The organism is Rhodovulum adriaticum (assembly GCF_004345735.1).
Classification (GTDB): Bacteria; Pseudomonadota; Alphaproteobacteria; order Rhodobacterales; family Rhodobacteraceae; genus Rhodovulum; species Rhodovulum adriaticum.
In genome coordinates this window covers 57,672-113,581 of the sequence record NZ_SLXL01000006.1, presented here as the reverse complement: position 1 = coordinate 113,581, position 55,910 = coordinate 57,672, and the positions used below count along the sequence as shown (strand labels likewise).

Below are 55,910 nucleotides of genomic sequence, written 5' to 3'. Positions count from 1 at the left end.
CCTGGATGCCGCGGCGATGCAGGCGCTGGCCCAGCGGCTGGCCACCGCGCCGGGTGTCGAGCGTATCCTTGCCCGCCCCATGACGGGCAGCGTGATCGTCGAAACCCGCCTGCCTGCCGCCGATGTCCTGGCCGAGATGGAGGCCGCACACCTGATCCGCCGCCAGCCCCCCGTGGCCCGACCGCCGGTTCGCCAGACCGTGCAACTGGGCCTGGCCCAGGCGGATTTCCAGATCCGCAAGGGGACAGAGGCCGCGCTGGACCTGAAAACGGCGATTGCCCTGCTGCTGTTGGTTGCCGCGCTGATGCAATTGGCGCGTGGGCGGATCGCGGGGCCGGCGACCACCCTGGCCCTGGGCGCGCTGTCGCTGCTGAACGCGCCGCAGGGCGGGGATACGGCGTAGCGCTCAGGCCAGCGCCTGGGCCAGGTCCGTCACGTCCTCCCATGGCGGGGCCAGAGCGTCGCGGCCCAGATGCCCATAGCGCGCCAGATCCTGATAGAACCGTCCGCCGCGTCGCCGGGGCAGATCCCACAGCCCCATCCGCTCGGCAATCGCGCCGACGCGGAAATCGGCAACCGCGTGCACCCTGCCCGAGATCGTCGCGTCCGCGGTCGTGCCGCTGCCATAGGTATCGACCTCGACCGTGACCGGCGCCTCGTCCCCCACGACATAGGACAGCTGCACCTCGCATTCGCGCGCCAGCCCGGCGGTGACGACCGCGCGGGCGGCCTGCCGCGCGGCATAGGCGGCAATGCGGTCGATGCGTGAGGGATCCTTGCCACTCAGCGCCGGGCCGCCGCGCCGGATAAAGCTGCCATAGGCATCGTCCGCAGATTTCCGCCCGGTCAGACCCGAATGCGCCTGCGGGCCGGCGGGGCCGCCTGCGGGGATCGTGACGATCCGCGTGTCGGCGGTGATCGGCACGGGGCTGTCGGCCAGGGCCGGGTCCAGAACCTGGGTGCGGAGGGCATCGGCCATCGTCGGTGTCTCTAGCGGGCGGTGATGGCCCAGGCTCAGCGCGATGGCTTGCAGCGCCACCGGGCGCCGGTCGCGATAGGCCACGGCCACCTGCGCCTGGGCATCGGGCGACAGCCAGTCCAGCCGCCCCTCGCGCCGGGCCAGGTCCAGCACCTCGGCGATACGGTGTGCGGTAGCGATGGGCAGGGGCATGGCGTTTGGCCCGTCCGCGCAGGCATAGCCAAAGGCGCTGACCATGTGGCGGGCGCGATCGGCGGCCAGCGCGCGCTCTGCCAGTTCCGGGGCATGGGCAAGGTCCAGCATCACGGTTGGTTGTCCGGGGTCTGCATGGCCCGCCTCGGCCATCACCCGGCGGCACAGCGCCGCCAGGTCCACCGGCGCCTCGGCCCCCGCGCGCACGGACAGAAAGGTCACCCCGGTTGCCATGGCGCATTCGGCCACAACGCCTGCGCGCAGCCCCGCCGACAGGTAGGCATCGACCACCGCGTCGCTGATCTGGTCGCACAGCTTGTCCGGGTGGCCCTCGGTTACGGACTCGGATGTCATCACGAAGTCGCGCATGGTTTCACCTCCAGCGTTTCGGGCAGCAGCCGGTTGTTCTTGCCGGCCAGCACCAGGGTTGCGGGTGCCACGGCCGCCGCCAGCCCCACCGCGGTCGCGCCCGGTCCCAATGGCGCGATCTGCAGCAGCCGCCGCAATGGCGGCAGGAAGAAGGGCGTCACCGCCAGCCCGGCGGACACCAGCAAGGCCCCGTCCAGCATCCGGTTTTCCAGCAACCGCCCGGTCTGCAACTTGCGCACGTCGCTGCGCTGCGCGGTCAGCGCATAAAGAAGCTGGCCCAGCGACAGCGACAGGAAGGTTATCGCGCGGGTTTCCGGGCCGGGGCCATAGCGTGCCAGCCCGATGAAATGGGACACCAGCGCAGAGGCGGCGATGATGCCCCCGTCCTGGGTCATCCGCTTGAAATGCGCAGGCGGGATCACGGGTTCGTCCACCGCACGGGGCGGGCGGGCCATCGCGTCCGGGTCGGGATCGGCCAGCGCCAGGCCCAGCCCCGGCAGCACGTCGCTGACCAGGTTGATCCACAGCAGCTCCATCGGCGATTCCAGCTCGCCGGGGCCGTGGGCGGCCTCGACGATGCCGACGGCGATTTCCGACAGGTTGGTGGCGATCAGGAATTCCAGCGCCCGGCGGATGTTGCGATAGACCGCGCGCCCCTGGGCGATGGAATCGACCAGCGTCGACAACTCGTCGTCGCGGATCACCACGTTGGCCACGTCGCGGGCCAGATCGGTGCCGCTGGCCCCCATGGCGATGCCGACATTGGCCGCCTTCAGCGCGGGGCCGTCATTGATGCCGTCGCCGGTCATGCCGACCACCGCGCCCTGCGCCTGTAGCGCCTGCACGATGGCCAGTTTCTGCGCCGCGCTGACGCGGGAAAAGACATGGGCGTTACGCGCCACCCCGCCCAGCAGCTCCGGCGTCATCTGCGAAATCTCGGGCGAGTCGATGATGCGCAGCGGTCCGCCGTCGGACAGGTTCAATTCGCGCGCGATGGTGGCGGCGGTGGCTGCCTGGTCGCCGGTTATCATGATCGTGCGGATGCCGGCGCGGTGCATCGCGGCGATGAAATCCGCGGCGCCGGGGCGCAGCGGGTCGACCATCGCCAAAAGGCCCAGCCAGCGCAGGTTGCGCGGGACGCGCTCCTCGTCGATTTCGTCGCCCGCGGCAAAGCCCAGCACGCGGGCGGGGCGCGCGGCCAGCCGGTCGTTCGCGGTCAGGATGCGGTGGCGCGCGGCCGCGTCCAGGGGCGTGCCATCCCACAGGGCGCTGCACTGGCCCAGCACGGTTTCGGGGGCGCCCTTGACCAGCACGCCCGGCCCCGCGCCGCCGTGCCGGGTGACCATGAAGGGGCGGTCGGGGGTACGCTCGATCATCGCGGTGCGGGGCCGCGCGGTGCGCAGGTCGGCCACGTCTGCGCCCTGCGCCATTGCATGATCCAGCAGTGCGCGTTCGGTTGCCGACGATCCCGTCGCGCCCTGCGGTTCCGGTTCGGCGGTGTTGTTCAGCGCGGCCACCTGCAACAGCATGGCCCGTGCCGCGTCGCCGCCGGCGACCTCTTCTTCGACCACTTGCAGGCGGTTGCGGGTCAGCGTTCCGGTCTTGTCCAGGCACAGGATCTGCAAGGCGCCCAGGCTTTCCACCGCATCGACCCTGCGCACCAGGATCCCGCGCTTTTCCATCCGGCGCAGGCCGATGGACATGGTTGTCGTCGCCACCACCGGCAGCCCCTCGGGCACGGCGGCGACGGCCAGGGCCAGCGCATCCTTCAGCATCATCGACAGGCCCATGCCGCGCATCCAGCCGATGCCAAAGAAGACCCCGCAGGCGGTCAGCGACAGCTTGACCAGCACCTCGCCCAGCCGGTCCAGCTCGGCCTCGACCGGGGCGCGGGGGCGGGCGGCGCTTTCGCTCAGCAAGGCGATCTGCGCCGAGGCGGTGCGCGCGCCGGTCGCCACGACCAGCCCGCGGCCCTCGCCCTCGGATACCAGGGTGCCGGCATGCAGCAGGGTCGGACGCTGGCCGATCGGCACGTCGGGCGCGACCCGGGTATCGGGGGTCTTGGATACGGGCAGGGTTTCCCCGGTCAGGGCGGATTCATCCACCTTCAGCCGATCCGCCGCCAGCACCCGCGCATCCGCGGCGATCACCCGCCCGGGGCGCACATGCAGGATGTCGCCCGGCACGACCTCTGCGGCGCGCAGTGTCACCTCGGCGCCGTCGCGGATCACCGTGACCGTTTCGCTGGAACTGTCCATCAACTGGCTGATTGAGGCCTCTGCCTGGCCCTCGGTGACGAAGCCGAAGGTCGCGTTTATCAGCACCACCGACATCGTCGCCACCGCGTCGGCAACCCCGCCGGTGGCGACCGACACGACGGCCGAGCCCATCAGCATTGCGACCGGCAGGCTTTCGAACTGTTCCGCGAACAGTGACAGGGGCGCGCGCCGGGTGCCACCGGGCAGGCGGTTTTCGCCGTGCCGTTCCAGCCGCGCGGCGGCCTCTTGCGCGGTCAGGCCGGTGCCGGGGTTCGTGTGCAGCAATTGCGCGGCGGCCTCTGCGCTCAGGCTGTGCCAGGCGCGCTCTTGCGGATCGGGGCGGGGCGTGCCCTGGGTCGGGGGGGCGGCCAGGGCCTGACGGATCGTCGCCACGATCCGGTCCGTGTCCAGAGGGGTGGCAAGGTGCAGGATGACGCTGCCCGACCAGGCGCGCGCCTGGCATCGGCGGATCTCGGGGCGGGCCTGCAAAGCCGCCTGAACCTGGGCTGCAAGCGCGGGGCGATCCCGGATGCGCGGCACGCTCAGGCGAACGCGGCCGCTGGGCGAGTGGTGATGGACGGTGACGGCGGGCATCTCGGGCGCCTGTCCGGACAAGGGCAACACCCCCATCATGGCATGTTCCGGGGGGCTGTGCCTATGACGGGGGTCAAATTCGGCGCAGGAAAGGCGCGGCGAACGGGGGTGATGCCCGGAATCGAAACGGCCCCGCACCGGGCGGGGCCGTTCGTTGGCGGGAAGGGGCTGCCGCGCGTTTACGGCTTGACCGCAAAGAACATCGTCTCGCCCGAGTGGTCGTCCACGCCGTCATTGTCGGTGGACACCCACATCGTGCCGTCCTCGGCGATGGCCAGGCCCTCGACCTTGTCCAGAACATAGCCGCCGGTGGCGGTCAGGTCGGGCAGCAGGTCGCGGACCAGTTCCTTGGACACCACCGGCAGATCGCCGCCCAAGGGCGCGGGCTGCATCTGGGCCAGCGGGATGCGGTAGATCTTCTTGGTCACGGCGCGGAAATCGTGCTGGTTGTCGCGTTCCACCACGTAGACGTAGTCGCCGTGGGCGGTGATTTCCGACAGGCCGACCCAACCGGTTTCGGGCTGTGCCTTTTCATAGCGCACCGCGCCCCATTCGCCGGTCTCGATGTTGTAGGACACCAGCTTGACGTGGTTCTTGGGGTCGTCCTTCCACTCGCGCTGCACGGCCATCCACAGGGTGTCGCCGATCTTGGTGATCCCTTCGAAGCCGAAGCGTTTTTCCACCGCCATCAGTTCCGCGGGCAGGCCGATCTCTTTCTTGATCTCGCCCTTGGCGTTGACGTGATACAGCGCGTGCGGGACCACGCGGTCGGTGCGGCCCTCGGAGGCGACCCAGAACCCGCCATTGCCGTCCAGGGTGATGCCTTCCAGATCCAGCTTTTGCGCCGGGCGACCCTTGCGGGTGATTCGGATCGCATCGACGATCCGGGCCGGAGTTTGCGTGGTGTCGATCTTGAAGATCGTCGGCTGGAACCCGTAGAAGCTGTCGTTCACGGCCCAGACGATGCCGTCCGCATCGGCGACCATGCCGGAAATCGCACCCCAGCCGGTCAGTTCGTCCATGCCCGCGCTGGTCAGGTGCGGGTAGACCGCCGCGCCGTTCTGGTATTCGAACAGCATGACATGGGCGCGGGCGCCGCCATCCTCGATCAGGTCGGCCTCGTTGGCCGAAACCAGCAGGTTGCGCTGCGGGATCACCACATAGCCTTCCGGCCCGACGCCCGAGGGCAGCAGTTGGGCCAGCACCGGGGCGGCCGGGTCGGTCACGTCATAGACCCCCACGACCGAGGCACGCTCGGCCCCGACAAAGACCATCGGCGTGCCGTCGAAGGTGCCGAAGGTCACCGATTCCGGTTCCACGCCCTTGGCATCCGACCGCTTGTCCGGGTAGTGGCCGATCTGCACGATCGCATGTTCAAAGCTGGTGCCGCTTTCATAGACGACATCGCCATCCTGGCTAAAGATCGTCCACCCGCGCGAGCCGCCCTCGTAGTCGCCTTCGTTGGCGGTGGCGAAATGGGTGTCGTCGATCCAGGTCACGGCGTCGGGCTCGCGCTTGCGGCCCTCTTGGGACTCGGTAAAGATCAGTGCGCCGCGCTCGTCCGTGGCGTCGATGCCCTCCAGGTCAACCGCCCCGGCAGAGAAGTGCGACAGCACCTCGCCATCCTTGGACACCACCACCAGGTGGTTGTTTTCCTGCATGGTGACGACGATTTCGCCCTCGGCATTGATCGAAACGTATTCCGGTTCGGGATCGCTGGGCGCGATTTCGGCCAGGCCGGTCAGGTCCACGGTCTTGATGCCGCCGCAATCCAGGTTGCCGCGTTTCACCGGCACCAGCTGCAGCGACCCGGCGGGCATCTGCGGGATGATGCCGTCGTTCAGATCCTCGTCGCGCTCGTTCTCGATCGCCACGGCCAGAAAGCTGCCATCGGGGGATTTCGCCACGCTGTCAGGCTGGCCGACCAGGGCGCATTCGCCGATCACGTCGCCGCTGGCGGTGTCGATGGCGACCATCTTGCCCGAGGGATCGGTATAGCTGTCCGAGGTGTTCACCCCGGCAAAGGCGATGGTGCCGATCACGGCCACGCTGGTCGGTTCGCCATCCAGCGCGATGTTGCCCTTGGGGGCGGGGTTGGCCGGGTCGGTGATGTCGATCATGCCCAGCACGCCCAGCGGGCTGTCGGTGTAGACCAGGGTCATGCCGTCCGCGGTGGCGTCGATGATCTCGGCCGAGCTTTCGCGGGCGATGTCCTCGCCCTCGGCCATGTTCATCACGACCGGGAAGGACGCGATGCGGTTGAAGTTCATGTCGGCGCCCGCGGTACCGGCGGCCAGCGCCAGAACCGAGGTCAGGCCCAGAAGGCGTGCGGTCATGGGAATCCTCGTCGATGGATGAATGTCCTTCGGTGATGAGGTGCGCAGGTAACAGGTGGGTGTCGGAAACATGTCGCTTTCGCGAAAGCGCCGGAGCGGCCCCGCCGGTCTGATCCGTCATCACGGCGTTACGCCGGAATGCTCATATGAGCATGAGAGGTGCGCTTATGGACAGACGGTCAGCGATTCTCGCCGCGGCGCAGCGGCAGGGGCGGGTCATGGTGGACAGCCTGGCGGCAGATCTGGGCGTGTCCGCCCACACGATCCGCCGCGACCTGAACGCGCTGTGCGAGGAATCCAAGCTGCGCCGCCTGCATGGCGGGGCCGAATTCATCGATGGCAGCGCCAACATGTCCTATGCCGCGCGCGCCGTCCTGAACCTGGAGGCCAAGCAGGCCATCGGGCGGGTGGTGGCAGGGTTGGTGCCGGATGGTGCGACGGTCTTCATCTCTATCGGGACGACACCGGCCATCGTGGCCCAGGCCCTGACCGGCAAAGAGGCGCTGACGGTCGTCACCAACAACCTGAACGCCGCGATGGCGCTGTCGGAAAATACCACGAACCGGATCGTCCTGCCCGGCGGCGAGATGCGGTTGCCCGACCGCGATTTCCTGGATGCAGCGGCGATCGGGGTCTTTTCGGCCTATCGGGCCGATATCGGGATCTACGGGGTAGGCGGCATCGACAGCGACGGCAGTTTGCTGGATTTCCACGAACCCGAGGTGCGCGCGCGCGAACGGATCCGGGCGAACAGCCGCCGCTCTGTCCTGGTGGCCGACAGCACCAAGTTCGGCCGCCGCGCCGCCGCCGTGGGCGGGCGGCTGGCCGATCAGGACATGATCGTTCTGGATCGCCGCCCCGAGGGTACCCATGCCGCCCTGCTGGACCCCCTGGCCGACCGGCTGCTGATCGCCGCCGAAGAGGAGGCCCGCCCATGACCGGCACGCCTTATGTCACGCTGGAGGCTGTCACCCGCCAATGGGGCGGCAAGGGGGGCGTGCGCGATGTCTCGCTTGCGGTGCCAGAGGGCGCGTTCGTGTCGATCCTGGGCCCCTCTGGCTGCGGCAAGTCTACGCTCCTGCGCCTGATCTCGGGGCTGGAGGCGCCGGATGCGGGGTGCGTGCGGATCGCGGGGCGGGACATGACCGCCCGCCCGGCCTCGGACCGGGGCCTGTCCATGGTGTTCCAGTCCTACGCCCTGTTCCCGCATCTTAGTGTGCGCGAGAACATCCTGTTCGGGATGCGGGTGCGCCGGGTCCAGCGGGCCGAGCGTGAGGCAAAACTGGCCCAGGCCGTGGCCATGCTGGGCCTTGAGGGGCTGGAGGGGCGCAAGCCCGCCGCCCTGTCCGGTGGCCAGCGCCAGCGCGTGGCATTGGCCCGCGCGGTGGTGTCGGGCCATCCGCTGTGCCTGATGGACGAACCGCTGTCCAACCTGGATGCCAAGCTGCGCCATTCCGTGCGGCGCGATATCAAGGGTTTGCAGCGGCGGCTGGGGCTGACGGTGATCTATGTCACCCACGACCAGACCGAGGCGATGTCGCTGTCCGACCAGGTGGTCCTGATGCGCGACGGTGCGGTCGAACAGGTGGGCAGCCCCCGCGCGCTCTATGCCGATCCGGTCAGCACCTTTGCGGCAGAGTTCATCGGCGATCCGCCCATGGCAATTGTCGAGGGGGCGGCCCTGGGCCGACCCGGCGCCCTGATCGGCCTGCGGCCCGAGCATCTGTCGCCCGCCGCCAGCGTCCCCGATCTGGCCGGCATCGTGTGCGAGGTCGAGTATATGGGCGCCGCGACGCATCTGATCGTGGATCACCCGGCCGCGCGCGGCCTGATCCTGTCGGTGCCCGGCCATGCCGATTGGCGGCCGGGCCAGCGGATCGGGCTGCATTTGCCACAGGAACACCGGGTCCTTTTCGACGCCCAGACGGGCAAAGCCAAAAAGGACCCGCAGCAGGATTACGGGGGCGACCGTCGCCAAACAGCACCCCGTGATAGCCGAAAGGCACCCCAACCCCACCCGTCAACCGACTGAAGAGGAAGACCCATGCTTCGCTATGCACCTGCCGCCATGATGCTCGCCGCGGGCACGGCGCTTGTCAATCCGGCCCTGGCCGAGACCGAGCTGACCATGTACTACCCCATCGCCGTGGGCGGTCCGCTGACCCAGGTGGTCGACGGCATCGTGGCCGAGTTCGAAGAGGCCAACCCCGACATCACCGTCAACGCCATCTATGCCGGCAACTACGACGACACCCGTATCAAGGCGCTGTCGGCGCTGAACTCGGGCGAACCGGCGCAGCTGGCGGTGATGTTCTCGATCGATGCCTACGACCTGATCGAACAAGACCTGATCGTGCCCTTCGACGATGTGACCGACGACGCCGCGTGGCTGGACAGCTTTTACCCCGCGCTGATGGCCAACGGCCAGATCGAGGGCAAGACCTGGGGCGTGCCGTTCCAGCGCTCGACCATCGTGGCCTATTACAACAAGGACATGTTCCGCGCGGCGGGCCTGGACCCCGAAAAGGCGCCCACCACCTGGGACGAGATGGTCGAGATGGGCAAGGCCCTGACCACTGACGACCACCATGGCCTGATGATCCCGTCCACCGGCTATCCCTACTGGATGTTCCAGGCGCTGGCGATCCAGAACGGCAAAGAGGTGATGTCGAACGACGGGCTGACCACCTATTTCGACGATCCGGCCGTGGTGGAAACGCTGGAGTTCTGGAAATCGCTGTCGGTCGAACACGGCATCATGCCCGAGGGCACCGTGGAATGGGGCACCCTGCGCCAGGCCTTCCTTGAGGGCAAGACGGCGATGATGTGGCATTCCACCGGCAACCTGACCGCGGTCAAGAACAACGCGCAGTTCGATTTCGGCGTCGCCATGCTGCCCGCCAACGAACGCTTGGGTTCGCCCACCGGCGGCGGCAACTTCTACCTCTTCAAGGACTCCACCGACGAAGAGAAAGCCGCCGCGCTGAAGCTGATCCAGTTCATGACCTCGCCGGAAAAGGCCGCCGAATGGTCGATCGCCACGGGCTATATGGGCGTGTCGCCCGCCGCCTATGAAACCGACGCGTTGCAGGCCTACACCGCCGAGTTCCCGCCGGCACTGGTCGCCCGCGACCAGCTGGAACATGCGGTGGCCGAGTTCTCGACCTTTGAAACCGCCCGCGTGCGCGAAGGCCTGAACAACGCGATCCAGGCCGCGCTGACCGGCACCAAGTCGCCCGCCGAGGCCCTGGCCGAGGCGCAGGCCGCCGCCGAGCGTCTGCTGTCGGCCTATCAGTAAGACCCACCTCCGGCGCCGGGTTCGCCCGGCGCCGGTCTTTCAAGGTTGCACATGCCCGATCTTGCCGCCCTCCGCCGACGCCGCCACGCCATCCACGGATGGCTGCTGCTGACGCCTGCGCTGGTGATGCTGACGACCTTTGCCTTTTACCCCACGGTCGCGACGCTCTGGACTAGCCTGTTTTCCCGCGGCACCCGCCGACGCCCGACCGAGTTCGTGGGGCTGGAAAACTACCAGCGCCTGTTCGACGACCCGACCTTCTGGCTGGTGGCCAAGAACAACCTGCTGTACGCGGGCGTGACGATCCCGATTTCCATCGCGCTGGCCTTGGCGATGGCGCTGTGGGCGAATTCGAAAATCCCGGCCCGCAGTTTCGTGCGCACCGCCTATTTCACGCCCACGGTCCTGCCGATGATCGCGGCGGGCAACCTGTGGCTGTTCTTTTACACGCCCGGTTTCGGCGTTCTGGATCAGATCGGCGCGCTGTTCGGGGCGCCCTCCGTCAACTGGCTGGGCCAACCGGAAACCGCGCTGTGGGCCGTCTGCGCCGTGACGATCTGGAAAGAGGCGGGGTTTTTCATGATCTTCTACCTGGCCGCGTTACAGACCATCCCGCCCGACCTGAAAGAGGCCGCCCAGATCGAAGGTGCCTCTCGTTGGGCCTATACCCGCCGGATCGTGCTGCCGCTGTTGATGCCGACCACGCTGTTCATCCTGGTCAACGCGATGATCAATTCGGTGAAGCTGATCGACCATCTGTTCATCCTGACCAAGGGCGGGCCGTCGGACGCGTCCAAGCTGATCCTCTATTACATCTGGGAAAACGCCTTTGCCTTTTTCGACGCGCCCGCGGCGGCGGCCATGACCGTACTGGTGCTGGCCGTTCTGGGGGCGCTGGCGGCGTTCCAGTTCTTCGTGATCGACCGCAGGACGCATTACCGATGACCTTGTTGAACCGCCTGGAACCTGTGCTGGCGCTGGCCCTGGCCGCGATCTGGATATCGCCGCTGATCTTTGCGTTCTGGGCGGCGTTTCATGCCAGCACGGATGCGGTGAACTTCAACCTGGGCGCGGCCTGGACGCTGGACAACTTCCGCACCGCGTGGGAGGGCGCGCCGTGGCTGCGGTATTTTCTGAATTCCTTTCTTTTGGTCACGATTGTTCTGATCGGACAATTCCTGCTGTGCACACTTGCCGGTTTTGCCTTTGCCCAAATCGATTTTCGCGGAAAGGATGTTCTATTTGTGCTGGTCCTGTTGCAGCTATTCATCCTGCCCGAGGTGCTGATCGTCGAGAATTACAAGGTCGCCACGCAGTTGGGCCTGCTGGACACGATCCTGGGCATCGGGGCGCCCTACATGGCCTCGGCCTTTGGCATCTTCCTGATGCGGCAGGCCTTCAAATCCGTGCCGAAAGAGCTGGACGAGGCTGCCCGGGTCGAGGGCTGTTCGCTGTTGGGCGTGCTGTGGCGGGTCTATGTTCCGGCGGCCCGGCCCACCTACCTGGCCTATGCGCTGGTTTCGATTTCCACCCACTGGAACAATTTCCTATGGCCGCTGGTGGTCACCAACAACGAATCCAGCCGCCCGCTGACCGTGGGCCTGTCGATCTTTGGCGCGCCGGAAAACGGGGTGGATATTTCGGTGATCTCGGCGGCCACGGTCATGGTGATCGCGCCGCTGCTGGTGCTGTTCCTGGTGTTCCAGCGGCAGTTCGTGCAGGCGTTTTTGCGGGCGGGGATCAAGTAGCCGTCCGCAGGAACGTTCAGCCCCGCTGGATCGGGTTCGACCAGGCCCGCCGTCCGGCCCGGTCGATCAGCGTGACGCGTAGCCAGGCGCTGTCTGCGGCCCGCGTCAGCGGCACCTCGGCGCGGGTCAGGCTGTCGCCATGCTGTGCCTGGGCCGCAGATCCCTGGCCCTGAACGATCACCGCCGCCACCGCCGAGCTTTCGACATGAACCGTGTCGCCCTCGACCCGCAGGTCGTGAAAGGCCGGGCCTTGCGTGGAATAGAACGCGCCGTCCTTCAGCGCGGTCAGCAGCGCCTCGGGCGTGTTTTCCTCGGCCTTGACCATGACCCAGCCGCCGAAATGGTCGGGTTCGTTGAAATGCGCATCGTCGGTCGCGACCAGGGTCAGGTCGCGCCCCTCGGACAGCAGCAGATCCAGCGTGTGGAACCCGTCCGCCCGATCGGCCCCGGTGGCGCAGCCGTGGTTATAGACCTCGACCGCGTGGGCGGCGGCCAGGCTGCGGGCATCGGCCAGGGTCAGGCCCGACCATTGCGGGTGCGCGATGGCGACGAACGCCCCGGCCGCGCGCGCCCGCTCGGCGATCTCGGGGCCGGTTTCCTGCCCCGCGACCGGGTGAAAGCCCGGCGCGTTGGCAGGCGCGAAATCGGCGGGTAGCCCCACGGCCAGAATGTGCCACAACTCGCCGTTTTCCATCGCGCCGGAATGCAGTTCCGCCCCCAGGATCGTGGTGAAGCCATCGTCGCGATAGGGCACGGTATCGACGATGGGATAGCCGTATTCGCCGATGAAATGATCGGTCAGCGCGACAAAGTCATAGCCTTCGGCGCGATAGCGGCGGCAGACCTCGGCCGGGTCCAGAACCCCGTCGGACAGGTTGGAATGGGTGTGCAAGTTGCCACGGTAGAACCGGCCGGGCCGGGCAAAGGCGGTGGGGCGCATGATGCTCTCCTCGGGTTATTTCGGGGCGGGGCGGGTTTTGCCGGCCCGCCCCTCGCGGTGCTGCAGCAGCGTGTGCAGGACCGTGGCCAGCACAGTCAGCACGATGATGACGGTGCCGACCGCGTTGATGACGGGCGGGTGGCCGTTGGGATTGCGCGCCATCGCGCCGATTTCCGTGGCAAAGGTGCAGGCGCCGCCCTTGGCGAACATCGTGGTGTTGTAGTTTTCCATCGACGCCAGAAAGGCGATCACCGCCGCCGAGGCCAGGGCCGGCGCCAGGAAGGGCAGGGTAATCCTCCGGAACACACGGAAGGGCGATGCACCCAGATCCAGCGCGGCCTCTTCCAGCTCGACCGGCTGGCGTTGCAGGCGGGCCATCAGGATCAGCATGGGATAGCCCGCGATGAACGTGGTCTGGGCCATCACGATGGTGAACAGCCCCGCGTTCACGCCCAGCCGTCCCCAAAACACCAGCGCTGACAGGCCCAGAACGATCCCCGGCGCCAGCATCGGCGACAAGAGCACCCACCACAGGATGCCATTGGCCCGCGACCGCCAGCGGGTCAGGAATACCGCGCCTGCCAGCCCCATCGCCAGCGCCAGCGGCACAACGGCTGCGGCGACCTTCAGCGAATTGCCGAAACATCCGACAAAGCGGTCCCGGTCCAGCGCCCGCAGAACCGGATCGGCGCGCAGCGCCTCTTGATCCATCCAGAAGAAGGCATACCACTTGCCCGTCAGACCCCGCCATTCCGACACCGAGGGTGGCGAGATGTTGTTGAATGAGCTGACAATCATCAGCACCAGCGGCGTGAACATGAAGAGCAGGAAAGCCGCGGTATAAAGGTTCAGCAGGCGCTGCGATGTCATTGCACCCTCGCGAAATCTTTCAGCCGCGTCCGCATCGCCCACATGAACAGCGCCACGATGCCGAAACAGACCAGCGTGTAGGCAAAGGAATAGGCCGCCCCGATGTTCGAGTTCTCGGACTCGAAGAACTTGTTATAGATCGTCTGGCTGAACCATTCCGCCTGCAGCCCGCGGCTGATGATCCGCGGCACGGAAAACGCGCCCGCCGCCAGCATGAAGGTCGCGATACAGCCCACGGCGATGCCCGGCTTGGCGTGGGGAATGACGATGCGCCAATGTACCCGCCACATCCGCGCGCCCAGGTCGCGGGCGGCCTCGATCTGGTTGCGGTCCAGCGTGTTCATCACGTTGAAGATCGGGAACACCATGAACAGGACGTAGGTGTAGACGATCACCAGAAAGACGGTGCCGGGCATCCGTTTGAACTGGATCGCCTGGCCCGCATCCAGGTCGATCATGCCGATCCAGTCCAGCGCGCTGTTGATCAGGCCGCGGTTGTCGATGATCGCGGTCCAGGCATAGACGCGCATCAACTCGACGATGGCATAGGGGATCACCAGCCCCAGAAACAGCCAGACCGCGCGATCGGGCGGCGTGGCCAGCGCGACCTTGTAGGCGATGGGATAGCACAGCACCAGCGCCAGCGCCGTGGCCAGCACCGCAAAGGACAGCGTGCGCGTCAGCGTGATCAGCGACAGCCGTTTGTACAACGCGCCATCCCGTTCGAATTGCAGGCCCATTGCGGCGAAAAGCGCACCTTTCGCCCCCCGGGTTTCCGCCAGTTGCTGGTCTGCGGACATCGGAATGCGCGTCGCGGCGAACAGCGCCTGGAAATTGGCGCCCGTCAGGCCCAGGCCCTGCGCCTCTTGGGTCAGCAGGCGGGCGTGCAGGGCGCGGGCGCGGTCGCGGATATCCTCTGCCGCTGCGATCTGGCGGGGGATCGGATCGGTTGCCGCGACCCGCAGGCGGGGCAGGTCATAGGTTTCATCCAGCCACGCCGTGCCAGAGGCCCGCACCAGGGGCTGGTGGGTGTCCGTGCGGTCGCATTGCAGGATATAGGGCCGCCCGGTGCCGCCGCCGCCCATCGAGGGCAGGCCCATCCCCGCCGAGGGCCGCGCCATCCCCCCCATTGAGGGCACGCCTGCCGGCGCGGCGGCGGCCTTTGCCTGGGCCTGCAACACCCCGATGCAGGTCTGCGCATCGTTGGCCAGGGCCCCGGCCACGGTGCTGTCCAGTTGCCGTTTCGGCGCGGTCATCGCGCGTTCCAGCATCGTGACCTGCGGCAGCAGGATTAGCAGCAGCGCCCATATCAGCACCACCGCGGCAAAAACCGCCACCAGCGCGCGCCCGTATCCCCGGATCAGGTCGGTCATTCCGCTGCCAACTCCTGCCCGGTGGCGGCCAGCGGCCCCTCGGGCAATATCAGCGCGTCGGCGGGGGCAAAGCCCAGCACCGCGGCCTCGCCGGGCTGGCTGGGCAGGGGGCCGGTATTGGTCTGGTGCACGACCAGTTCATGCCCCGCAGCGGCGAAGAACAGGTTGACGAACGGCCCCTCCAGATCGCGCCGGACAAGCTGCCCGGAAATCGTGTTCCCGGGGCCGCCCAGCCGCATCGCCTCGGGCCGCACGAAAAGATAGGCCGCCGCGCCCTCGGCCAGCCGCTGCGGGTTGCGCGCGCGGAACGTGCCCAGTGCGGTCTGGATCTGCGCCTCGCTTTCTTGCAGCTGCGCGATCCGCCCCTTCAGGATGTTGCTTTCCCCGACAAAGGACGCGGCAAAGGCCGTCGCGGGCGTGGAATAGACCTCGTCGGCGGTGCCCACCTGCTCGACCCGGCCGGCATTCATCACCGCGATCCGGTCGGACATGGTCAGCGCCTCGCCCTGGTCGTGGGTGATATAGATGAAGGTGACGCCGGTCTTCTTCTGGATCGCGCGCAGTTCGGCCCGCATGTGGCTGCGCAGCTTCAGGTCCAGCGCCGACAGCGGCTCGTCCAGCAGCAGGACGGCCGGCTCCACCGCCAGCGCGCGCGCGATGGCCACTCGCTGGCGCTGCCCGCCGGACAGTTCGGGCGGCGTCTTGTCGGCCTGGTCCTGCAACGCCACCAGCGCCAGCAATTCCTCGGCGCGGCCGTGGCGTTCGCGCTTGCCCATCCCGCGCGCCTCCAGCCCGAAGGCCACGTTGTCGCGCACGCTCATCAGCGGAAACAGCGCCAGGTTCTGAAAGATCAGCGCGGTCGGCCGCGCGTTCGGGGCGCGGCCTGCCTGGTCCTCGCCGCCGATCAGGATGCGCCCGGTGCTGGGTGACACGAACCCCGAAACCGCACGCAGGATCGTCGTCTTGCCGCAGCCCGACGGCCCCAGGATCGAAAAGAACTCGCCCGCCCCGATCTGCAGATCGGTGGGCTGCACGGCAGTAAAGCCGTTCGGATAGGTGATCGAGACCCTCTCAAGCGTCACGTCCTTGCCACGCATCGCGATCCCGCCCCCTTTCTTCTTGGTCAAAATACCCTCGCCGAAGGCGCCGCCCGGTTACGGGCGGCCCCCCGGTTCGAACGGGCGCCCCGCGGGGGGCGCCCGAAACGCCATCAGGCGTTGGTGATGATCTCGACGTACTCGTTGCGGATCGGGTCGAAGAACGGGGTAGAGGCCTGCCACCACCACATGTTGCCCAGCACGTCGTCGGTGTAGACTTCGTTGAACTGGCGCTTGAACTCTTCGCTGGCGAAATCGGCGGCACCGATCACGGCCGAGTTGTAGCCGGTGTTGTTGGCGAACATGCCGCCGATTTCCGGCGTCAGCATGAAGTTCATGAAGGCCACGGCCTGTTCCGGGTTCGGCGCGCCGCGCAGCATGCCCATCGTGTCCATCCAGGTGATGATGCCTTCTTTCGGGGCGCGGTAGACGAAATCGGGGTTCTCGCGGTTCAGCAGCAGGCCGGTGGTGTCCCAGGTCTGGCCGATGACGCAGCCGGCATCCTTGAAGGCCGCGGTCGCCTCGGTCGCGTTGTTCCAGAAGGCACCGAAGTTTTCCTTGTGGGCCAGGATCCACTGGGTGATCGCGCCCCAGACGCGGCGGGCCTCATCCTCGGACTTGTAGACGTCCAGCATGCGGTTCGACGGCACCTCGCCGGTGGCGTCCAGATACAGGCCCGCGCCCATGATGACCGATTTCTGACGGAAGGCGGCGGCGCCGGTCGCGGCCTCTTGCAGGAACAGGTCGCCGAAGGAGATGTCGGCATCCGCGATCGGCAGCTTGCCGCGGTTCAGGGTGATGCCCTCGGTGCCCCAGTCGAAGGGCAGCAGGATCTGGTTGCCCTGGTGGGTGGCGCCCAGGGCGACGCTGTCGCGCAGGAAGCTGGCAAAGATGTTCTCGACGTTGACGGTTTCCGGGATCGGGGCAAAGTAGCTGTCGCCGTTTTCGTCCAGGTAGTTCACCGCCGTATCGATGGAGGGGAACACGATGTCGAAATCGGTCCCGCCCGAGGCGCGCACGGTCGACTGGGCCTCGTCATTCGAGCCATAGGTGGTCAGTTCCAGCTTGATGCCGGTTTCGGCCTCGAACTTCTCGGCGATGTTGGGCTGGATGTAGTCCTGCCAGGCATAGACCTTGACGCTGCCCGAAGAGGCAAGCGCGTCATGGGCGCGCAGCACGGCGGGCGCGGCCACGGCGGCGGCGGTCAGGTTCAGGACGGAACGGCGCGTGAATTTCATGGGTTTCTTCCCCTCTTCCAAAGGATTGCGGAGCCGGACACCGGGAATCCCGTGTGGGACGCCGGCACCTCCGCCGCTCTTCTCGTTAATATCGGTGACATTTTCGCGACAGGCGGCCGGGTTTGTGTCAGTGGGCCGATCGGGCGCGATCGCACGCCGGAACCGCCCCCTGGCGCGTTGGCGCGGGGCGGCGGTATCAATTTTGGGTTGCCGAAAGGGTCAGGCGGGCAGCGTCATTTCCGGCACGTCGCCTTGGACGATCAGCCGCGCGGCGGTGGCCGCTTGCACGTCCTCGACGCTGACGCCGGGGCCGCGTTCGCGCAGCACAAGGCCCGCCTGCGTGGGTTCGATCACCGCCATTTCGGTCACGATCAGGCTGACCCGGCGCGCGGCGGTCAGGGGCAGGGTGCATTCGGGCACGATCTTGGAGTTGCCCTTGGCGGTGTGGACCATGGCCACCACCACGCGTTTCGCACCGGCCACCAGATCCATCGCGCCGCCCATGCCCGGCACCATCTTGCCCGGCACCATCCAGTTGGCCAGATGGCCCTTTTCGTCCACCTGCAATCCGCCCAGAACGGTCATGTCCAGATGCCCGCCACGGATCAGGCCGAAGCTCATCGCGCTGTCGATGGAGGCCGCACCGGGGACCGCGGTGACAAAGCCGCCCCCCGCATCGGTCAGATCGCGATCCTCCATCCCCTCGGGCGGGCGCGAGCCCAGGCCGATCACGCCGTTTTCCGCCTGGAAAAAGACATGCAGATCGTCCGGCACGAAATTGGCCACCATCGAGGGCAGCCCGATGCCCAGATTGACCAGCATGCCGGGCTGCACTTCTTGGGCGACGCGGCGGGCGATGATTTCCTTGGCGTCCATCAATGCGCCCTTTCCAGCAGGTAATCGACCAGCACGCCCGGCGTTTTCACCGCGTCGGGCGAGATCACGCCAACGGGCATGATATGATGCGGCTCGGCGATGACCGTATCGGCGGCCAGCGCCATGATCGGGTTGAAGTTGTGGGCGGTCAGCGAGTATTCCAGATTGCCCACGTAATCGGCCTGTCGCGCATCCAGCAGGGCGAAATCGCCCCGGATCGGCTTTTCCAGCAGGAATTTGCGCCCGTCGATGTCCAGCACCTGCTTGCCCTCTTCGACAAGAGTGCCGACGCCGGTGGGGGTCAGCACGCCGCCCAAACCCACGCCGCCCGCGCGGATGCGTTCGACAAGGGTGCCCTGGGGGACCAGTTCGACCTGCATTTCGCCGGCGATCATCTTTTTCTGGGTCACCGGGTTCAGGCCGATATGGCTGACGATGGCCTTGTCCACCAACCCGGCATCGATCAGCTTGCCCACCCCCTGACCGGGGCGGCAGGTGTCGTTGTTGACGAGGGTCAGACCGCCCACGCCGCGGGCCACGATGGCGTCGATCAGGCGGTGGGGCGTGCCCACCCCCATGAACCCGCCGATCAGCAGGAACGCCCCTTCGGGGATCATTTCGGCGGCTTCTTCGGGGCGGATCGCGCGTTTCATGCGGGCACCTCGCGGGGACAGGGAACGGGCCGGGTCACTCTGCCGCCTCTCCGCCGCCCTGGGCGGGGCGGTCAGTGGCGGCGGCCGGGGGTGCCAGCGGGTCGTCCAGCACGTCCTGGGACACCGGGCCCAGTTCCAGCGCCGCGCGGAAACGGTTGAGCATTTCCAGCGTGTGCGGGGCCATCTCGTCGATCGGGCCGGGGACGTATTGCACCACGCGCGCGGCCAGCTCGCGCTCTGCCGCGTCGGGCAGCAGGCGGGGCAGGGCGGCGATGGCGGCGTCGGGGTCGTAGGTCGCGATCAGGGTCTGTTCGTGGATGATCTGCGCGCGGGCCTCCATCGGCAGGTCGCAGAACGGGGCGTCCTGGTTCAGCACGCGGGCCGAACGTTCCAGCCGGTCGCGCCGCACCGCGCCGCGGCTTTCGGCCAGCAACACCAGCATGCGGATCACCGCCTGGACGAAGCCGCCCAGCTCGATATGGGACAGCGCGCTTTGCACCATGGGCAGGGCGCGCAACTCGTCCGCGCTCTTGCGGGTGCGGCGCAGGGCCAGCGGCTGGCCAAAGGCCCGCGCCCAGGGGTTGTTCCACAGCGCGAAGAAGCTCATCTCGTAGGCCGCGTCGCGCATGTCGCGGGCCAGGTCGATCCACTGTTCCGTTATGTCGATAGCCAGCTGTTCCATCTTGAGGAACGGGTTGGCGGGATCGACCGGGTGGCGCTCGGCGCGGATCCTTTCGGCCGCGGTCGCGACGGGCGCCATCGCCGGGTTCAGCGAGGACAGCGCCGCCCGCTGGGCGCGCAGGGGATGCAGCGCGCGACTGGCCTGCGCGGCGCGCGGGCTGACCATGACACGGATCGCGGGGCGGACCAGCGTGTCATAGGCCTCGGATTGCATCTGGCTGGCCCGCGCCACGGCGGCAAAGGCGGCCTCTTCGTCGCGGTCGCCGCCCAGCTTCTCGATATCGGCAAAGCTGCGCTCGGCGAAGCTGACCAGGAACTGCTTGTCCGCGCCCGCGCCCTCGACCGCGTCGATCTTCATCTCGTAAAGGCCCGGCGCCAGCGCCTCGATCGTTTTCAGGGTCGAGGAGACCTCGGCGTGTTCCTTCTTGGCGATCTTGGAGGAAACGAAGATGCCCAGATGGCCGACCTCTTCGTGCACCATGTAGACGATGCGCTGGCCGCGGATGCGGATTTCATCGACCCCGGCATAGGCATCCAGGATCCAGTTCAGCGCCTGTTGCGGGGGCGTGATGTTGTCGCCGTGGCTGGCAAAGACGATGATCGGGGCGCGGATCTGCTTGATATCGACCAGACGGCCCGGTTCCAGCATCGCGGTATTCTTGGTCAGCCGGTTGCCCACGAACAACTGTTCGACGATCCAGCGGATCTCGGCCTCGTTCAACATGAAGAAGCCGCCCCACCAGCGCTCGAACTCCAGGAAACGGGCACGCGCGCCGGGATCGTCGATGCTGGCCATCATGTCCGCGTATTTGCGGAACATCGTGCGGCCGGGGTTCAGCATCTCGAAATTCATCACCAGGTTGGCGCCGTCGAAGACGCCGCCGCCCAGATCGGCCCACATCATCGGCTGCCAGGTGCCGCCCAGCACGCCCGCGTTATAGCGCATCGGGTGGCGGCCGACCTCGCCCGACCAGGTGGCGACGGGCGCGCCGTTCAGCACGATCGGGCCGGTCAGGTCGGGGTTCATCGCGGCCAACAGCAGCGTGGCCCAGCCCCCCTGGCAGTTGCCGGTAATCACGGGCTTGGCCGCGTCGGGGTGGCGGCGGGTGACCTCGCGCACGAACTCGGCCTCGGCGCGGGTGACATCGGCCAGCGTCTGGCCGGGGATCGGGTCGCGCTTGAAGGCCACGAAATAGACCGGGTGGCCATCGCGCAGCGCCACGCCGACCTGGCTGTCGGGCTTGAACCCGCCGATGCCGCCGCCATGGCCCGCGCGCGGGTCGATGATGATGTAGGGGCGCTTGAAATCATGCACCTCGCAGCCCTCGGGCGGCAGGATGCGCAGCAGTTGATAATTGCACGGATGGGGCAGGTCGGCGCCGTCGACGATCACCTCGTATTCGTAGATCAGCACCGGCGGGCAGCCAGCGGCCTCATGCGCGCGGGAGATGTCGCCGCGTTCGCGCAGCAGGTCCAGCGTCAGCAGCCAGCGTTCGGCGGCATCGCGGGTATAGGCGGTCCAGGCGGCGGCGGGGTGGGTGCCGGTCTGGGCCATCGCGGTGCCGGTCTCGGTCAGCCGCTCCAGCACCTTGCGCGCCCGCGCGGTATGGCCGTCGAAGATGGCGCTGCCATGCTTGGTGGCGACCTCGCGCATCAGGTGCGCGCCGTCCAGTGCCTCGCCGGCCTGCGCGCCAAGCGCGGCCAGGCGCTCCTGCGGCAGTTGGCCGATGCCGCCAAGGGTGGCGGCGATCATGTCGGCGGCATCCAGGGTAGAGGGGCGGGGGCGGGCCTGTTCCATGATATCTGTCCTTTATCCGACGATGCCGTAGCCGCCGTCGATGGGGTGAACACCGCCCGTCACGTTCGATGCCTCGCGGCTGGCAAGAAAGGCGCAGTAGGCGCCCACATCCTCGATCGTGGCCAGGTGATGGGTGGGGGCACGGTGCGCGGCGGCGTCCAGCAATTCGTCGAACTCGGCAATGCCCGAGGCCGCGCGCGTGGCCAGCGGCCCGGGGCTGAGTGCGTGAACCGAAATGCCGCGCGGCCCAAGTTCGGCAGCCGCGTAGCGCACCGCCGATTCCAGCGCGGCCTTGACCGGGCCCATGATGTTGTAATGTTCGACCACCCGGCTGGCGCCCTGGAAGGACACGGTAATGCAGGTGCCGCCCTTGGGCATCAACGGCTCGGCCCGGCGGATCATCCGCAGGAAGGAATGCACCGAAATGTCCATCGCCAGGCCGAACCCCTCGGCCGAGCAATCAACGACGCGACCGTGCAGATCGTCGCGCGGGCAGAAGGCGATGGAGTGCAACACCGTGTCCAGCTTGCCCCAGCGTTCGGTGATCTCGGCGTACAGCGCGTCCATCTGCGCCTCGTTCCGCACGTCCAGCGGGCCCATGATCTCGGCCCCCAGTTCCTCGGCCAGGGGGCGGACATGGGGTTCTGCCTTGTCGTTCAGCCAGGTTATCGCCAGCCGCGCGCCCTGGGCCTGCAACGCCTTGGCACATCCCCATGCAATGGAATTGCGGTTCGCGACGCCGACCACCAGCGCTGTCTGACCTTCGAGAGAGAACATGAATACCTCGCTATTGTGCAGGTGCAGCATAGACGCCGCGCATGTCGAAGAGGTAACAGTTCCGTGAAATCGCAGGGGCACGGTCCCTTTGGTTCCGATCCTGCCGTTGCGGTGCGGCGATCTGGGCGTTCGTCCTGTTGGATCGCGCCGCATGCAATCGGGCGACGCGATCCTTTCCTGGCAGGTTGGAGGCGCCCGTTCCCTGCGCCGGGGTGATGGCAAGGCGCCTTGATTCGGCGGCGCAGGGCCGCCTGCGGATGGTCCGTCGCTTGATCGCGTCGGGGCATGCTTGGCCCGTATCAGCAGTTCGGGACGTTCACCGCCAGACCGCCCAGGGCGGTTTCCTTGTATTTCTCGCTCATGTCCGCGCCGGTCTGGCGCATCGCCTCGATGCAGTTGTCCAGCGGCATGAAGTGTTGGCCATCCCCGCGCAGGGACAGGGACGCAGCCGAGACCGCCTTGATCGCGCCCAGCCCGTTCCGTTCGATGCAAGGCACCTGGACCAGTCCCTTTACCGGGTCGCAGGTCATGCCCAGGTGGTGTTCCAGCGCGATTTCGGCCGCGTTTTCGACCTGTTCCGGGGTGCCGCCCAGCACGGCGGCCAATCCTGCCGCCGCCATCGCCGCGGCCGATCCCACCTCGGCCTGGCAGCCGCATTCGGCGCCGGAAATCGAGGCGTTGGCCTTTATCAGCCCGCCGATGGCCGCCGCGGTCAGCAGGAAATCGCCCGCCCGGTCGGGATGCGCGCCCGGCACATGGTCCAGCCAATAGCGGATCGTCGCAGGCACCACGCCCGCCGCGCCGTTGGTGGGGGCGGTCACGACACGCCCGCCGGCGGCGTTTTCCTCGTTCACCGCCATGGCATAGACGCTCATCCAGTCGTTGATCGTGTGCGGGGCGGTCAGGTTCAGCCCGTGTTCGGCCTGCAAGGCCTGGTGGATTGCATGCGCGCGGCGGCGGACGCTCAGCCCGCCGGGCAGGACGCCGTCGGTGGACAGGCCCCGGTCGATGCAGTCCGACATTTCTGCCCAGATGCGGGCAAGGCCGGCGTCCAGCTTGCCCGGGCCGATGAATTTCAACTCGTTGGCCCGTTTCATTTGCGCGATGCTCTTGCCCGAGCGGGCGGCCATGGCCAGCATTTCAGCGGCAGAGTGGAAGGGGTAGGGCACGTCCGCGCCCCCCTCGCTGCGGACATCCCCGGCGGCAAGTTCGGCCTCTGTCCGGACGAAGCCGCCACCGATGGAATAGTAATGTTCGGTCAGGATCACGTCGCCCTGCGCATCGGTGGCGTGCAAGGTCATGCCGTTGGGATGGCCGGGCAGGGGGGTGTCGTAATCGAAGATCAGGTCGCGGGCAGGGTCGAAGGACAGTGCGCCCAACCCATCGGGCCGCACCTGCCGTTGGCCCTTGATCCGGGCCAGCGCCTTTTCGGCGGCCGCGGCGTCGTAGTTGTCCGGCGTCAGACCGTCCAGCCCCAGGATCACCGCCCGGTCGGTGGCGTGCCCCACCCCCGTAAAGGCCAGCGAGCCATGCAGAACCGCCCGCAGTCCATGGGCATGAAAGGGCGAGTTGCGCAACAGCCCCAGAAAGCGGTCGGCGGCAACCATCGGCCCCATCGTGTGCGACGATGACGGGCCGATGCCGATCTTGAAGATGTCGAAAACCGATAGGAACATGGACGCCCTCCTTGCCCCAAACTGGCACGGCAGGGGCGGGCGTCCAGCCCGGTTGCGACCGTTTGTAGGTCGCTAGCGTTGCGCGACGCGGGCGCGGGCCATGGCGCGGCCGTCCCGTAGGTTCAGCCACAACAGGCGCATGTTGACCGCCCCGGCCAGAAGCTCGACCGTTTGAACGGCATAGAACGCGCCGTCGAAATCGGCCATCTGCGCCTTGCCCGCCAGGAACAGGGCGCTGGGCACCAGGATCAGCAGGCCGTTCAGCCCGGCGATGCGCATCCGGCGGGTCTTGGCCTGAATGATCGGGCCACGGCGGTTGCGGGCGCTTTGTGCGCCGCCGATCCCGGCGGCGGCCAGCGCGGGCACAAGCAGCCACAGCCCTTGCACGATGTTCGTCTTGACGGTGGCGATGCCCTGGGGCGTGCCGAACAGCTCGACCCAGACGGTCGAGGTCCAGAACAGCGCGATCAGCCCCATTCCCAAGGTTCCCGCGGCGGCGTGCAATTTCGGTGACATGGCGATTCTCCCATTAAGATAGCATGCTGTTGAATATAGCATTGCATAGCGTGCTATTGAAGTGCATTCATGTCCCATGGAGTTTTCCCGCGAGACATCCGCCGGGTTCCTGGCCAACCACATGGCACGGCTGTTCGAACGCGGCCTTGCGCGGCGGATTGCGCCGCTTGGCCTGGCGCCCGCGCAGTTCATGACCTTGCTGGAGCTGTGGCGCGAAGACGGTCTGACCCAACGCGACCTGGTGGCGCGGCTGGATGTCGAGCAGGCCACCATGGCCAATACCCTGTCGCGCATGGAACGCGACGGCCTGATCCTGCGCCGCCCCGACGAACAGGACCGCCGCGCCCGCCGCATCTATCTGACGGATCGGGCGCGCCAATTGCAGGCCCCAGCGACCCAGGCGGCGGCGGCACAGAACGGGCAGGCGCTGGCCGATCTGACGCCAGAGGAAACCGCGCTGTTCAACGACCTGATGCGCCGTGTCATCGCGCAGATGCAGCAGGCCGAGTAGGGGGCCGCAATTGGCCCTCGCAGCGCTTCCGCACATTCCCTATAACAGGGCAACGGAGAGAGGAGACAGGCGATGACCGGAGAGCTTTCCCCCATCGACAAGGCTAAGTTCGCCGCGGCCAAGCGCGCGGTCGATTTCGTGGAGGACGGCATGCGTGTCGGCCTCGGAACCGGATCGACAGCGGCCTGGATGGTGCGCTGCCTGGGCGAAATGGTCCGCGAGGACGGGCTGAAGATCAAGGGCGTGCCGACATCTGTGCGCACGGCCGAACTGGCCCGGCAGGTGGGGATCGAGGTGATCTCGCTGGATGAGGCCAAGTGGCTGGACCTGACCATCGACGGGGCCGATGAATTCGACGCCGACCTGAACCTGATCAAGGGCGGCGGTGGCGCGCTGTTGCAGGAAAAGATCGTGGCGACCGCCAGCGATCAGATGATCGTGATCGCCGACACCGCCAAAGAGGTGGCCACGCTGGGCGCCTTCCCCCTGCCGGTGGAGGTGATCCCCTTTGGCTGGCAGACCACCCGCGCCCTGATCGACGAGGCGCTGATAAACCTGGACGTGATGGGCCGCGAGGTGACGCTGCGCATGAACGGCGAGGCGCCGTTTGTCACCGATGAGGGCAATCATATCCTGGACCTGCACCTGAAACGGATCGGCAATCCGCGGCAGCTGTCGCTGGTCGTCAACCAGATCCCGGGGGTGGTTGAAAACGGGCTGTTCATCGATATCTGCGACGTGGTTGTCGTCGGTCACGGCGATGGCAAGGTGGAGGTGCGCGACATCAACGCCGGCACCGTCGAGGAAGAAAAGATCGACTTCCTGGAAGGTGACAACCTGTTCAACGATCTCTGAACGCAAGGGAGCGTGATGTCCTTCGACTACGACCTTTTCGTCATCGGTGGCGGCTCTGGCGGTGTGCGCGCCGCGCGGCTGGCCGCCAGCGAGGCCGGGGCCCGCGTCGGTCTGGCCGAGGAATACCGCATGGGCGGCACCTGTGTGATCCGCGGCTGTGTCCCGAAAAAGCTGATGGTCTTCGCTTCGGGCTTTGCCGGTGCGATGCAGGACGCGCGCGCCTATGGCTGGGAGGTCACGACCGGCGGCTTCGACTGGACGGGTTTCCGTACCAAGCTGGAGGCGGAGCTGTCCCGGCTGGAAGGCATCTACCGCACCAACCTGCAAAAGGCGGGCGTCGAGATTTTCGACAGCCGCGCGACGCTGGCCGATCCGCACACCGTGCAACTGGCCGACGGCACCCGCAAGACGGCCAAGCATGTCCTGATCGCCACCGGCGGGCGGCCCTTCGTCCCTGATTTCCCGGGGTCCGAACATGTCATCACCTCGAACGAGGTGTTCAAGCTGGACGCGCTGCCGGGCCGGGTTCTGATCGTGGGCGGCGGCTATATCGCCTGCGAATTCGCCTGCATCCTGAACGGGCTGGGCGTGGAGGTGACGCAGTATTACCGGGGCGCGCAGATCCTGCGCGGCTTCGACGAAGAGGCGCGCGGCCATATCGCCGGCGCCATGCAGGATAACGGCATCGACTTGCGGCTGGGCACAAATGTGCAACGCATCGACAAGACCGCCGAGGGCCTTTGGGTCAAATCGACCGACGGACATGACGCTGTCTATGACGCGGTGCTGTATGCCACGGGCCGGGTGCCGAACACCGAAGGGTTGGGCCTGGTAGAGGCGGGCGTGACGTTGAAAGGCAACGGCGCGGTCGAGGTGGACGCCTATTCGCAAAGCGCGATCCCCTCGGTCTATGCGGTGGGCGACGTGACCGACCGCATCAACCTGACCCCCGTCGCCATCCGCGAAGGCGCGGCTTTTGTCGAGACCGTGTTCAAGGGCAATCCGACGAAACCCGATCACGACCTGGTGCCTGGCGCGGTCTTTACCCAGCCGGAATTCGGCACCGTCGGCCTGTCCGAGGAAGCCGCGCGCGAACGCGGCCCGATCGAGGTCTACGCGACCGCGTTCCGCCCGATGCAGACCGGGTTCGCCGGGCGCGAGGAACGGGTGCTGATGAAGCTGGTGGTCTGCGCCGAAACGCGCCGGGTGCTGGGCTGCCATATCGTGGCCGACGGCGCGGGCGAGATGATCCAGCTGGCCGGGATCGCGATCAAGATGGGCGCCACGAAAGAGGATTTCGACCGCACGGTGGCGGTTCACCCCACCATGGCCGAAGAACTGGTGACGATGAAGGCGCCGGTGCGCACGGGTTGAATTCCTGCCCGGTGCGACCAGTTACTGACACGACACCAGATCAACGAAGACAACGTTTCAACGAGAGGTAAGACCTGCATGGCTGGACAAGGTGGCCCCTGGGGGGGCGGAGGCCAGGGCGGTGGCGGAAACCGGGGTGGCGGCGGTGGCCGCGGCCCGGGCGAGGAGCCGCCCCAGATCCCCGAGATCGACGAATTGATGCGTCGCGGCCAGGAACAGTTGCGTGTCCTGATGGGCGGCAAGGGCGGTGGTGGCCGTGGCGGGCGCGGCGGCGGTGCCGGGCCGAGGTTGACCAAGGGCGGCATCGCCCTGGGCGTGGTGGCTGCGGTCGTGGTCTGGGGCCTGTCGTCCTTCTACACGGTCAAGCCCGAAGAGCAGTCTGTCGAACTGTTCCTGGGTAAATACTCGGCCACGGGTCAGCCGGGCCTGAACTTTGCCCCCTGGCCGCTGATCACCTACGAGGTGATCAACGTCACCAGCGAACGGACTGAGGAAATCGGTGTGCGCCGTGGCGGCACCGAAACCGGCCTGATGCTGACCACCGACGCGAACATCGTCGATATCGATTTCCAAGTGGTCTGGAACATCAACGACCCGGCCAAGATCCTGTTCAACATCCGCGACCCGCGTCTGACCGTGCAGGCCGTGTCGGAATCGGTGATGCGCGAGATCATCGCCGCGTCGAACCTGGCGCCGATCCTGAACCGCGACCGCGGCATCATTGCAGAGCGCGCGCAGGCCAGCATTCAGGAAACGCTGGATGAATACGAAAGCGGCATCAGCATCGTGCGCGTCAACCTGGACAAGGCCGACCCGCCCGCCGAGGTGATTGACAGCTTCCGCGAGGTGCAGGCCGCCGAACAGGAACGCGACCGTCTGCAACGCCAGGCCGACGCCTACGCCAATCGCGTGGTCGCCGAGGCCCGGGGTAAGGCCGCCCAGATCATCGAACAGGCCGAAGGTTACCGCGCTCAGGTCGTGAACGAGGCCCTGGGTGAGGCCAGCCGCTTCTCGGCCGTGCTGGAGGAATATTCCAAGGCCCCCGAGGTGACGCGCAAGCGCCTGTATCTTGAGACCATGGAAAAGGTGATGGGCTCTGTGGACAAGACCATCCTCGACAGCGGTGTGCTGGGTGAAGGCGGCCAGGGCGTCGTGCCCTACCTGCCCCTGAACGAGGTGCGCCGCAACAGCAACGCCGGACAGGAGAACTGACCATGAAAAAATCCATGTTCCTTCTGCCGATTGCCGTCGTCGCGCTGGTGCTGGGTCTGTCGTCCATCTATGTCGTGGACGAACGGGAAAAGGCGCTGGTCCTGCAATTCGGCCAGATCAAGGCCGTCAAGGAAGATCCGGGCGTGGCCTTCAAGATCCCGCTGATCCAGGAGGTGGTGAAATACGACGACCGCATCCTGTCGCTGGATACCGATGTGATCGAGGTGACGCCCTCGGATGACCGTCGTCTGGTCGTGGACGCCTTTGCCCGGTTCCGCATCGCTGATGTGGTGCAGTTCCGGCAGGCGGTCGGTGTGGGCGGCCTGCGCCTGGCCGAGGACCGGTTGTCGTCGATCCTGAACGCCCAGATCCGCGAGGTTCTGGGTGCCGATCAGGTCACCTCTGATACGATCCTGTCCGAGGACCGGCGCGAGTTGATGGTGCGCATCCGCGACCAGTCGCGCGAACTGGCCCGCAGCCTGGGTCTGGACGTGGTGGACGTGCGGCTGAAGCAGACCAACCTGCCCGCCCAGAACCTGGAGGCCACCTTTGCCCGGATGCGGGCAGAGCGTGAGCGCGAAGCCGCCGACGAGATTGCCCGCGGTAACGAGGCCGCGCAGCGCGTGCGCGCGCTGGCCGACCGGACCGTGGTCGAATTGGTGTCCGAGGCCGAGCGGGAATCGCAGATCACCCAGGGTGAGGCCGATGCCGAACGCAACGCCATCTTCGCCGAGGCCTTTGGCGCCGACCCCGAGTTCTTTGCCTTCTACCGCTCGCTTACGGCGTATGAAAATGCGTTGCAGGGGGGCAACTCGTCGATGGTGCTGACCCCGGATAGCGAGTTCTTCGACTATCTCAAGCAGGCCGATATCGAACCGGCCGGCGGGCAATGAGCTATGTGATCCTGGGCCTTGGCCTGGTTCTGGTTGTCGAGGGGCTGGTGTTCGCACTGGCCCCTTCGCGTTTGGACGAGGTCGTGGAACTGATCCGATCCATTCCGCCCGAAACCCGCCGGCTGATCGGTCTGGGGGCCGTTGCGGTCGGCACGGCGCTGGTTTGGCTTGCCCGAAGCCTCGGCGCCTGAAACACTGAGAGGGACCGATGGGCCGGTTTTCACGCCCTGTTGAGGCTGCGCGACGCGTGGTGAGTTGCAGGAACCGCCCCTGCGCGCCCATATCAGGATCAAACGGACCATAGGATCCATCAGTGAGGAGGACTCATCCGTGACACTCCAGACCGTTCCAGATTTTCCCCGCCTGCACCGGGCGCAACTGCGCCCCGCACTCGCGCTGTTGCTGGGCATGGTGCTGCTGCTTGGGCAGGCCAGCCTGGCGCTTGCCCGCTCAGCCCCCGAAAGCTTTGCCGACCTGGCCGAGAAGGTCAGCCCCGCGGTGGTCAACATCACCACCCGCACGGTGATCGAGGGCCATGCCGGCACGCAGCCGATGGTGCCCGAGGGTTCCCCCTTCGAGGAATTCTTCCGCGAGTTCATGAATCCCAATGGCGACGGCCCGATGCCGCCGCGCCGCAGTCAGGCGTTGGGGTCCGGTTTCGTGATCTCGGCGGACGGGTTCATCGTGACCAACAACCACGTCATCGAGAAAGCCGACGAGATCGAGGTCGAATTCTTCTCGGGGCAGGTGTTGGAGGCCGAAGTCGTCGGCACCGACCCCAAGACCGACATCGCGCTGCTGAAGGTCGAAAGCGACGAGCGGCTGCCCCATGTGCCATTTGGCGATTCCGATCTGATGCGCGTGGGCGACTGGGTGATGGCGATGGGCAACCCGCTGGGCCAGGGCTTTTCCGTGTCTGCCGGGATCGTGTCGGCGCGTGGGCGTGCGCTGTCGGGGGCCTATGACGACTACATCCAGACCGACGCGGCCATCAACCGGGGCAACTCGGGCGGGCCGCTGTTCAATATGGAAGGCGAGGTTGTCGGCGTGAACACCGCGATCCTGTCGCCCAATGGCGGGTCGATCGGGATCGGGTTTGCGATGTCTTCGGCCGTTGTCATTAATGTGGTCGACCAGTTGAAGGAATTCGGGGAAACCCGGCGCGGCTGGCTGGGCGTGCGCATCCAGGACGTGACCGCGGAAATGGCCGAGGCCCTGGGCCTGGACCAGCCGCGCGGCGCGATGGTCAGCGACGTGCCCGAAGGCCCGGCCCGTGATGCGGGCATGGAAACCGGCGACGTGATCCTGTCCTTTGACGGGCGCGAGGTCGAGGATACCCGTGGACTGGTTCGCCAGGTGGGGAATACATCGGTGGGTCGCACCGTGCGCGTCGTGGTGTTCCGCGAGGGCGAAACCCGCAGCCTGTCGGTGACGCTGGGCCGCCGCGAAACCGCCGAGGCCGAGGCCGTGCCGGCTGCGGCCCGCCCCGATGCCGCCCCGCAGGACCGCCGGATGATGGGCATGACCCTGACGCCGCTGACCGACGAGTTGCGTGCCCAGATGGACCTGGGTGCCGGGGTCGAGGGGTTGGTCGTGAAAGAGATCGACGAGACCACCGAGGCCTATGAAAAGGGTCTGCGGGCTGGCGATGTCATCACCGAGGCCGGTCAGCGCAAGGTGCAGCGCGTCGCCGACCTGGAGGACCGCATCGAAGAGGCGCGCGACGCCGGGCGGCGGTCGTTGCTGCTGCTGGTGCGCCGCCAGGGCGAGCCGCGTTTCGTGGCGCTGTCGGTCGAGGACTGAGGCGACATTTAGCCAATAACCGGGGCGCCCTTGCCCCGGCCACATGGCCCGGCGGTACCGTCGGGCCATGGGTGTTTTTGCCAAGAAGAAGGGGCTGTCAGTCCCGTTCCCACAGGTGCAGCGCATCTGCACCGACGCGCCGGGTTTCGATCAGCCGAAAGCGCGGCGCGTCTGCCAGCCGGTCCAGTGCCATGGCGCCCAATGCGGGGCGCCCCTCTGCCCCCAGGGCCAGCCCGGCGGTAAAGCCCGCCAGTTCGTCCACCAGGTTGGCAGAGAGCAGGGCCGCGGCCAGTTGGCCGCCCCCCTCGCAAAAGACGCGGGTCAGGCCCGCAGCGCCCAGGGCGCGCATCAGGGCCTGTGGGATCAGGCGGCCCTGTGGGTCGCTATCAATCTGGATCAGGCGGGCACCGCGCGCGGCCCAGGCGGCCTTGCGCTGCGCCGGGGCATCCGGTGCGTGGCACAGCCACAGGGGGGACGCCGCGGCGCTGGCCGCCAGCTTTCCGTTTTCCGGCAGGTCCAGCCCCGCCGCGGCGATCACGCGCACAGGCTGGGTGGGCACGCCCAGGCCCCGTACCGTCAGTTGCGGGTCGTCGGCCCGCGCCGTGCCGCCGCCCACCAGGACAGCGTCGTGGCGCGCGCGCAGGGCATGAACCATTCGCCGCGCCTTTGGCCCGGTGATCCACTGGCTTTCGCCGCTGGCCGTGGCGATGCGCCCGTCAAACGAGGTGGCCAGTTTCAAGGTCAGCATCGGCCGTCCCGTTTCGCGGCTTAGCAAGAAGCCGCGATGGGCGCGCCGGGCCGCGTCTGCCAGGATGCCGACGGTCACCTCGATCCCGGCGGCGCGCAGCATGTCATGGCCGCGCCCGGCGACGCGGGGGTCGGGATCCTCCAGCGCGGTGACGACCCGGGCGATGCCGGCGGCGATCAGCGCATTGGCGCAAGGGGGCGTCTTGCCGTGATGCGAACAGGGTTCCAGGCTGACATAGGCGGTAGCCCCGCACGCGGCATCGCCCGCCTGCGCCAGTGCGATCGGTTCGGCATGGGGGCGGCCGCCCGGGGCTGTCCAGCCCCGTCCGACGATGCGCCCATCGCGGACGATGACGCAGCCCACCGCAGGGTTCGGCCAGACGCGCCCCAGCCCGCGCGCGCCCAGCGAGAGCGCCAGCGCCATGAAACGGGCATCGGTCGTGGCGGTCACTCTTCCGGCTGGCCTTGCGGGCGCAATTCGCTGACAAACTTGTCGAAATCGCCCGCTTCCTGAAAGTTCTTGTAAACGCTAGCGAAACGCACATAGGCTACGGTGTCGATCCGGGCCAGCGCCTCCATCACGATTTCGCCGATCACCTTCGATGCGATATCGGTTTCACCCATGCTTTCCAGACGCCGGACGATGCCGGAAATCATCTGATCCATCCGCTCGGGATCGACCGGGCGTTTCTGCAGCGCGATGCGGATCGAGCGTTCCAGCTTGTCGCGGTCGAAATCCTCGCGCCGGCCATTCGTCTTGATGACCACAAGGTCGCGCAGCTGCACCCGTTCGTAGGTGGTAAAGCGTCCACCGCAGGCCGGGCACAGGCGGCGCCGCCGGATCGCAACATGATCCTCGGCGGGGCGCGAATCCTTCACCTGGGTATCGATATTTCCGCAGAACGGGCAGCGCATGGCCTCTCCCTCGGTGGTGCATCTGAGTTTTCCACAGGCACTATAGGAGGCACGCCATAATTTGGGTAGGGGGCTTTTGCGCTGCTATATGTTGATTCAGCCGAAATGAGCTGCAATTTCCCGGCGATGCGGGGCGTGGCGGTGTTCGTACAGGTAGATGCCCTGCCATGTGCCCAGCATCGGCCGTCCCGCCCGGACCGGGATCGATAGCGAGACCGGCAGCAGCGCGGCCTTGATATGGGCGGGCATGTCGTCGGGCCCCTCCAGCGTGTGGCGCAGCCAGCCCATCGACGGGTCGTCGGCATCCGGAACCAGGCGGGAAAAGAACCCGTCCAGATCGCGCCGCACATCGGGATCGGCGTTTTCCTGGATCAGCAGCGAGCATGAGGTATGGCGCACCAAAAGCGTCAGCAGACCGTCGCCCTGACCGGCCAGCCAGCCGGTGACCTCGTGGGTGAATTCATAAAGGCCGGGGCCGTGGGTGGCGATGGCAAAGGTGGTCTGCATGCAAGGGTCCGCAACGACGAAGGGGGCGCCACAGGACGCCCCCTTGCCGATAGCATGCTTGTGCGGGCCTGTCAGGCGATCATCTGGTTGGCGCGCTGCGGCACCCAGTCGACCCCGGCCTTGCCGTGGTAGAACCCGTTGATGAAGGGGTACTCGATCCCCAGCTCGCGCAGCTTGGCCTCGCCTTCCTCGGCGTCCATCCGGCCCTGCAGCACGTCGTCGAACAGGCGGGTGACGGCGATCATGTCGCAGGTATGCGGCATCACGCGGAAATGGGTCACGCCGATCTGGCGCATGTCGGCCATGTCCGCCAGCAGGTCGAGATAGCCATAGGTCAGGGTCTGGATGCCGTTGATCGCCAGGAAGGCCTGGTCGTCCATCGTATTCAGGGTCATCCCGTCCAGATCCTCGCCGCAGACGAACTGGCAGTTGTCCTTGGTCCGGTCATGGGCGCGCGCGTGGTAGCAGCGCGCCGACAGCGCCAGCGAGGCCCGGCCGAAGACCTGTACCTCAAGCCCCACACCCAGTTCGCGCGCGCGGGTGCCCAGCACCTCGATCACCGAGCGGGGCAGTTCGGGCAGCAGGGCGAAATGGCTTGCCCCTTCGCCGGCCAGATAGGACATCGTCTCTTCGTTGTAGACGTTCAGCAGGGCGCCGATGCGGTGCGGCTTGTTCTTGAGGTACAGCAGCGCGGCGGTGTTGTTCACCTCCAGGTCACGGCCCTCTTGCTCGGCCCATTCGCGCAGCAGGTTACGCTCGCGCTTGATGACCACCTCGGAGAGCGAGCAGAAGACGACCTTTTTGCCCGCGCGTTCCAGGCGGTCAGCGACCTGATCCAGGTGCTTTTCGAAAAACGGCGTCCGCTTGGAACAGATCACCTCGCCCAGATAGACGGTGCCGACCGGGCTTTCGTCGGCGATGCGGTTGTAGAAATCCAGTTTCTGTTCGGCGGGCCAGTGAAACAGGTTCGGGCCCAGGGTCAGTTCGGCACTCATCTCGCTCACCGCCATTTCTTGGTTTTCAGGGCGCCTTCGGTCTGCTTCTGACCCTCGGTCAGGGCTACCAGGTCGGCCAGCTTGGGCTCGTCGCCCGCCATGATGGAATCCACCGCCTCGCGGAAGGCGGCGACCACCTTCTTGACGTAGGCGCGCGACCGCTGGCGGCCCTCGATCTTGAAGGCATGCACGCCGGCGTTGATCAGTTCGGGCAGCATGTCAGAGGCGTTCAGGCTGATCGGTTCCTCGAACGCGTAATAGCCGCCGTCGCGCGCATCGCACTTGTACCGGCCCTTGCAGATCGTCGGGTAGCCTGCGGTTTCATCGGGGCCGAAGCGGTCGATCGTGTAATCGCACAGCTTGGTGGACATGTTGTCCTGCTCATCCCGCTCATACTTCACGCAGGCGGCGGGGGAACAGGCGCCGTCCATGTTGGTGGACAGGCCCGTGGCGTAGTTGGTCAGCGAGCAGCGCCCCTCGACCATCAGGCCGTGGTTGCCAAAGATGAAGGTTTCCACCTCGCAGGGGATTTCCTCGACCAGGCCGCGGATTTCGCTGACGGTCATGATGCGCGGCAGAACGATCCGCTTTACGCCGAACTCCTTGACGTAATAGGTGATCGCCTCGGGGCTGGAGGCCGCGGCCTGCACGCTGAGGTGAATGCGCAGGTCGGGGTGATGCGTCTTGGCGTAATGGGCGACCGCGATATCGGCCACGATGATCGCGTCCACGCCAAGGCGCGCGCAGTTGTCCACCGCCTCTTTCCACAGGTCGAACTTGCCCGCCGGCGGAAAGGTGTTCAGCGTAATCAGAACCTTGGTGCCGCGCTCATGCGCGTAGGCAACGGATTTCTCCAGCTCGGGCACGGTGAAGTTCAGGCCGGTGAAATTACGCGCGTTGGTGGCGTTCTGGAACCCGCAATAAACGGCGTCCGCACCGGCATCCACGGCACTGCGCAGGGCCGCGGGGGTGCCCGCGGGACAGATCAGTTCGGGCTTGATCATCACTTGGCCTCTTTTCGTTTCTGGGCGTTTTCCGCCATGCGCCGCAGCGTGTTCAGCGCCATCCGCCCCGGCGCGCCGAACATGTCGGCCACGCTTTCGGCGATGGGGTCTTCCACGTCATCCAGCGCATTGCGCAGGCAGACCACCGCCTCGGTATCCCCGGTCACGATCAGGTCGCGCGAAAAGAACAGCGCATCGCCGTCCTGCTCGGTGTCCATCAGGGTCAGCAGGTCCAGGAACTTGCCCGAGATGCGCGCGATATGCGGCGGCGGGTTACGCCGGTTGATCGCGCGGAAATCCAGCGCCTCGGGGTCGGGGCGCAGGTACAGCATCAGGGGCACGTCCACCGGATCGATCAGGAAATAGGCGTGCCGGTGCTGGCCCAGACGGTCGAACATGTCGGGGTTGTCGGCCGCGATCTTGTGGACGACGCGTTTCAGGATCGGGTTCAGCAGGAACAGCGGCAGGGGCGGCAGGAAAGGAAAGCCGCCCGATCCGCCGGCCGCTCGCGAGGAGTGAGGTGCGGTTGTCATGGCAGGTCGATACCCGGATGTGTGTAAATCTGAATTGACATACGTCAAACGGCGCGACGATGTCCGCAGCACCAATTGTCACAGGGCTGGGGTCAGGGGCGCGGCGCGTTTGAAATCAGGGGCTTGGCAGGTGTGTCACATCGCCGTGAGGGCGCACAGATTGGGGAGATGGCACCGGTCCGATGCTGGCTGTGCCCGGCCCGACCGGGTGGGCAGAAGCATCTGCCCCATGCGTGAGGAAACTACGTGTTTCAAGCCGACCGTAGGGTGGGTGCAACCCACCAATGGGCGGTCATGTTGGGGGCGTGGGGTGGTGGGTTGCCACCCACCCTACGCTTGCTTCGGCTATCGAGGACCAAGGGTGGTAGACAACAATCACCATACGCCGTTTAGGCAGGCCTATCAGCCGTTAGATGAGCATGTGATTGCGCATCATTTCCTTCAGATATTCCAAGCTTTTGCGCGCTATGGACTCGATTGGACGAAGGTCACCTGATTTGGTCTCGACCACGACCTGAGGCGGACTACCCCATCTTATCTCTCCCCAACGCCCCTCTCCCCAGCCCAAAGCTCTTGTTGAAACTTGTGCGGATTGCGTAACCTCAGGGTTACCCCTTGTAAGCCTGACATGCTTCAACGCCTTGGCAACGTCTCGCAATAGTGCGAAGTCGTCATTGGAAGCGGCAAGAAAGTTACGAAAGCTTGTGTCGTCCCTAATGCTGGCGGGAAATGCATGCCCCGCTTCCCTCAATTCGGCAAAGATGTGGGCGGCCAAAGCGTCTACTGAGTGAACAGCATGGTAGGCGGTTCACTCATCTCCATAGTTCTGCTCAAGCGCAGACACATCGGGTTCGGCCACACTAACCAAAAAATGCTCTGCCGTCACTGATCCAGGAAACTCCGCAGCTTCCGCGACCGGCTGGGATGTTTCAGCTTCCGCAACGCCTTGGCCTCGATCTGGCGGATGCGTTCGCGGGTGACGCTGAATTGCTGGCCGACCTCTTCCAGCGTGTGGTCGGTGTTCATCCCGATGCCGAAACGCATGCGCAGCACCCGTTCCTCTCGCGGGGTCAGGCTGGCCAGAACGCGGGTCGTCGTTTCCTTCAGGTTTTCCTGAATGGCGCTGTCCAGCGGCAGCACGGCGTTCTTGTCCTCGATGAAATCGCCCAGCTGGCTGTCTTCCTCGTCGCCGATGGGGGTTTCCAGCGAAATCGGTTCCTTGGCGATTTTCATCACCTTGCGAACCTTTTCCAGCGGCATCTGCAGCTTTTCGGCCAGTTCCTCGGGCGTGGGTTCGCGGCCGATCTCGTGCAGCATCTGGCGGCCGGTGCGCACCAGCTTGTTGATCGTCTCGATCATGTGCACGGGGATGCGGATCGTGCGGGCCTGGTCGGCAATGCTGCGGGTGATCGCCTGGCGAATCCACCACGTCGCGTAGGTGGAGAATTTATAACCGCGCCGGTATTCGAATTTATCCACGGCCTTCATCAGGCCGATATTGCCTTCCTGAATGAGATCAAGGAATTGCAGCCCGCGGTTGGTGTATTTCTTGGCGATGGAGATCACGAGGCGCAGGTTGGCCTCGACCATTTCCTTCTTGGCCTGGCGGGCCTCTTTCTCGCCCTTCTGGACCTGATTCACGATGCGGCGAAATTCGCCGATATCGACGCCGATATACTGGCCGACCTGGGCCATCTCGGTCCGCAGTTCCTGCACCTTGTGGCCAGAGCGCTGAACGAACGCCTGCCAGCCACGGCCGGTGTTCTGGCCCATCCGCTCCATCCATTGCGGGTCCAGTTCGTGGCCGCGATAGGCCTCGATGAACTCGCGCCGGTTGATGCGGGCCTGGTCGGCCAGTTTCACCATGGCGCTGTCGATGGCCATGATCCGGCGGTTGATGCCGTAAAGCTGGTCGATCAGCGCCTCGATCCGGTTGTTGTGCAGGTGCAGTTCGTTGACCAGCACGACGATCTCGGCGCGCAGTTTCTGATACTCGGCCTCGTCCTTGGCGGAAAAGCGGTTGGAGCCACCGATCGTGGCACTGATCCGCCGGTCCTGGATGTCGGCCAGATGCGCGTAATCGTCGGCGATGCGGTCCAGCAGTTCCAGAACGCGGGGCTTCAGCGCGGCCTCCATCGCCGCCAGGCTCATGTTGGCCTGGTCGTCGTCATCGTCGTCGTCGCGCTTGATCGGGTTACCGTCGGCGTCCAGCTCGGGCTGTTCGTCCTTTTTCTTGTTGGTGTTGGCGGCGGCGGCCTCGACGTTCAGGTTCTCGACGACCGGGTCCTCTTCGCCGTCCTCTTCCATGGACCGGCCGAAAGTGGCGTCCAGGTCGATCACGTCGCGCAGCAGGATGTCCTCGTTCAACAACTCGTCGCGCCAGATCGTGATGGCCTGGAAGGTCAGCGGGCTTTCGCACAGCCCGGCGATCATGGTGTTGCGGCCGGCCTCGATCCGCTTGGCGATGGCGATTTCGCCCTCGCGGCTCAACAGTTCGACCGAGCCCATCTCGCGCAGGTACATGCGCACGGGGTCATCGGTGCGGTCCAGCGTTTCGGACTGGGTCTGGGCGACGGCGACCTCGCGCGAGGTGGAGGTTTCGACAACCTGGGTCGATTTTTCCTCGCCTTCCTCGGCGCTTTCCTCTTCCTCGATGATGTTGATGCCCATTTCCGAGAGCATCGACATCACGTCCTCGATCTGTTCCGAAGACACCTGGTCGGGCGGCAGAACCTGGTTGAGCTGGTCATAGGTGATGTAGCCGCGCTCTTTGGCCTCGGCGATCATCTTCTTGACCCGGGCCTGGCTCATGTCGAGCGAGATCTCCGGTTCCTGCTCTTCGGTCTTGCGGTCGTCGGTGTCTTTTGCGGCCATGTAACGCTCCTTGCCGGGGAGTCCGATTCGTTCCGGCGATTAGCACGAATCAATAGCGCGAATCATCGGGAAGAACACCCGTGTCCCCTTGGTTTATCCCAGTATGTAGTCAGCCCTCGCCCCGAGGTCCACGCCGCCCGGCGCGGTCGTATTCGATCTGCTCCAGCAGCCGGGCAAAGGCGTCGCGCTCGTCGCGGCTGATCCGGGCGCCGTTGGGGCCCAGGTCGTAATCGGGTTGCTCCGTTCTGTCTGCCCGGCCCGAGCGGTTGCGCGCCTCTGCCGCCTGGCCCAAGCGCCAGGTCAGCCCCTCGTCGGCCAGGCCCTGCAAATCATGCATCGCCTCCTCGATCTCACGCGCCGCGCCGCGTGCCGTGGCCAGTTTGTCCAACTCCTCGGCCAGGCAGTTGCGCGCCTTTTCGGTATCGGCCCGGTCGCGGATCGGGGGGGCGATGCGGACATGGCTGGGCGCGAACAGCTTTTCAAGGGCGTCGGTGCCCAACTCTTCGCTCAGCGCGGCGCGCAGGGCGTGGGCATCCGCAAGGTGCAGGTGCCGCAGCAGGGCGGCCTGCAACCGCGCGTGGGTCGGGTCGCTGCATTCCATGCGTTCCAACGCACCCTCGAACTCGCCCAGCAGGGCGGGGTGGGTAATCAGCGTGGCCAGGATCACCGCCTCGCGCAGCGCTTCCTCATACCGGGGGGGGGCGGCGACCAGGGGCGAGGCGCGGGTGGTCGGGCGCGGTGCCTCGGGCGCGACGCGGCCCCGCCAGGGGCCCTTGCGCCCGGCCGCGCGGGGCGGGCGGAACAGCGCCCACCGCAGGCGGTTGATCTCGTCCCCGTAGTGGCGCCGGATCGTGGGATCCTTGATCCGGCCGATGGCGGCGCGCAAGTCGCGGTCCAGCGCGGCCTTGCGCTCGGGGCTGTCAAAGTTGCGGCCCTCGGTCTCGCGCTCCCACAGTAATTGCACCATGGGGCGTGCCTGCGACAGCAGCTTGTCCATCGCGCCCGCGCCGCCTGCGCGGATCACGTCGTCGGGGTCCTGGCCCGGCGGCATCAGGGCAAAGCGCAGCGATTGGCCCGCCTCCAGCAGCGGCAGGGCCAGGTCCACCAGCCGCCGCGCCGCGCCGATCCCGGCCTTGTCGCCGTCCAGCGCCACGATGGGTTCGGGATGGATGCGCCACAGCAGGCGTAACTGGTCCTCGGTGATGGCGGTGCCCAGGGGGGCCACGGCGCCGGTGAACCCGGCCTGCACCAGCGCGATCACGTCCATGTAGCCCTCGGCCACGATCAGCGGCTGGTCCTTTCCAGCGGCGGCGCGGGCGGGGGCGTGGTTATACAGGTTGCGCCCCTTGTCGAAGAGTTCGGTCTCGGGCGAATTGAGGTATTTCGCGTTATCGTCGGGGTCCATCGCGCGCCCGCCGAAGGCGATCAGCCGCCCGCGCGCGTCGCGGATCGGAAACAGGATGCGGTTGCGGAACACGTCGTAGGGCTCGCGCCCCTTGTCGGATGTCCGGGCCAGCCCCGCCGCCAGGATCAGGTCTTCGGCCACGCCATTGCCGCGTAGATGGGTCCAAAGCCCCTGCCAGCCCGGCGGGGCAAAGCCGATTTCCCAGCGTTTCAGCGCGTCCGCGTCCAGGCCGCGGCGGTCCAGATAGGCGCGGGCCTCTGACGCGGCGGCGGTCTGCAACTGCATCCGGTAATAACGTTGCGCCTGTTCCATCACCTCGGCCAGCTGGGTGCGCCGGTCGGCCTTTTCCTGGGCCCTGGGGTCGCGCGCGGGCATCTCCATCCCGGCCTCGCGCGCCAGGATTTCCACCGCCTCCATGAAGCCGACATTCTCGGTCTCGCGAACGAAGGAAATCGCGTCGCCCTTCGCATGGCAGCCGAAGCAGTAGTAATAGCCCTTGCGGTCGTCGACGTGGAAGCTGGCGGTCTTTTCTTGGTGAAACGGGCAGGGCGCCCACATGTCGCCCTTGCCCTGATTCGACTTGCGCGTGTCCCACACGACCTTGCGCCCGACCACCTGGGTCAGCGAGGTACGATTGCGAAGCTCATCGATAAAACCGGGGGGCAGGCTCATGCCCTCCAATATCGGTGCCCGGGCGGGGCGAGTCGAGGGGTCTGCCGCAGCAAGCATGGCCGCAGGCCCTCGGGGCGCGATTTATGTCCGCGCGCGATCCGATCCCAGTGTATCCAATATACTGTTTTCGTTTTGAAAACGGCGGCAAGAATTTCCGTGACACTATAGACCAAAAACACCAATTGGTGCCTTGTTTTGCCCCATTTTGGCCACAGCTCGGGCGTTTAATCTGCCCTGCGGGGAACTGTTCCCGCATAAATCGTTTACCTCCATGGGAGGGTGTCGCCGATGCCGATCAAAAAGAGTCATAACCAAGATGCGGCCCGCGGTTCGGTCCGGTCGCTTTTCCGGCTGGCGCGCTTTCAGCGCGACGAGTCCGGCGGCATCGTCATCTTTTCGCTGTTCCTGTTCATCACCATGCTGGCGATGGCTGGCCTTGCGATCGACTTCATGCGGCACGAAATGGCCCGCACCCAGTTGCAGGGCACGCTGGACCGTGCCGTTCTGGCCGCGACCGGCCTGGGCAACAGCCTGGACGCCGAGGATGTGGTGCTGGACTATTTCGCCAAGGCGGGATTGTCTGATTACATCAGCAGCGAAGACATCACCGTGGTGGAGAACAAATCCTCCGGCACGCTCAGCTATCGCCGCGTCACCGCGACTGCCGACGCCGAGATCGATACCTACCTGCTGAAGCTGGTGAACCTCGACACGCTGACGGTCTCTGCCGGCGGCACGGCGGAAGAGGGGATCACCGATCTGGAAATCTCGATGGTGCTGGACGTGTCGGGGTCCATGTCCAACTGGTCCTCTTCAAGCCGCAGCTCCAAGATTGCCGCGCTGAAAGAGGCGGCCAAGGACTTCGTCTACTACATGCAATGCAACCAGGCCGCCGATCGCGACACCGGCGCGGCCTGCACGACCGAGGCCAACAAGGTCTCGATCAGCATCGTCCCGTATTCCGAACAGGTCTATGCCGGCCCGACCCTGCTGAGCGAGTTCAACGTTACCGACGAACACGACTATTCCGCCTGCGTGGATTTCGCCGACAGCGATTTCAGCAATGCTGCGCTCTTGCCCACCGAAGAACTGCAACGCACCGGCCATTTCGACAGATGGAGCGGCGGCAGCACGCAGGATGGCTATCCCGGTGCGTACCAGTTCACCTGCGAGCCCGAAAGCTGGCGGGAAATCAAGCCGCTGATGAACGACCACAACGATGTCTTCGCTGCCATCGATGCGCTGCAAACCGGCGGCAACACCTCGATCGATCTGGGCGTGAAATGGGGGATGACGCTGCTGGATCCTGCCGTGCGCAGCGTGGTGACCAACCTGACCGTCAAAAGTCGCCCCGGCGAAGAGGATCCGGTGATCGACACGGCCTTTGTCGGGCGCCCCTACGACTATACCCAAGCCTATAACATGAAGGTTCTGGTGGTCATGTCGGACGGGCAACATACGACACAGTACTACCTGAAGGACGAATACCGCGACGGTCCGTCCGAAATCTGGCATTACCGCCTGCCCGATGGCGACGGCGGCTGGACGCTGGGCGACGATATCTACTCGGTCTACAGTTCTAGCCGCGATCAATACATGTATGTCGATGACGATCGCCGCAGCTACTACCCGGATGGCGACAATTCCACCTGGCATGACGAACCCTATGCCGGCGAGGCCGAAACCGTCTGTGAAACCGAGCGCAAGCGCGTCTGCTACTGGATCTGGTGCTTCTGGGAAGATGTCCAAGTCTGCGATGAGAGCGACGCGGAGGGCGAGGCCTACCAGATGTCCTATCCCGAGGTCTGGGCCAAGTTCCCCACCGACTGGTATGACGATTTCGATTTCCTTCCGAACCCGGTCAACGGCCATAACCGCAGCACCAAGGACGACCGCCTGCACGACATCTGCGAGGCCGCCAAGGCCGAGGGCGTTCTTGTCTACACCATCGGCTTTGAGGTGTCCGAGAATTCGGCCGCCGAAACGGCGATGCAGGACTGCGCCTCCAACGCCAACAACTACTTCGCGGCCAACGGTGCCAACCTGGCGGATGTCTTTGCGACAATCGCCACCTCGATCAACAAGCTGAGGCTGACCCAATGACGGCGCCTTCCCTTATATCCCGCCTGAGTACCCGGCTGGGCCGTGCCGCGCGCGACGATAGCGGCACCAGCACGGTCGAGTTTGCAATTCTGTTCCCGCTGGTGATCTCGGTGATGCTGATGTCTTACGAGACCTCCATCATCATGGCGCGCCAGTTCATGCTGGACCGCGCGATGGACATTGCCATGCGCGGCCTGCGCCTTGGCAGCTGGCCCGAGATTACCCATGCCGAGTTCAAGGAAAAGGTCTGCGAGAACGTTCCCTTCGGACTCGAATGCAGCGACGCGCTGGCGATTGAGATGGTCCCGGTGTCCAAGACGACCTGGACCATGCCTGATGGCGCAATCACCTGCGTCGACCGCACCGAAGAGATCCAGCCGGTCACGACCTTTTCCCAGGGGCCGGATAACGGGCTGATGATGGTGCGCGCCTGCATGACCATCGACCCGTTCTTCCCCGGGGTCGGCGTCGGGCTGAAACTGGACGCCGCGCCGCAGGACGGCTTCTACCTCACATCAACATCGTTCTTCGTGAACGAACCCGGCACGGGGGGCTGAGCCATGATGCACGCCATTTTCACCCGTCTGCGCCATTTTCGAGAGTCGACGCGCGGTTCGATGTCGGCGGAACTCGCCATCGTGCTGCCGTTGCTGATGGGGTGGATCGGGACCAGCCTGGTCCTGTTCGACGGCTATTACCAACGCGTTGTCGCCCAAAAGGCGGCCTATACCCTGTCGGATCTGCTCAGCCGTGAAATGGACGGGCCGATCGGCCCCGATTACATCGACGGCATGGGGAATGTCTTTGCCTTCCTGACCGAGGCAGAGGCCGGACAAAGCGAAATCCGTGTCTCGATGGTCTATTGCATCGAACATTGCGCCGCCGACGACCCCGAGCGCCGACTGGGCATCGACTGGTCCTACAGCACCGATTCTGCGCGCCCGGCGCTGATCGAGTCCGATCTGAACGACGACTATCTGGATGTCATCCCCATCGCGGCCCAAAGCGACCGGCAGATTGTGGTCGAGAGCTTCCTCGACTTCGAACCGATGCTGGATGTGGGGCTGAAGGACGATATCGTCGTCGAGGTGATGGTTGTCACGCGCCCGCGTTTTACAGGACAGCTGTTGTGGAATTGGGGCGCGTAAGCGGCGCGCCGGTCTGCGGCTAGCCGCGATCTGCGTCGCGTTCGGCCAGCATCGCGGCGATCATGTCGGCCATCATCCGCGTTTCGGCGGCCGATGTGACCCCGCCGACGCCCAGCCTGCGCCCCAGCCGCCACCATACCCCCGGCGCCCAGGCCGCCCGGCCGGGCCGCGTCAGGTACAGAGTGAACCCGTTCGACGGTTTCATTGCGAACAACCCGCGCGACAGGCCGGTGACATCGTCCATGGCGGCCAGCCGCTGCCCTTCGGTGTCGAACAGCCCCTCGCGCGTCAGGATCAGGCCCCTCGCCGTGGCCCGGCGCATCGCCTCGGTCAGCACCAGCACCGACAGCCCCAGCCCCAGCAGGAACACCCGCCAGCCCAGGGCCGCAGGCGGGCTGATCGTCGCCACATACAGCAGCAGAACCGCCAGAAGGCCCAGCGTCAGCAGGCCGAAGACGCGCCGTGCGGTTGAGATTCGCAAGCTTGCCATAGTGTCGGACATCGGCGTTTTCCTTCGCTTTCCGCCGGGTGGGGCGGGCCTGCGCGGCGTGTCGTTTCAGCGCGGGGGCGGGGGATCGCCCAGCCCGCAACGCCTATCGCGCAGGCATGGGGTGCGTCGTCAAGCCGGAATCCCCGGACGCGGCGAAAAATCACCTTGCCGAACCCCCCGAGAAAGGACCATCCTGCCACAGAAGCCAATTCTGTTTTTGGTGGACCGGATCAAAGTAGGTGGATCATGACTGACAAGACCAACTCCGAGATTCTGACTAGCGACCCCACGCCGCTGTCGAGCATGATGAACTGGCCGCTGCTCAGCAACCGCAAGTCGAATGTCGAGCTTAAGACCGACGACCCGACCCCGCTGTCGTCGCAAATGAACTGGCCCCTGATCGGCGGTCGCGGCGAAGGCAATGTCGAGCTGACGACCAACGACCCCACCCCGTTCTCGCGCATGATGAACTGGCCGCTGCTCAGCGACAAGGCCACCATGTTCGACACCGAGGTCGGCTCGACCTCGTCCGAGAACAAGGGCGGCGGTTTCAGCGCCTTCATGCGCTCGATCATGACCGGCGAGCCGCAGAAGTAAGCGCAACCGCGTTTCACTGACAGAAACACCCGCCGCTGGATTGCGGCGGGTGTTTTCATGTGCAGGGTATGTATGGGCGCGGGGCCTTTCGCCCCGCCCCGTCCTAGATCTGCTTTTCGGGCAGGTGCACGATCAGCCCGTCCAGCGCGTCCGTCACCTTGATCTGGCAGGTCAGGCGAGAGCGCTTGGGGTCGGTTTCATAGGCGAAATCCAGCATGTCCGCCTCCATGTCCTCGACCTGGGGCAGTTTGCCGAACCAGTCGGGATGGATATAGGCGTGGCAGGTCGAGCAGGCGCAGGCGCCGCCGCAATCGGCGTCGATGCCGGGAACGCCGTTGTCGCGCGCGCCTTCCATCACGGTCAGCCCGTTGGCGACCTCGATGACGTGTTCGGTGCCGTTATGCTCGATATAGGTGATCTTGGCCATGGGATGCCTCGCGTTGGGTCGGAACGAGGCAGGACATAAGCGAGCCGCGCCGGTTTTTCCAGCGAAAGCGCAAGGCCCGTGCCCGTGGAAAAATGTACCCCTTGGCATGCTGTGATCGGGGGGCTGCGGGCGCGGGATATTTTGCGCCTGTGGGGGCGTGGTCGGTTATCCGCAATGGGGCAGGTGCTTCCGCCCGGGGCGCAAACGCGCTATCGTTTCCGGCAACAGGCGGGACATCGCCCGCCGACCGGAACGAGCAGCATGGTCCCAGTTCGCGCCCTGTTCGGGCTTGCCGCACTTTGCCTGGCCGCCTGCCAGGCCGGCCCCGGGGCCATACCGGGGGCCCTGCCAGTGGACAGGCCCGGTGCGCCGACGGCCCCGCCGGGCGCCCCGCCCGGCACCTGTTGGGGGCGCGAGATCAGCCCGGCCGTGGTGGAAACCGTGACCGAGCAGGTTTTGCTGCAACCGCCGGAAATCGGCAGCGACGGCGAAATCCGCCGCCCCGCCGTCTACAAGACCGAAACCCAGCAGCGCATCCTGCGCGAGCGGCGCGAGCAATGGTTTCAGGCCCCGTGCCCTGATACCGTGACGCCAGAATTCGTTGCCGCCTTGCAACGGGCGCTGAAGGTGCGCGGCCTGCACCGCGGGCTGGTCACCGGGCGAATGGATGGGCCGACCCGCGCCGCGATCCGCCGGTTCCAACAGGCCGAGGGGCTGGACAGTGCGACGCTGTCGCTGGCCGCCGCGCGCAAGCTGGGGTTGGTCGCCTATGACCGCGAAGCGGCCGAATAGGCCGGCCGTTCAACGCCGCCATAGCCAGGCATGGCTGGCCGCGGCCCCTTGCAGGCGGGCCAGCAGGCGCAGGCCGGGGCCAGGCGCGGGCAGATCGGCGCGGGCCAGGCGATCGGCGATCACCTCCACCGGGCAGGGGCGGCCGGTCTGCGGGTCGCGATAGCGCGGATAGGCGATCAGCACCGCATGGGCCAGCGCCACGATGTCAGGGCGCGCGCTGCGCCGGGCGGGCACCGGCGCCAGATCGCGCGTCAGCCCCCAGCCCGCGTAGAACGGCACACCCAGGCAGGTCACGGGCAGCCCGCGCAGCAGCGCCTCGAACCCGATGCCCGAGGACAGCGTCCAGACCTCGTCCACCGCGGCCAGCAGGGCCGGGGCGCCCGCGCCCTCGATGACGGTATCGGCCAAGGCGCGGGCTGCGGCGGGATCGACCGCCCCGGGGCGCAGCCCGGCCTCGACATCCGGATGCGGCTTGTAAACGATCACCGCGTCGGGGTTTTCTGCCCGCGTGCGTTCCAACAGCGCCAGGTTCGTGCATTCGACCGGACAGCCCAGGCGGATAGAAGCGTCATCCTCTACCTGCCCGGGCACCAGGATGCGATGGCCCGGCGGCAGGTCGGGCAGGGGCGCACCGCCCAGATTGTATTTCGACAGCCCCGCCTCGCACAGCCGTGCGATCAGGTACTCTGCCCGGTGACGTTCGGTCGTGGGCAGATCGCAGGCCGCGGCAATCAGGCGTTCCAGGCGGCTGTCGCGGGTCGGGTCGTAATACAGCCCCAGGTCGTCGGCGACCAGTGACAGCGGCGGCACCAGCGCCGCCCCCAACCCGCGCGAGCGTAAGAACCCGTCCTCGACCCGCACCACGCCCTGGGGCGCCGGGGCCGCGCCCCAGACCATCGCGCGCCGCCCGGTCCGCGCGGCATAGTCGGCCGCGCGGTTGGCATCGGCGACGAAACGTACCGGCCGCGCGCCTCCGAAAAAGCCCTGCATCGCACCGCGTTTCCATAGACGCATGCCGGTGGCAACCCAGCCGTTGCGATCCTCGCGCCAAGCGCGGGTTTCGGCCTCCAGCGTGGCCAGGGCATCCTCCAGCGTGCATAGGCGGTCGGCGTAGGGGTCGTACCAGGTCGGGGCCAGGATCATCGCGCCCGCGAACAGTTGCGCGCGGGTCAGACGGCGGGTGCGGCGGGGCAGGGGGTTTTCATCGGCGCTGAGGCCCCAGCCCCCATAAAAGGGCTGACCGAAAACGCGCGGGCGGTGCCCGGCCAGGATCGCCTCGAACCCCATCTGGGATGAAACCGTGTAGACGGCGATGGCCCCGTCCAGCAGCGCCCAGGGCGATACCGCATCGGACAACAGCCGCACGCGCCCGCCCGCATCGGCGGCGGTGAAATGGCCCGGGCGCAGGCCGCGTGCGGTTTCGGGGTGGGTCTTGATGACGACGGGGGCGCCGGGGTTTTCGATCTGCGCAAGCGCCAGCATTTCCCGAAAGGTGGCTGCCGTGGCGCCGCTGGCGGTGACGGCGGCGTCGCCCGCGCTTTGATCCACGACCAGAACATAGCCCGGTGGCGGCACCGGCGCCGCGGGATCGAAGCCGGTATATTTCGTCAGGTGGCCCGCCCTGATCCGGATGATCGCATCGCGTGCCCGGTTCAATAGGGCGGTGTCGTCTAGCGGGTGGGTTGCCAGCAGCTCTTCCAGGTCCGAGGGGCGGGTGGGGTCGAAATGCACGCCCTTGCGGTCCAGCATCAGCCCCAGCGTGGGCTGCGCCCCCCGTGCCCGCCCTGGCAGGACCGAGCGCAGGAACGCATCCTCGACCCGCAGCACCCCGGTCCCGCGCGCCGCCGCGATGCGCAACCCGCGCCCGGCGGTCGGGCTGGCGCCCCAGATGCCGACCATGTCGTCCGGACTGGGCAGGCCCAGCCGGATGCCATGGCCGCTGAGGGCCAGGATGCGGCGCAAACGGGGTTGGCTCAGAAAACCGCCGTTATAGACGAAGAGCCGCCGGAGAGCGGCAGCCCCGGCGGCATCGGTGGACGCGTGGCCCCTGTCGGCCACGCCCCTGCTACTCGGCGAGCGAGGCGAGCGAATTGGCCGATCCGGCCGCCCCGGTGATTGCCGACAGCGTTTTCTGCCACTGTACGAAGGGCGCCTCGGTCACGTAGACGGTGTCGCCGTCGCGGATGGCGAAATCGCGTGCCAGGAACATGCCGTTCGGTTCCGTCAGGTCCAGAACATAGGCAAAGCGCTGCGCGCCGATCAGGTCGTCGCGGCCCAGCACCAGGTTCGCGATTTCTTCGGGTTCGTTGCGCAGGACAAAGACGCCGGTCGGATCGGCCAAATTGGTGGACAGCCCGCCGACCTGTGCGATGGCCTCGATCGCCGACAGGGTCTTGGTCTCGAACTTGACCCGGCTTTGGGCGCCGGTGGCCCCCAACGCGGTAAAGGCGCGGCTGTCGGCCTCTACCAGGATGCGGTCGCCGTCGCGCAGGGCGATGTCCAGCTCGGGATGATCGTAGAGATCCTGGAACCAGATTTCGCCCCGCTGGCTGCCGCGGATGATCGTGATCCGGGCAATCTCGGGCTCGATCGCGACACCGCCGGCGGTGGCCAGCATGGTCGACAGCGTCCGGTTCGGCCGTTCGATGGGATAGACGCCCTGGCCGCCGACCGCCCCCACCAGCGAAACCGTGGCGCCGTCACCTGCCAGCCGGCGCACCACGACCTGCGGATCGGGGGTCTGGGCATCCAGCTTTTCGGTGATGATCTGGCGCAGCCGTTCGGGCGTGTTGCCCGCCGCCCGCAGCCGCCCGGCATAGGGGATGAAGATGAAGCCGGCGCCGTCGACCTGCACCTCTTCCAGGACCGAAACGTTGGTGCCCTGTCCGGCCAGCAGCCCGTCATCGACGTTTTCATAGATCGTCAGGTCCAGCGTGTCGCCCGGCCGGATCGTGTCAGACCCCAGCTTGCCGGCCCGCTTGAACTGGTTGGAAAACCCGATGGCCGGCACCAGCGAGGTGGCCCGCGTCACCCGGTCGTTGACGGAAACGATGAAGGCATCGCCCTGTTTCTGGACCGAGCCTTCGAAGATTTCGCGCTTGTTCGGACCCGAGCGCGGCAGGCCGCAGGCCGCTACGCTCGTCACCAGGGCCAGCAGGACAACCGCCCGCATCCCCCGGGATCTCATGACTTTCACCGCTCGGTTTCCTTGTTGTTGTTTGCACTGCCTCGGTATTTTTCCGTCAAGGTAACGAATCGCGGCGGGAAAAGCCAGTGTCAGGCGTGGGTTGGGCCTAGCGGACAAGGCGCAGGTGTTGCGGCTCTGCGTCGCTGCGCAGGGCGCGGGCGGTATAGGGATCGTCGGCGGCCAGAACCATGTCCACGATGCGCCGCAGCGCCTGTGCGCGGCCCCGGCGCGAGTAGTACCCGCCGGGAACCTGGCTGGTTTCCAGCAGGAACCGGCGAAAGACGGCGTAGGCCTCGGCATCCGGCGGGCGCGGCGCGGCAAAGAACTCTGCCAGCGGTTGGCCGGATACCAGCCCCGGCTTGCCATAGATGGCGGTTCCAAGGGCGGCCAGCGGCAGCCCGCGCCACAGCGCTTGCTGGCCGGCGGTGGAATTCACCGTGACCGCGCTGGTCGCCCCGTCCAGCAACAGCGCCAGTTTGCCGCCGCGCACATAGTGCACCCGGCCCGCAACCCCGTGACGCCGGGCCAGCCGGGAAATCGCCCCGCGCTGCGGGCTGCGCCCGTCCTCCAGCGGGTGGGCCTTGAACACCAGGTGGTGATGGGCCGGGGCGCCAAGGGCGAAGCTTTCCACGCAGAGCGCCAGGAAGGCGTCCATCGTGTCGAACGGGCCATGGCGCTGGAAACTGGCATCATGGGCCAGTTGCAGCAGCACCAGATGGTAGGGAAAGCCGCCCGCCCGCACCGCGCGCGTGGCGGCGAACCGTTGGGCCGCATGCAGGGGTAACAGGCCAAGCCGTTGCAGATAAAGGGCGAACTCGCGCCGGACGGGCAGTCCGCGATGCGGTTGGAAATGCGGGTAGCGGCGGTTCATCGCCAGGACGAACCAGTGATACAGCGCGCCGTAAAAGACGTGCTGGCGCATGTCGCCCCAATGGGCCGGGGCCTCGATCGGTGGGGCGGGTTCGCCCCGCAGCCGGGCGCGCATCTCGGCGATGGACATGTCCATCAGGCGCGAATGCCCGTTGGCGCCATCGCGTTCATAGGTGATCCAGTAGGGCCGCAAGTAGCCCTCTTCGAAGATGTGAACGGTGATGCCCGCCGCCCGCGCCGCGGCGATGGCGGCTTCGTGGCAGGGGCGGGTGTCGCCGTAGAGCGCAATGTCGGTGATGTGCTTTTCCGCCAACAGATCCGCGCAGAGGGCGGGCCAGTCGGCGGGCGGGCAGGTGGCGCGGATCAGGCGGTCCGCGTCGGACCAGAACACCTCGTCCCCGCGGTTGAAGGCCACGCGCCAGGCCTGGGCGCCGGCGGCGCGCACCCCGCCGGCCAGCCGGTCGAAGAACGGGCCGTGCGGTCCCTGAAGGAAAAGAAAACGCCGGTTTTCACCCGTGACCTGTTTCATCCGTTTATCAAGCGCCCATCCTTTTTGCAGGCAATGCCCCTTGCGCACTGGCACAGGGCACGCGGCGGTTTTGCCACAGCAAGGTGGCGGGCGTCAGGGCCGCTTTGTGGCATGTCTGCGGCTTGCTCTCGGGGGCCTCAGGGGCTAGGTCAAGCGCGACAAAGCCCAAGGAGACCGGCCCATGTTTACCGGCATCATCACCGATATCGGAACGATCCGTGCCCTGACGCAGCGCGGTGACCTGACCGCACGCATCGGCTGCGGTTATCCCGCCGACAGCATCGATATCGGCGCCTCCATCGCCTGCGACGGAGTCTGCCTGACCGTGGTCGACCGCGGAACCGATGCCGATGGCGCCTGGTTCGAGGTTTCCATCTCGGGCGAAACGGTGTCGGCGACCAAGCTGGGCACCTGGGTCGAGGGCACGCGAATCAATCTGGAACGCGCCCTGAAGGTCGGGGACGAGCTGGGCGGCCATATCGTGTCGGGCCATGTCGACGGCGTGGCAGAAATCACCGCCATGCGCGAAGAGGGCGACAGCACGCGCATCACCTTTTGCGCGCCGGACGCGCTGGCCAAGTTCATCGCGCCCAAGGGGTCCGTCGCGCTGAACGGCGTGTCGCTGACCGTGAACGAGGTCGAGGGCCCCTCTTTCGGCGTCAACTTCATCCCCCACACCAAAGAGGCCACGACCTTTGGCGGCGTGGCCGTCGGCGACAAGGTCAACCTTGAGATCGACACGCTGGCCCGCTATGTCGCGCGCCTGCAGGACTGGAACGCGGCATGAGCGAAAACGACTTCAAGGACGCCATTTCCTCGATCGAGGAGATCATCGAGGACGCCCGCAACGGGCGCATGTTCATCCTTGTCGATCACGAGGACCGGGAAAACGAGGGCGACCTGGTGATCCCCGCCCAGATGGCCACCCCCGAGGCGATCAATTTCATGGCGACCTACGGGCGCGGGCTGATCTGTCTGTCCCTGCCCGGCGAACGGGTGGATGCCCTGGGGCTGCCGCTGATGGCGTCGCAGAATTCCAGCCGCCACGAAACCGCCTTTACGATTTCAATCGAGGCGCGCGAGGGCGTGACCACGGGCATTTCCGCCCATGACCGGGCACGCACCGTGGCCGTGGCCATCGACAGCGGCAAGGGGCCGTCTGACATCGCCACGCCGGGCCACATCTTCCCGCTGCGCGCCCGCGATGGCGGCGTGCTGGTGCGTGCCGGCCATACCGAGGCTGCGGTCGATGTTGCGCGTCTGGCGGGGCTGAACCCCTCGGGCGTGATCTGCGAGATCATGAACGAGGACGGCACCATGGCGCGGCTGCCCGACCTTGTGGCCTTTGCCCAGCGGCACGGGCTGAAGATCGGCACGATTTCCGACCTGATCGGGTATCGCCGCCGCCACGACAACCTGGTGAACGAGGCAGCTGTCAAGCCTGTGACCTCGGCCTTTGGCGGTGACTGGCTGATGCGGGTCTACACCGATGAAACCCAGGGGGCGGAACATGTCGTGCTGACCAAGGGCGACATTTCCACGCCCGAGCCGGTTCTGGTGCGGATGCACGCGCTGGACCCGCTGCAGGATGTGCTGGGCCTTGGCCCGCATGCACCGGGCGAACTGGCCCGTGCGATGGAAATCATCGCCCAGGAAGGGCGCGGCGCGGTGGTCCTGCTGCGCGACACCACGATGAAGCTGGTCCAGGATGGCGCCGCCTCGCCCCAGACGCTGCGGCAATACGGGCTGGGCGCACAGATCCTGGCCGCCCTGGGCCTGCACAAGCTGGTGCTGCTTACCAATTCGCCCCTGCCCAAGGTCGTGGGCCTGGAGGCCTACGGGCTGTCCATCGAGGGCACCCGCAAGATCGACGGAAAGGGCTGAACCATGGCCGACCAGGACCCCCATCATATCCTCGCGCTGCCGGAATTCGACAAGCCGGTGAAGCTGCTGATCGCGGTGGCGCCCTTCTACCGCGACATCGCCGACATGCTGATCGCGGGCGCCCAGGCCAAACTTGAGGCCGCTGGCGTCACCCATGACCTGATCGAGGTGCCCGGCGCGCTGGAACTGCCCACCGCCATCGGGCTGGCGCATCGGATGTCGAACTATGACGGCTTTGTCGCGCTTGGTTGCGTGATCCGGGGCGAGACCACCCATTACGAAACCGTCTGCAACGACAGCTCGCGCGGGCTGACGTTGCTGGGGTTGCAGGGCGCGCTGATCGGCAACGGCATCCTGACCGTGGAAAACCACGAACAGGCCGTTTGCCGCGCCGATCCCGCCGACATGGACAAGGGGGGCGGGGCCGCTGCGGCGGCGCTGCACCTGATCGCCCTGGCCCGCCGCTGGGGCGGTGAAACCCGCGGCGTGGGCTTCCGGCCCGCGGGCACGATCCAGATCGCCGAAGGTACGGACCGCGCATGAGCACCCCCGGAAAACAGGACAAGCGGCAGATGCGTGCCGCCGCGCGGCTTTATGCGGTGCAGGCGCTGTTCCAGATGGAACAGTCGGGCCAGACCGTGGAAACCGTCCAGCGCGAGTTCGAGGATTGGCGCTTTGGCGTTGGGTATGACGAGGGCGATGCGCTGGCCGAGGGCGATGTGACCCTGTTCCGCACCACGCTGGACACCGCCGTGAACCGGCAGGCCAAGATCGACCAGATGACCGACCGCGCGCTGGTCGCCAAATGGCCCATCGCCCGGATCGATCCGACCCTGCGCGCGCTGTTCCGGGCCGCCGGGGCCGAACTGATCGGCGGCGATGCGCCGCCCAAGGTCATCATCACCGAATACGTGGACGTGGCCAAGGCGTTCTTCCCCGAGGGGCGAGAGCCGAAATTCGTTAACGCCGTGCTGGACCACATGGCGCGCGAGGCAAAGCCCGAGGCGTTCTAGCCCGAAGGCACCAGCGGGGCCGCGATCCCGGCGCGCAGGCGCTGGTGATAGGCGACCAGCGGCGCGCGTGCCTGCACGGCCTGCTTCAGCAGCGTGTCCAGCGGCGGGACCAGGACGTTTTCCAGGAACCCGAACAGGCAGGTATCCACGCCCGAGGGCCGCGCGCCAAAGACAAAGGGCCCGTCCCCCAGCACCGTGCAGACGGCATCCAGTGCCTCTTCGGTGATGGTGCGCAACTCCGCCGGGGCGTGGCGGCCCAGCCCTTGGCCATGCAGCGCCTGCGCGATCTGGCGCCGGACCATGGCAAAGATCGGGCGCCGCAGGGGGGCGGGCACACCCCCGAAAAACGCCGCGCGCGTCGCATCCGGGTTGTCGATCCAGCGCGTGCGCACCAGCACCCAGTAAAGGTATTCCTCCAGCGTGATTCGCAGCATCAGCGCCTGGGCGTGCTGGTCTGGGGTCAGGTCAGCGTCCGGGTCATAGCCGTGATGGGCCGCGATGTGGCGTTGAATGGCCTGCGAATCGGGAATGAGCTGGCCGTCATCCTCCAGCACAGGCAGCTTGCCCAGCGGGGCCTTGCGCGGATTACCCGCCACGCGGTCATGGGGCAGGCCGCTCATTTCCAGCAACAACAGCGATTTGACGGAAAACGGGCTGGGGCTGATGGTGCCCAGGGCGGGGGCAAAGACGTGCAGGCGCAGCATGGGGCAAGGTCCGGCAAGGGGTCAAATTCGTCGCGAGAGTGCCGGATAACCCGCCCCGGGGCCAGAGCCGTCAGTATCGGCGCAGTTTTCCCTTGGAATTCTTCCAAGGATGCCTACCTAATAGTCAGACCAGAGGGAGTTGTCCGATGCCCAAACTCGTCCGCCTTTACATCCGTCAGTCTCTGATCGGCTTTGCGCTGTCCGCGCTTTTCGTTGGGCTGCTGTTCGCGTTCAACGTGGCCAACCTGTGGCACCTTGTGTCGCACAGTCCGTCGGGCTGGTTGGCGGGCGTGCTGTTGTTCATGTTCAACGGGATCGTCTTTTCCGGCGTGCAGTTCGGCATCGCGGTGATGTCGATGGGCCGCGACGACGATGACGACCACGGGCGCCGCCGCCCCTATGTCGCGCCCCGCATGGCCGAGGCGCTGGCCCCGATCCCGGTGCGCGCCGACGAACCGCGCATGCGCCGACGCTAAGGCGCGCGTCCTCTTTCAGTTCAAGATGCACAATTCGGCGGCCCTTGTGGCCGCCTTTTTTTGTGCGGAATGGGTGGGCGCGGGGTGCCCGACCCCTTAGTCCTCTTCGGGGATCACGCGCAGGCGCAGTTCGCGCAGCTGCTCGTTCGTGGGCAGGGTGGGGGCGCCCATCATCAGATCCTCGGCACGCTGGTTCATCGGGAACATGATGACCTCGCGGATGTTCTGCTGGTCGGCCAGCAGCATCACGATCCGGTCGATCCCCGCCGCACAGCCGCCGTGGGGCGGCGCGCCAAAGCGGAAGGCGTTGACCAGGCTGGGGAAGCGATTGCGCACCTCCTCCTCGGTATAGCCCGCCAGGCTGAACGCCTTGAACATCGTGTCCAGCCGGTGGTTCCGGATCGCGCCCGAGATCAGTTCATAGCCGTTGCACGCCAGGTCGTATTGCCAGCCCAGCACCTGCAGCGGGTCGCCCTCCAGCGCGTCCATGCCGCCCTGGGGCATGGAGAACGGGTTATGGCTGAAGTCGATCTCGCCGGTTTCCTCGTCGCGTTCGTACATCGGGAAATCGACGATCCAGCAGAAGGCAAAGCGTGTTTTGTCGGTGAGGTTCAGTTCTTCGCCGATGACATTGCGGGCGCGGCCTGCCACGGCCTCGAACGCGGCGGGTTTGCCGCCGAGGAAGAAGGCGGCGTCGCCCTTGCCCAGCCCCAGTTGCTGGCGGATCGCCTCGGTCCGTTCGGGGCCGATGTTTTTCGCCAGCGGCCCGGCGGCCTCGACCCCGTTTTCGCCCTCGCGCCAGAAAATGTAGCCCATCCCCGGCAGGCCCTCTTTCTGGGCGTAGCTGTTCATCCGGTCGCAGAACTTGCGCGAGCCGCCGCCGGGCGCGGGGATGGCGCGGATTTCGGTGCCGTCCTGTTCCAGCAGCTTGGCAAAGATCGCGAAACCGCTGCCGCGGAAATGGTCGGATACGTCCTGCATCTTGATCGGGTTGCGCAGGTCGGGCTTGTCGGTGCCATACCATTTCATCGCGTCGGCGTATTTGATCTGCGGCCAGTGTTTGTCCACCGTGTGGCCGCCGCCGAATTCCTCGAACACACCCTCAATCACCGGCTGGATCG

Annotated in this window: 52 protein-coding genes (2 of these 52 cut by a window edge); 23 read left to right on the top strand and 29 right to left on the bottom strand. The window is 66.5% G+C overall.

Going from position 1 to position 55,910, the window contains the following annotated elements:
* Positions 1–403: the 3' portion of a hypothetical protein gene (locus EV656_RS10230; protein ID WP_132603273.1), read on the top strand. It extends 92 nt beyond the left edge of the window; 403 of the gene's 495 nt are visible here — the last part of the coding sequence; its start codon lies off the left edge, out of view; its stop codon occupies positions 401–403.
* Between the two features lie 3 nt (positions 404–406).
* Here the strand turns inward: EV656_RS10230 and EV656_RS10225 are convergent, their stop codons facing one another.
* From EV656_RS10225 to EV656_RS10215, 3 genes are all read right to left on the bottom strand, one after another.
* Positions 407–1,540: a methionine adenosyltransferase domain-containing protein gene (locus EV656_RS10225; RefSeq protein ID WP_132603270.1), complete on the bottom strand. Its 1,134-nt coding sequence runs from the start codon at positions 1,538–1,540 to the stop codon at positions 407–409.
* On the bottom strand, positions 1,525–4,431 hold the full coding sequence (locus EV656_RS10220; protein WP_132603267.1) for a cation-translocating P-type ATPase: 2,907 nt from the start codon (positions 4,429–4,431) through the stop codon (positions 1,525–1,527). The genes EV656_RS10225 and EV656_RS10220 overlap by 16 nt, the downstream gene beginning before the upstream one ends.
* Before the next feature lie 140 nt (positions 4,432–4,571).
* Positions 4,572–6,728, bottom strand: a complete 2,157-nt coding sequence (locus EV656_RS10215; protein ID WP_132603263.1) for an esterase-like activity of phytase family protein — start codon at positions 6,726–6,728, stop codon at positions 4,572–4,574.
* Between the two features lie 167 nt (positions 6,729–6,895).
* Between EV656_RS10215 and EV656_RS10210 the strand changes: the two genes are divergently transcribed.
* The 5 genes from EV656_RS10210 to EV656_RS10190 are packed head-to-tail and all read left to right on the top strand — an operon-like array spanning position 6,896 to position 11,774.
* The gene (locus tag EV656_RS10210; protein ID WP_242469052.1) at positions 6,896–7,666 is read left to right on the top strand and encodes a DeoR/GlpR family DNA-binding transcription regulator; all 771 of its coding nucleotides are present in this window, start codon (positions 6,896–6,898) and stop codon (positions 7,664–7,666) included.
* The gene (locus tag EV656_RS10205) at positions 7,663–8,760 is read left to right on the top strand and encodes an ABC transporter ATP-binding protein (RefSeq protein WP_132603257.1); all 1,098 of its coding nucleotides are present in this window, start codon (positions 7,663–7,665) and stop codon (positions 8,758–8,760) included. The genes EV656_RS10210 and EV656_RS10205 overlap by 4 nt, the downstream gene beginning before the upstream one ends.
* Before the next feature lie 12 nt (positions 8,761–8,772).
* On the top strand, positions 8,773–10,026 hold the full coding sequence (locus EV656_RS10200; RefSeq protein WP_132603254.1) for an ABC transporter substrate-binding protein: 1,254 nt from the start codon (positions 8,773–8,775) through the stop codon (positions 10,024–10,026).
* Positions 10,027–10,077: 51 nt separating this feature from the next.
* Positions 10,078–10,971: a carbohydrate ABC transporter permease gene (locus EV656_RS10195; RefSeq protein ID WP_132603251.1), complete on the top strand. Its 894-nt coding sequence runs from the start codon at positions 10,078–10,080 to the stop codon at positions 10,969–10,971.
* Positions 10,968–11,774, top strand: coding sequence for a carbohydrate ABC transporter permease (locus EV656_RS10190; protein WP_132603248.1), 807 nt, complete (start codon positions 10,968–10,970; stop codon positions 11,772–11,774). Before EV656_RS10195 ends, EV656_RS10190 begins: the two co-directional genes overlap by 4 nt.
* A 16-nt stretch (positions 11,775–11,790) precedes the next feature.
* Here the strand turns inward: EV656_RS10190 and EV656_RS10185 are convergent, their stop codons facing one another.
* From EV656_RS10185 to EV656_RS10135, 11 genes are all read right to left on the bottom strand, one after another.
* Positions 11,791–12,714, bottom strand: coding sequence for a CehA/McbA family metallohydrolase (locus EV656_RS10185; RefSeq protein WP_132603245.1), 924 nt, complete (start codon positions 12,712–12,714; stop codon positions 11,791–11,793).
* Between the two features lie 15 nt (positions 12,715–12,729).
* Positions 12,730–13,584, bottom strand: coding sequence for an ABC transporter permease (locus EV656_RS10180; protein ID WP_132603242.1), 855 nt, complete (start codon positions 13,582–13,584; stop codon positions 12,730–12,732).
* A complete protein-coding gene (locus EV656_RS10175; RefSeq protein WP_132603239.1) occupies positions 13,581–14,957 on the bottom strand; it encodes an ABC transporter permease in 1,377 nt (458 codons plus the stop codon). Before EV656_RS10175 ends, EV656_RS10180 begins: the two co-directional genes overlap by 4 nt.
* The gene (locus tag EV656_RS10170; protein ID WP_132603339.1) at positions 14,954–16,054 is read right to left on the bottom strand and encodes an ABC transporter ATP-binding protein; all 1,101 of its coding nucleotides are present in this window, start codon (positions 16,052–16,054) and stop codon (positions 14,954–14,956) included. Before EV656_RS10170 ends, EV656_RS10175 begins: the two co-directional genes overlap by 4 nt.
* A 113-nt stretch (positions 16,055–16,167) precedes the next feature.
* Positions 16,168–17,292 (bottom strand): extracellular solute-binding protein, encoded by a 1,125-nt coding sequence (locus tag EV656_RS10165; protein ID WP_132603236.1) that lies wholly within the window; start codon positions 17,290–17,292, stop codon positions 16,168–16,170.
* Positions 17,293–17,511: 219 nt separating this feature from the next.
* Positions 17,512–18,168, bottom strand: a complete 657-nt coding sequence (locus EV656_RS10160) for a 3-oxoacid CoA-transferase subunit B (protein WP_132603233.1) — start codon at positions 18,166–18,168, stop codon at positions 17,512–17,514.
* On the bottom strand, positions 18,168–18,821 hold the full coding sequence (locus tag EV656_RS10155; protein WP_132603230.1) for a 3-oxoacid CoA-transferase subunit A: 654 nt from the start codon (positions 18,819–18,821) through the stop codon (positions 18,168–18,170). The genes EV656_RS10160 and EV656_RS10155 overlap by 1 nt, the downstream gene beginning before the upstream one ends.
* A 34-nt stretch (positions 18,822–18,855) precedes the next feature.
* Positions 18,856–21,300 (bottom strand): DUF3141 domain-containing protein, encoded by a 2,445-nt coding sequence (locus EV656_RS10150; protein ID WP_132603227.1) that lies wholly within the window; start codon positions 21,298–21,300, stop codon positions 18,856–18,858.
* 12 nt (positions 21,301–21,312) lie between these two features.
* Positions 21,313–22,077 (bottom strand): enoyl-ACP reductase FabI, encoded by a 765-nt coding sequence (fabI, locus tag EV656_RS10145; RefSeq protein WP_132603224.1) that lies wholly within the window; start codon positions 22,075–22,077, stop codon positions 21,313–21,315.
* Between the two features lie 299 nt (positions 22,078–22,376).
* Positions 22,377–23,753: an L-serine ammonia-lyase gene (locus EV656_RS10140; protein ID WP_132603221.1), complete on the bottom strand. Its 1,377-nt coding sequence runs from the start codon at positions 23,751–23,753 to the stop codon at positions 22,377–22,379.
* A 72-nt stretch (positions 23,754–23,825) separates the two neighbouring features.
* A complete protein-coding gene (locus tag EV656_RS10135; RefSeq protein ID WP_132603218.1) occupies positions 23,826–24,269 on the bottom strand; it encodes a hypothetical protein in 444 nt (147 codons plus the stop codon).
* 76 nt (positions 24,270–24,345) lie between these two features.
* Between EV656_RS10135 and EV656_RS10130 the strand changes: the two genes are divergently transcribed.
* The 7 genes from EV656_RS10130 (at position 24,346) to EV656_RS10100 (ending at position 30,917) form a co-directional block, all read left to right on the top strand.
* Positions 24,346–24,780, top strand: coding sequence for a MarR family winged helix-turn-helix transcriptional regulator (locus EV656_RS10130; RefSeq protein WP_132603215.1), 435 nt, complete (start codon positions 24,346–24,348; stop codon positions 24,778–24,780).
* Positions 24,781–24,852: 72 nt separating this feature from the next.
* Positions 24,853–25,635 (top strand): ribose-5-phosphate isomerase RpiA, encoded by a 783-nt coding sequence (gene rpiA / locus EV656_RS10125; protein WP_132603212.1) that lies wholly within the window; start codon positions 24,853–24,855, stop codon positions 25,633–25,635.
* A gap of 15 nt (positions 25,636–25,650) precedes the next feature.
* On the top strand, positions 25,651–27,009 hold the full coding sequence (gene gor / locus EV656_RS10120; RefSeq protein WP_132603209.1) for a glutathione-disulfide reductase: 1,359 nt from the start codon (positions 25,651–25,653) through the stop codon (positions 27,007–27,009).
* Between the two features lie 78 nt (positions 27,010–27,087).
* The gene (gene hflK, locus EV656_RS10115) at positions 27,088–28,221 is read left to right on the top strand and encodes an FtsH protease activity modulator HflK (protein ID WP_132603206.1); all 1,134 of its coding nucleotides are present in this window, start codon (positions 27,088–27,090) and stop codon (positions 28,219–28,221) included.
* A gap of 14 nt (positions 28,222–28,235) precedes the next feature.
* Positions 28,236–29,114: a protease modulator HflC gene (hflC, locus tag EV656_RS10110; RefSeq protein WP_243695697.1), complete on the top strand. Its 879-nt coding sequence runs from the start codon at positions 28,236–28,238 to the stop codon at positions 29,112–29,114.
* Positions 29,111–29,305, top strand: a complete 195-nt coding sequence (locus tag EV656_RS10105) for a DUF2065 domain-containing protein (RefSeq protein ID WP_132603201.1) — start codon at positions 29,111–29,113, stop codon at positions 29,303–29,305. The genes hflC and EV656_RS10105 overlap by 4 nt, the downstream gene beginning before the upstream one ends.
* A 217-nt stretch (positions 29,306–29,522) precedes the next feature.
* Positions 29,523–30,917 carry a Do family serine endopeptidase gene (locus tag EV656_RS10100; RefSeq protein WP_132603336.1) on the top strand — a complete coding sequence of 465 codons (1,395 nt, stop codon included), beginning with the start codon at positions 29,523–29,525 and terminating at the stop codon, positions 30,915–30,917.
* A 97-nt stretch (positions 30,918–31,014) separates the two neighbouring features.
* Here EV656_RS10100 and ribD read toward each other — a convergent pair whose 3' ends face one another.
* The 8 genes from ribD to dnaG form a co-directional block, all read right to left on the bottom strand.
* On the bottom strand, positions 31,015–32,115 hold the full coding sequence (gene ribD, locus EV656_RS10095; protein WP_279432466.1) for a bifunctional diaminohydroxyphosphoribosylaminopyrimidine deaminase/5-amino-6-(5-phosphoribosylamino)uracil reductase RibD: 1,101 nt from the start codon (positions 32,113–32,115) through the stop codon (positions 31,015–31,017).
* A complete protein-coding gene (gene nrdR, locus EV656_RS10090) occupies positions 32,112–32,579 on the bottom strand; it encodes a transcriptional regulator NrdR (protein ID WP_132603197.1) in 468 nt (155 codons plus the stop codon). The genes ribD and nrdR overlap by 4 nt, the downstream gene beginning before the upstream one ends.
* Positions 32,580–32,675: 96 nt before the next feature.
* Positions 32,676–33,086, bottom strand: coding sequence for a secondary thiamine-phosphate synthase enzyme YjbQ (locus EV656_RS10085; protein WP_132603194.1), 411 nt, complete (start codon positions 33,084–33,086; stop codon positions 32,676–32,678).
* 71 nt (positions 33,087–33,157) lie between these two features.
* Entirely contained in the window at positions 33,158–34,096 is a 939-nt protein-coding gene (gene ubiV, locus EV656_RS10080; RefSeq protein ID WP_132603191.1) for a ubiquinone anaerobic biosynthesis protein UbiV, read from the bottom strand.
* On the bottom strand, positions 34,087–35,085 hold the full coding sequence (gene ubiU / locus EV656_RS10075) for a ubiquinone anaerobic biosynthesis protein UbiU (protein ID WP_132603188.1): 999 nt from the start codon (positions 35,083–35,085) through the stop codon (positions 34,087–34,089). Before ubiU ends, ubiV begins: the two co-directional genes overlap by 10 nt.
* Positions 35,085–35,618 carry a ubiquinone anaerobic biosynthesis accessory factor UbiT gene (gene ubiT / locus EV656_RS10070; RefSeq protein WP_242469051.1) on the bottom strand — a complete coding sequence of 178 codons (534 nt, stop codon included), beginning with the start codon at positions 35,616–35,618 and terminating at the stop codon, positions 35,085–35,087. Before ubiT ends, ubiU begins: the two co-directional genes overlap by 1 nt.
* A gap of 882 nt (positions 35,619–36,500) precedes the next feature.
* Positions 36,501–38,492: an RNA polymerase sigma factor RpoD gene (gene rpoD / locus EV656_RS10065; RefSeq protein WP_132603185.1), complete on the bottom strand. Its 1,992-nt coding sequence runs from the start codon at positions 38,490–38,492 to the stop codon at positions 36,501–36,503.
* A gap of 109 nt (positions 38,493–38,601) precedes the next feature.
* Entirely contained in the window at positions 38,602–40,569 is a 1,968-nt protein-coding gene (gene dnaG, locus EV656_RS10060; protein ID WP_132603182.1) for a DNA primase, read from the bottom strand.
* A 288-nt stretch (positions 40,570–40,857) separates the two neighbouring features.
* On the opposite strand from dnaG, the gene EV656_RS10055 reads away from it, so the two are divergent.
* The 3 genes from EV656_RS10055 to EV656_RS10045 are packed head-to-tail and all read left to right on the top strand — an operon-like array spanning position 40,858 to position 43,820.
* Entirely contained in the window at positions 40,858–42,672 is a 1,815-nt protein-coding gene (locus EV656_RS10055) for a TadE/TadG family type IV pilus assembly protein (RefSeq protein WP_132603180.1), read from the top strand.
* A complete protein-coding gene (locus EV656_RS10050; RefSeq protein WP_132603177.1) occupies positions 42,669–43,229 on the top strand; it encodes a TadE/TadG family type IV pilus assembly protein in 561 nt (186 codons plus the stop codon). The genes EV656_RS10055 and EV656_RS10050 overlap by 4 nt, the downstream gene beginning before the upstream one ends.
* A gap of 3 nt (positions 43,230–43,232) precedes the next feature.
* Positions 43,233–43,820, top strand: a complete 588-nt coding sequence (locus EV656_RS10045; protein ID WP_132603174.1) for a TadE/TadG family type IV pilus assembly protein — start codon at positions 43,233–43,235, stop codon at positions 43,818–43,820.
* A gap of 19 nt (positions 43,821–43,839) precedes the next feature.
* Here the strand turns inward: EV656_RS10045 and EV656_RS10040 are convergent, their stop codons facing one another.
* Complete coding sequence (locus EV656_RS10040; RefSeq protein WP_132603171.1) at positions 43,840–44,322, bottom strand: hypothetical protein; 483 nt, start codon at positions 44,320–44,322, stop codon at positions 43,840–43,842.
* Positions 44,323–44,556: 234 nt separating this feature from the next.
* On the opposite strand from EV656_RS10040, the gene EV656_RS10035 reads away from it, so the two are divergent.
* Positions 44,557–44,907 (top strand): hypothetical protein, encoded by a 351-nt coding sequence (locus EV656_RS10035; RefSeq protein ID WP_132603168.1) that lies wholly within the window; start codon positions 44,557–44,559, stop codon positions 44,905–44,907.
* A gap of 103 nt (positions 44,908–45,010) precedes the next feature.
* Here EV656_RS10035 and EV656_RS10030 read toward each other — a convergent pair whose 3' ends face one another.
* Positions 45,011–45,334, bottom strand: coding sequence for a 2Fe-2S iron-sulfur cluster-binding protein (locus EV656_RS10030; RefSeq protein ID WP_132603165.1), 324 nt, complete (start codon positions 45,332–45,334; stop codon positions 45,011–45,013).
* Between the two features lie 261 nt (positions 45,335–45,595).
* Here EV656_RS10030 and EV656_RS10025 point away from each other — a divergent pair, with 261 nt between their 5' ends.
* The gene (locus EV656_RS10025) at positions 45,596–46,126 is read left to right on the top strand and encodes a peptidoglycan-binding domain-containing protein (RefSeq protein WP_132603162.1); all 531 of its coding nucleotides are present in this window, start codon (positions 45,596–45,598) and stop codon (positions 46,124–46,126) included.
* Positions 46,127–46,135: 9 nt separating this feature from the next.
* On the opposite strand, the gene EV656_RS10020 is transcribed toward EV656_RS10025, so the two are convergent.
* The 3 genes from EV656_RS10020 to EV656_RS10010 form a co-directional block, all read right to left on the bottom strand.
* A complete protein-coding gene (locus EV656_RS10020) occupies positions 46,136–48,184 on the bottom strand; it encodes a capsular polysaccharide biosynthesis protein (protein ID WP_243695696.1) in 2,049 nt (682 codons plus the stop codon).
* A 7-nt stretch (positions 48,185–48,191) separates the two neighbouring features.
* Complete coding sequence (locus EV656_RS10015) at positions 48,192–49,313, bottom strand: polysaccharide biosynthesis/export family protein (RefSeq protein ID WP_200276646.1); 1,122 nt, start codon at positions 49,311–49,313, stop codon at positions 48,192–48,194.
* A 106-nt stretch (positions 49,314–49,419) separates the two neighbouring features.
* A complete protein-coding gene (locus EV656_RS10010) occupies positions 49,420–50,712 on the bottom strand; it encodes a capsule biosynthesis protein (RefSeq protein ID WP_132603159.1) in 1,293 nt (430 codons plus the stop codon).
* A gap of 181 nt (positions 50,713–50,893) precedes the next feature.
* Between EV656_RS10010 and EV656_RS10005 the strand changes: the two genes are divergently transcribed.
* Genes EV656_RS10005 through nusB form a run of 4 tightly spaced genes read left to right on the top strand, consistent with a single transcriptional unit; the run spans position 50,894 to position 53,609 of the window.
* Complete coding sequence (locus EV656_RS10005; protein WP_132603156.1) at positions 50,894–51,499, top strand: riboflavin synthase; 606 nt, start codon at positions 50,894–50,896, stop codon at positions 51,497–51,499.
* Positions 51,496–52,596 (top strand): 3,4-dihydroxy-2-butanone-4-phosphate synthase, encoded by a 1,101-nt coding sequence (gene ribB / locus EV656_RS10000; RefSeq protein ID WP_132603153.1) that lies wholly within the window; start codon positions 51,496–51,498, stop codon positions 52,594–52,596. Before EV656_RS10005 ends, ribB begins: the two co-directional genes overlap by 4 nt.
* 3 nt (positions 52,597–52,599) lie before the next feature.
* The gene (locus EV656_RS09995) at positions 52,600–53,139 is read left to right on the top strand and encodes a 6,7-dimethyl-8-ribityllumazine synthase (RefSeq protein ID WP_132603150.1); all 540 of its coding nucleotides are present in this window, start codon (positions 52,600–52,602) and stop codon (positions 53,137–53,139) included.
* Positions 53,136–53,609 carry a transcription antitermination factor NusB gene (nusB, locus tag EV656_RS09990; RefSeq protein WP_132603146.1) on the top strand — a complete coding sequence of 158 codons (474 nt, stop codon included), beginning with the start codon at positions 53,136–53,138 and terminating at the stop codon, positions 53,607–53,609. Before EV656_RS09995 ends, nusB begins: the two co-directional genes overlap by 4 nt.
* On the opposite strand, the gene EV656_RS09985 is transcribed toward nusB, so the two are convergent.
* Positions 53,606–54,313, bottom strand: a complete 708-nt coding sequence (locus EV656_RS09985; protein WP_132603143.1) for a glutathione S-transferase family protein — start codon at positions 54,311–54,313, stop codon at positions 53,606–53,608. The two genes, nusB and EV656_RS09985, sit on opposite strands and share 4 nt — an antisense overlap.
* 146 nt (positions 54,314–54,459) lie before the next feature.
* On the opposite strand from EV656_RS09985, the gene EV656_RS09980 reads away from it, so the two are divergent.
* On the top strand, positions 54,460–54,789 hold the full coding sequence (locus EV656_RS09980) for a hypothetical protein (protein WP_132603140.1): 330 nt from the start codon (positions 54,460–54,462) through the stop codon (positions 54,787–54,789).
* 96 nt (positions 54,790–54,885) lie between these two features.
* On the opposite strand, the gene aspS is transcribed toward EV656_RS09980, so the two are convergent.
* Positions 54,886–55,910 carry the 3' portion of an aspartate--tRNA ligase gene (gene aspS, locus EV656_RS09975; protein ID WP_132603137.1) on the bottom strand. 754 nt of this gene lie beyond the right edge of the window, so only the last 1,025 of its 1,779 coding nucleotides appear in the window; its start codon lies beyond the right edge, outside the window; it ends in the stop codon at positions 54,886–54,888.

Excerpts from the sequence above, each read along its gene's own strand:
- EV656_RS10140 (WP_132603221.1), bottom strand. The coding sequence starts at position 23,753 with ATGTTCCTATCGGTTTTCGACATCTTCAAGATCGGCATCGGCCCGTCA.
- gor (WP_132603209.1), top strand. The coding sequence starts at position 25,651 with ATGTCCTTCGACTACGACCTTTTCGTCATCGGTGGCGGCTCTGGCGGT.
- hflC (WP_243695697.1), top strand. The coding sequence starts at position 28,236 with ATGTTCCTTCTGCCGATTGCCGTCGTCGCGCTGGTGCTGGGTCTGTCG.
- nrdR (WP_132603197.1), bottom strand. The coding sequence starts at position 32,579 with ATGCGCTGCCCGTTCTGCGGAAATATCGATACCCAGGTGAAGGATTCG.
- EV656_RS09980 (WP_132603140.1), top strand. The coding sequence starts at position 54,460 with ATGCCCAAACTCGTCCGCCTTTACATCCGTCAGTCTCTGATCGGCTTT.
- EV656_RS10200 (WP_132603254.1), top strand. The coding sequence starts at position 8,773 with ATGCTTCGCTATGCACCTGCCGCCATGATGCTCGCCGCGGGCACGGCG.
- ubiT (WP_242469051.1), bottom strand. The coding sequence starts at position 35,618 with ATGACAACCGCACCTCACTCCTCGCGAGCGGCCGGCGGATCGGGCGGC.
- fabI (WP_132603224.1), bottom strand. The coding sequence starts at position 22,077 with ATGTTCTCTCTCGAAGGTCAGACAGCGCTGGTGGTCGGCGTCGCGAAC.
- EV656_RS10040 (WP_132603171.1), bottom strand. The coding sequence starts at position 44,322 with ATGTCCGACACTATGGCAAGCTTGCGAATCTCAACCGCACGGCGCGTC.
- EV656_RS10215 (WP_132603263.1), bottom strand. The coding sequence starts at position 6,728 with ATGACCGCACGCCTTCTGGGCCTGACCTCGGTTCTGGCGCTGGCCGCC.
- EV656_RS10100 (WP_132603336.1), top strand. The coding sequence starts at position 29,523 with ATGGTGCTGCTGCTTGGGCAGGCCAGCCTGGCGCTTGCCCGCTCAGCC.
- EV656_RS10150 (WP_132603227.1), bottom strand. The coding sequence starts at position 21,300 with ATGGAACAGGCCCGCCCCCGCCCCTCTACCCTGGATGCCGCCGACATG.
- EV656_RS10030 (WP_132603165.1), bottom strand. The coding sequence starts at position 45,334 with ATGGCCAAGATCACCTATATCGAGCATAACGGCACCGAACACGTCATC.
- EV656_RS10190 (WP_132603248.1), top strand. The coding sequence starts at position 10,968 with ATGACCTTGTTGAACCGCCTGGAACCTGTGCTGGCGCTGGCCCTGGCC.
- EV656_RS10175 (WP_132603239.1), bottom strand. The coding sequence starts at position 14,957 with ATGACCGACCTGATCCGGGGATACGGGCGCGCGCTGGTGGCGGTTTTT.
- EV656_RS10220 (WP_132603267.1), bottom strand. The coding sequence starts at position 4,431 with ATGATGGGGGTGTTGCCCTTGTCCGGACAGGCGCCCGAGATGCCCGCC.
- nusB (WP_132603146.1), top strand. The coding sequence starts at position 53,136 with ATGAGCACCCCCGGAAAACAGGACAAGCGGCAGATGCGTGCCGCCGCG.
- EV656_RS10225 (WP_132603270.1), bottom strand. The coding sequence starts at position 1,540 with ATGCGCGACTTCGTGATGACATCCGAGTCCGTAACCGAGGGCCACCCG.
- EV656_RS10155 (WP_132603230.1), bottom strand. The coding sequence starts at position 18,821 with ATGAAACGCGCGATCCGCCCCGAAGAAGCCGCCGAAATGATCCCCGAA.
- EV656_RS10135 (WP_132603218.1), bottom strand. The coding sequence starts at position 24,269 with ATGTCACCGAAATTGCACGCCGCCGCGGGAACCTTGGGAATGGGGCTG.
- EV656_RS10170 (WP_132603339.1), bottom strand. The coding sequence starts at position 16,054 with ATGCGTGGCAAGGACGTGACGCTTGAGAGGGTCTCGATCACCTATCCG.
- EV656_RS10185 (WP_132603245.1), bottom strand. The coding sequence starts at position 12,714 with ATGCGCCCCACCGCCTTTGCCCGGCCCGGCCGGTTCTACCGTGGCAAC.
- EV656_RS10160 (WP_132603233.1), bottom strand. The coding sequence starts at position 18,168 with ATGGACGCCAAGGAAATCATCGCCCGCCGCGTCGCCCAAGAAGTGCAG.
- ubiV (WP_132603191.1), bottom strand. The coding sequence starts at position 34,096 with ATGGCGGTGAGCGAGATGAGTGCCGAACTGACCCTGGGCCCGAACCTG.
- EV656_RS10210 (WP_242469052.1), top strand. The coding sequence starts at position 6,896 with ATGGACAGACGGTCAGCGATTCTCGCCGCGGCGCAGCGGCAGGGGCGG.
- EV656_RS10055 (WP_132603180.1), top strand. The coding sequence starts at position 40,858 with ATGCCGATCAAAAAGAGTCATAACCAAGATGCGGCCCGCGGTTCGGTC.
- EV656_RS10050 (WP_132603177.1), top strand. The coding sequence starts at position 42,669 with ATGACGGCGCCTTCCCTTATATCCCGCCTGAGTACCCGGCTGGGCCGT.
- EV656_RS10180 (WP_132603242.1), bottom strand. The coding sequence starts at position 13,584 with ATGACATCGCAGCGCCTGCTGAACCTTTATACCGCGGCTTTCCTGCTC.
- ubiU (WP_132603188.1), bottom strand. The coding sequence starts at position 35,085 with ATGATCAAGCCCGAACTGATCTGTCCCGCGGGCACCCCCGCGGCCCTG.
- rpiA (WP_132603212.1), top strand. The coding sequence starts at position 24,853 with ATGACCGGAGAGCTTTCCCCCATCGACAAGGCTAAGTTCGCCGCGGCC.
- hflK (WP_132603206.1), top strand. The coding sequence starts at position 27,088 with ATGGCTGGACAAGGTGGCCCCTGGGGGGGCGGAGGCCAGGGCGGTGGC.
- rpoD (WP_132603185.1), bottom strand. The coding sequence starts at position 38,492 with ATGGCCGCAAAAGACACCGACGACCGCAAGACCGAAGAGCAGGAACCG.
- EV656_RS10130 (WP_132603215.1), top strand. The coding sequence starts at position 24,346 with ATGGAGTTTTCCCGCGAGACATCCGCCGGGTTCCTGGCCAACCACATG.
- EV656_RS10085 (WP_132603194.1), bottom strand. The coding sequence starts at position 33,086 with ATGCAGACCACCTTTGCCATCGCCACCCACGGCCCCGGCCTTTATGAA.
- ribB (WP_132603153.1), top strand. The coding sequence starts at position 51,496 with ATGAGCGAAAACGACTTCAAGGACGCCATTTCCTCGATCGAGGAGATC.
- EV656_RS10045 (WP_132603174.1), top strand. The coding sequence starts at position 43,233 with ATGATGCACGCCATTTTCACCCGTCTGCGCCATTTTCGAGAGTCGACG.
- EV656_RS10205 (WP_132603257.1), top strand. The coding sequence starts at position 7,663 with ATGACCGGCACGCCTTATGTCACGCTGGAGGCTGTCACCCGCCAATGG.
- EV656_RS10195 (WP_132603251.1), top strand. The coding sequence starts at position 10,078 with ATGCCCGATCTTGCCGCCCTCCGCCGACGCCGCCACGCCATCCACGGA.
- EV656_RS10015 (WP_200276646.1), bottom strand. The coding sequence starts at position 49,313 with ATGAGATCCCGGGGGATGCGGGCGGTTGTCCTGCTGGCCCTGGTGACG.
- EV656_RS09985 (WP_132603143.1), bottom strand. The coding sequence starts at position 54,313 with ATGCTGCGCCTGCACGTCTTTGCCCCCGCCCTGGGCACCATCAGCCCC.
- EV656_RS10010 (WP_132603159.1), bottom strand. The coding sequence starts at position 50,712 with ATGAAACAGGTCACGGGTGAAAACCGGCGTTTTCTTTTCCTTCAGGGA.
- EV656_RS10005 (WP_132603156.1), top strand. The coding sequence starts at position 50,894 with ATGTTTACCGGCATCATCACCGATATCGGAACGATCCGTGCCCTGACG.
- EV656_RS10035 (WP_132603168.1), top strand. The coding sequence starts at position 44,557 with ATGACTGACAAGACCAACTCCGAGATTCTGACTAGCGACCCCACGCCG.
- EV656_RS09995 (WP_132603150.1), top strand. The coding sequence starts at position 52,600 with ATGGCCGACCAGGACCCCCATCATATCCTCGCGCTGCCGGAATTCGAC.
- EV656_RS10105 (WP_132603201.1), top strand. The coding sequence starts at position 29,111 with ATGAGCTATGTGATCCTGGGCCTTGGCCTGGTTCTGGTTGTCGAGGGG.
- dnaG (WP_132603182.1), bottom strand. The coding sequence starts at position 40,569 with ATGAGCCTGCCCCCCGGTTTTATCGATGAGCTTCGCAATCGTACCTCG.
- EV656_RS10025 (WP_132603162.1), top strand. The coding sequence starts at position 45,596 with ATGGTCCCAGTTCGCGCCCTGTTCGGGCTTGCCGCACTTTGCCTGGCC.
- EV656_RS10165 (WP_132603236.1), bottom strand. The coding sequence starts at position 17,292 with ATGAAATTCACGCGCCGTTCCGTCCTGAACCTGACCGCCGCCGCCGTG.